This is a genomic window from Streptomyces sp. NPDC029526, assembly GCF_040637405.1.
Taxonomy (GTDB): Bacteria; Actinomycetota; Actinomycetes; order Streptomycetales; family Streptomycetaceae; genus Streptomyces.
The window spans coordinates 57,672-114,246 of record NZ_JBEZWE010000003.1; the positions used below are offsets into that span (position 1 = coordinate 57,672).

Genomic DNA, 56,575 nt, shown 5'->3' on the forward strand with positions numbered 1-56,575 from the left:
CCTGTTCGGCGCCGAGCTGGCGGTGGCGCCCCCTCCGGCCTCCCCGGCCGGTGCGACGGGGCACGGCGGCGTACGGGGGGACGAGGCGGTGCGCAGGGAACGGCGCCGCACGCCGGTGCGCGGGGGCGCCTTCGTCGACGACTCGGCGCCCCGGGTCACCTTCCTCGCCCGGGACGGCGCCCGGGGCTGGGCCGACCTGTGCCGCCTGGTCTCCGCCGCCCACGCCACCGGGCCCGCGGTCCCGTCCGGACAGGGCGGACCGCCCTCCGGCGGACTCCCGCTGCTGCCCTGGGAGGACAACCACGCCGACGGCCTGACCGTGCTGCTCGGCCCCGACTCCGACGTCGGCCGGGCCCTGGCCGCGGGCCGGCCCGACCGGGCCGCCCGGCTGCTCGCCCCCTGGCGGGAGGTCTACGGCGACGCCCTGCGCCTGGAGGCCGTGTGGCACGGCCGCGGCGGCACCGGCCCCGGCTCCCTGCGGCTGGCCGCCCGCACCCTCGGCTTCGCCGCCGACCAGCGCGTCCGCCCGGTGCTCAGCAACGCCGTCCGCTACGCCGACCCCGGCCTCGGGCCGGTCGCCGACGTCCTGGACGCCGCCCGCCGTCTCGTCCCGGTCGACCCGGCCAAAGGACTGGACTCCGGCGAGGCCTGGCTCAAGGACGCGGACGCCATGGAGCGGGCCGCCGAGCGGATGGTGGAGGCCGCGGGCTTCCGGCGCGCCGCCGCCCGCCGGCTCCTCGAGCAGACGCAGGCCACGGCCGCCGAGTGCCTGGTCGACCCCGACGACGACCTCGGCATGGGGAGCGTCCACTTCCCCGAACCGCACCTCGTCGGCGCCGGCCGCCGCACCGCCCAGCGGGCCCTGGCCTCCCGGGCGACGGCGGGCATGGTGCTGCGCGGCTACGCCGGACGCCGGGACTACTGGGAGCGGATACACCACGAGCTGGACATCATCGGCCACCACGGGTTCGCCTCCTACTTCCTGACCGTCGCCCAGGTCGTGGACGACGTGCGGGACCTCGGCATCCGGGTGGCCGCGCGCGGCTCCGGCGCCGGCTCCCTGGTCAACCACCTGCTCGGCATCGCGCACGCCGACCCGGTCGAGCACGGGCTGCTGATGGAGCGCTTCCTGTCCAGGGAGCGGGTCGTGCTGCCCGACATCGACATCGACGTGGAGTCCGCCCGCCGGCTGGAGGTCTACCGGGCGATCATCGGCCGGTTCGGCACCGAGCGGGTCGCCACCGTCGCGATGCCGGAGACCTACCGGGTGCGCCACGCCATCCGGGACGTCGGCGCGGCACTGTCCATGGACCCGGCCGAGATCGACCGGATCGCCAAGTCCTTCCCGCACATCCGCGCCCGCGACGCCCGCGCGGCCCTCGATGAACTGCCCGAACTGCGGGAGCTGGCGGGGGAGAAGGACCGGTACGGCAGGCTCTGGGAACTGGTCGAGGCCCTCGACGCGCTCCCGCGCGGCGTCGCCATGCACCCCTGCGGCGTGCTGCTGTCCGACGCCTCCCTGCTCACCCGCACCCCGGTGATGCCGACCAGCGGCGAGGGCTTCCCCATGGCGCAGTTCGACAAGGACGACGTCGAGGACCTCGGGCTGCTCAAGCTGGACGTGCTGGGGGTGCGGATGCAGTCGGCGATGGCGCACGCGGTCACCGAGGTGGAGCGGGCGACGGGGGAGCGGATCGACCTGGACGCGGTGCCGGAGGGCGACCCGGCGACCTACGGGCTCATCCGGTCCACCGAGACGCTCGGCTGCTTCCAGATCGAGTCGCCGGGCCAGCGGGACCTGGTCGGGCGGCTCCAGCCGGCCACCTTCCACGACCTCGTCGTCGACATCTCCCTCTTCCGTCCCGGCCCGGTCGCCGCCGACATGGTGCGGCCGTTCATCGAGGCCCGGCACGGGCGGGCGCCGGTGCGCTACCCGCACCCGGACCTGGAGGAACCGCTGAAGGGGACGTACGGGGTGGTGGTCTTCCACGAGCAGGTCATCGACATCGTCTCGATCATGACCGGCTGCGGGCGCGGGGAGGCGGACCGGGTGCGGCGCGGGCTGTCCGACCCGGAGTCGCAGGGGCGGATCGCGGTGTGGTTCGCGCAGCACGCGGCGGCCCGGGGCTACGACGCAGAAACGATTCAGCGCACCTGGGAGATCGTGGCCGCGTTCGGCTCCTACGGCTTCTGCAAGGCGCACGCGGTCGCCTTCGCGGTGCCCACCTACCAGTCGGCGTGGCTGAAGGCGCACCACCCGGCCGCCTTCTACGCGGGGCTGCTCACCCACGACCCCGGGATGTACCCGAAGCGGCTGCTGCTGGCGGACGCGCGGCGGCGCGGGGTGCCGATCCTGCCGCTGGACGTCAACGCCTCGGGTGTCACCCATCGGATCGAACTGGTGTCCGACTCGAAGGGGTTGAATGGGGCGAAAGGGCAACAGGTGCCGGAGAGTGGGGAGGTGTGGGGCCTGCGGCTGGCGCTCTGCGACGTGCACGGCATCAGCGAGGCCGAGGCCGCGCGGATCGCCGACGGGCAGCCCTACGCCTCCCTGCTCGACTTCTGGGAGCGGGCCCGGCCCAGCAGGCCCGTCGCCCAGCGGCTCGCCCAGGTCGGCGCGCTGGACGCGTTCGGCGCCAACCGGCGCGACCTGCAACTGCACCTCACGGAACTGCACCGGGGCGCCCGGGGCGGACGCGGCGACCAGCTCCCGCTGCCCGGCGGGCGCCGGACCGCCTCGGCCGGACTGCCCGACCTCACCGGACCGGAGCGGCTGAGCGCCGAACTGGGCGTGCTGTCCATGGACGCCTCGCGCAACCTGATGGACGACCACCGCACCTTCCTCGACGAGCTGGGCGTGGTCTCCGCGCGACGGCTGCGCGAGGCCCGGCACGGGGAGACGGTGCTGGTTGCGGGCGCCAAGGCGGCCACCCAGACCCCGCCCATCCGGTCCGGCAAGCGGGTCATCTTCTCCACCCTGGACGACGGCACGGGCCTGGTCGACCTCGCCTTCTTCGACGACTCCCACGACACCTGCGCCCACACCGTCTTCCACTCCTGGCTGCTGCTGGTCCGCGGAGTGGTGCAGCGCCGGGGGCCGCGCAGCCTCAGTATCGTCGGCTCCGCCGCCTGGAACCTCGCCGACCTGCTCGACGTGCGCCGGGAGGAGGGGCTTGAGGGCGTCGCGGCCCGGCTGGCCGGAACGGGCGGCACCGGAACCGGCGCGGCCGACGGCGACGGCCCGGCCCGCCGGCGGCTCGCCGGCTCGGACGGCCGCCCGGCGCCCGCGGGCTCCGCGGCCCGCGACCCGATGGAGGCAGGAGAAGGCCGGGAGGCCAAGGAGGCCAGGGAGGACCGGGAGCACCGGGAGGACCGGACGATCCGCATGCCCACGGGGTACGAGATGCACCCCTGGGCCGATCTGCGTCCCGCGGGCGAAGGGCCCGCGGTCGGAAGGAAGTTGTGGCACCAGAGTCCAGGGAGTGCGGGATGACCATCCTCTGCGTACGTTTCCAGGCGCCGTCGGCGGACGAGACCGCCCTGCCCCGGCTGCTCGCCCTGCTCGAGGAGTTCACACCCGTCGTGCAGGCCCTGCCGCCGGACGGGGCGCTGGCCGATCTGCGCGGCGCCGAACGGTACTTCGGGCGCACCGCCCTGGAACTGGCCTCGGTGATCCGGGTCCGCGCCCTCGCCCTGTACGGCGTCGACTGCGTGATCGGCGCCGGCCCGGGCCCGATGCTCGCCCGCATGGCCCTGCGGGACGCCCGGCCGGGACGGACCCGCGCGGTGGCCGGGGGCGAGGTCCGGGAGTTCCTCGCCGGGCAGCCCGTCGTCGCGCTGCCCGGAGTCGGCACGAAGACCGCCCGCACCCTGTGCGAGTACGGCCTCGACACCCTCGGCCGGGTCGCCGCCGCCCCCCTGTCCACGCTCCAACGGCTGGTGGGCGCCCGGGCCGGACGCGAGCTGCACGAGAGGGCGAACGGTGTCGACCGCGGCCGGGTCGTCCCGAACGCCGTCTCCCGGTCACTGGCCGCCGAACGCCCCTTCACCCGCGACGAACTGGACCCCGGCCGGCACCGCCGCGCCCTGCTGTCGGCCGCCGGGGAACTGGGCGCCCGGCTGCGCGCCCTGGACAAGGTCTGCCGCAGCCTCACCCTCACCGTCCGCTACGCGGACCGGTCGGCCACCACCCGCACCCGCGCCCTCCCCGAGCCGACCGGCCACTCGGCCGCGCTCACCGCGACGGCGTACGGCCTGTACGAGGCGCTCGGCCTGCAACGCGCCCGGGTGCGGGCGATCGCGCTCCGCGCGGAGGGGCTCGACCCCGCCGAGCAGGCGTCCCACCAGCTCACCTTCGACCCGGTGGACGAGAAGCTCCGCAGGATCGAGGAGGTCGCGGACCGCGCGCGGGCGAAGTTCGGACCCCGCGCGGTGATGCCGGGGACGCTGGCTGCCTGAGGGCGCGGTCCAGGCGGCCCGAGGTCCTGCGCGGTGCGGCGGGGACGCCGTGGTCCTGGGAGGCGTGCGCTTCAGTTGGCCCACGGTGGTGTGAGGCGGGTGCCGTCGGCCAGGGTCGCCCGCAGGCCGCGGGAGGTGGTGACCCAGGCGGCGGCGGGGTGGGCGGTGGGGTTCTCGACGGCGAGGGTCGTGCCCGGATTGACGATCACGGTGTCGCCGGCGGTGATGCGGTGGGTGGTGCCGTCGAGGGTGATCCGCAGGTCGCCGTCGAGCAGGTGGAAGATCTCCTCCCGGCTGACGGTGTGCGCGGGGGCCCGGGTGCCGGCGGGGATCTCGCTCCGCCAGGCGCACAGCTCCCTGCTCCCGGCCGCGGGGGTGGCGTGCGCGACGAAACGGACGCCGTGCACCTCGTGGACGACGGCTTCGGACGGGCGGACGACGGTCATGAGGGGCCTCCCGGCGGACGATGATGGTCAAGCTGCCTGACTATATACTCAAGTTGCTTGACCATATGGTCAAGGTGCTTGAATGCCCCCGTGCAGAATTCCGAAGCCATGGCCCTGTCCGCGGCCCTGCTCGCGGTCGCCGGTGACCTGACCCGGCGCATCGACGACGGTGTCGCCGCCCGCGGGTTCGACGGGCTGCGGCCGGCGCACGGTTTCGCCTTCACCCGGCTCGCCCCGGACGGTGCGACGGTCACCGATCTCGCCGTCCACCTCGGGGTCACCAAGCAGGCCGCGAGTCAGCTCGTCGGCGAGCTGGTGCGCAGCGGGTATGCGGAGCGTCGCCCGCACCCCGCGGACGCGCGGGCCCGGCTGGTCGTGCTGACGGACGCGGGGTGGGCCTGCGCCCGGGCGGCCGAGGAGGCGGCGGCGGAAGTGGTGCGGGCCTGGAGTGCGGAGCTGGGAGAGGCTGAAGTGCGGTCGCTCGGGCGGGCGTTGCTGCGCATCGCGCCCGAGGGCCCAATTCGCCCCGTTTGGTGACTCCATATCAGGTGCGGAGGGCTGGTCGGCGGCCGAAGTCGGAAGTTTTTGCCGACCCGTGACCTCCAGGATTTCCTACTCGCCCGTAACTTGATGAGTGAACAGCATCCTCGTGATCCGGATCACAAGGCGTACGCCGTCGCATCCTCCCCTTGAGCGCAAGGAGATCACCCGATGCTGCCCTGGAAGCGAGTGATCAGACCGCTGGCCGCGTTCCTGCTGGCCGCCGCAGCCGTCACCGTCCCCACCGCCACCAGCGCCCAGGCCGCCCCCGCCGCCCAAGCCGCCACCACCGCCGCCGCCCCCGACCGCGGCTGGAACGACTACTCCTGCAAGCCGTCCACCGCCCACCCCCGCCCGGTCGTCCTGGTCCACGGCACCCTGGGCAACTCCGTCGACAACTGGCTGGGCCTCGCGCCCTACCTGAAGCACCGCGGCTACTGCGTCTTCTCCCTGGACTACGGCCAGCTCCCCGGTGTCCCCTTCTTCCACGGGCTGGGCCCGGTCGAGAAGTCCGCGGAGCAGCTCGACGCCTACGTCGACCGGGTGCTCGCCGCCACCGGTGCCGACGAGGTCGACATCGTCGGCCATTCGCAGGGCGGCATGATGCCCCGCTACTACCTCAAGTTCCTCGGCGGGGCCGCCGAGGTGAACGCCCTCGTCGGGATCGCTCCCAACAACCACGGCACCACCCTCGGCGGGCTCGCCAAGCTCCTGCCGTACTTCCCGGGCGCGGCCGACCTGTTGAAGAAGACCACCCCCGCTCTCACCGACCAGGTCGTCGGATCCGACTTCCTCACCAAGCTCAACGCGGGCGGCGACACCGTGCCCGGGGTCCGCTACACCGTCATCGCCACCCGGTACGACCAGGTGCTCACCCCGTACCGCAACCAGTTCCTGAACGGCCCCGGAGTGCGCAACGTCCTGCTCCAGGACCTGTGCCCGCTCGACCTGTCCGACCACCTGGCGATCGCCCTGATCGACCGGATCGCCTTCCACGAGGTGGCCAACGCCCTCGACCCGGCGCGGGCCGAACGGACCACCTGCGCCTCGGTGTTCAGCTGACACGTGCCAGTGCGTGCAGCACGACGGGGCCTGTCCGGCCTGAGCCGCCGGACAGGCCCCGGTCGTCGGGTCAGCGACCGTGCCGCGCGCCCGCCGCACGCCGGCGGGTGGAGGCGAACAGCGCCGCCGAGCCGAGTGCCAGCGCCGCCGCACCGCCGACCATCAGGTACGGGGTCGTGCTGTCGCCGCCGGTCTCCGCCAGGTTCGCCGAGGCGCCCGCCGCCTTGGGCTGGTTGCCGGCGGAGCCGTCGTCGCCGTCGTCGCTCCTGGCCTCGGCCGGCGGCGTCGGGTCCGTCGTGGTGTGCGGGTCGTCGTCCCCGTGCCCGTGGTTCTCGATGGTCGACTTCTCGGCGCCGTCCTTGATCTGCTGCTCGGACGGGGCGGACGCGACCGGGGCCGGGGCGTCCGCCTGCTTCGGCGTGTCGGCGGACGTGTCCCCGCCGGTCTCGCCCGCCGCCTCGCCGCCGGCGTTGCCGCCACCGCTGCCGCCGCCGAAGGTGACGTCCGAGCACGAGTAGAACGCCTCCGGGCTGTCCGAGCGCTGCCACACCGCGTACAGCAGCTGCTTGCCGGAGCGCTCCGGGAGGGTGCCGGAGAAGGTGTAGAAGCCGCCGGAGGGCGCCGGGTCGGTGGACGTCGCGACCGGGTTCGCCAGGTCCAGGTCACCCCAGCCCAGCGGCTTCGACGGGTCGTAGCCGGGCTTGGTGATGTACACCTTGAAGGTGCCCTTGTGCGGGGCCGTCACCCGGTACTTGAACGTGTACGAGCCGCTGTTGACGCTCGTCGCGGGCCAGTCGGCGCGGGCCAGGTCGAGTCCCTTGAACGCCGGGTCGCCGGCGCTGCAGAGCTTGCCGTCAGGGATGAGCTCCTGGTGGCGGCCGTCCGCGTCGCCGATGCGGACGCCGTTCCAGTCGTAGAGGGCCTGGGTGCCGCCCGCAGCGACCGCGGCCTTGCAGGCGTCCGACGTCGGGCTCTCCGGGCCCTCGGCGTAGCACTGCGCGACCCGGCTCACCGGGTCGCCCATCGAGCCGTGCGCGGACGCGGGAGCGGCGGACAGCCCGGCCAGGGCGAGCGGGACGACACCGACGACGGCGACAGCGACCTTGCGGCGTGCGGGCATGGGGCAGCAACTCCTCGGAACGATCACAGGACTTGGGGAGGGGATCCCGTGGGGAATGGCTCAGAAGCTAGCCCCACGGAACCGGGAAAACGTCCGGTGAAAGCCGTCCGGGGTGATCCTTATGGCCCCGTTAAGGAAGTGCTCAGGCTGCGCTCAGGTACGCGGTCCGGGAACCCCTGTTCCGGTCAGTCCTCGGGCCACCAGGTCCGGGCGACGTCCTTGCGGATCTCCGGTCGCCCGGCGGGGCGCTCGTCGGTCTCCTCGCCGGTGCGGCGGGTGCCGGTCTTCCTCAGGGGCTTCTGCACGGTGGTGCGGCGCATGACTGCCTCCTCCGGTCCGCCGGGTTCCGCGGTCTCACGGGGGCAGACCTTTCGGGCGAGAGTTCCTCATCGGTCCCGGTCTGTCTGTGGCCTCGGTCACCCCGGCGGTGTCAGTGGCGGGTGTCACCCTGGGGCGCATAAGCCACGACAGTGACAGGACGAGCACACCGGGTACGACGAGCACACCGGGTACGACGGGAACGCCGGGTACGGAGGGTACGCCGGGTACGGAGGGCGCCGACTGGGACGCGCTCGCCGCCGTCTTCGACGACGAACCCGACCACGGGCTGCGCGATCCCGCCGTCCGGGCGGCCTGGGCCGCCCGGCTGCGCGCCTGGCTCCCCGGCCGGCCGGGCGACGTGCTGGACCTCGGCTGCGGCACCGGCAGCCTGGCGCTGCTCGCCGCCGAGCACGGGCACCGGGTGACCGGCGTGGACCGCTCCCCGGCCATGGTCGGCCTGGCCAGGGAGAAACTGGCCGGACGCGACGCGGTGTTCCTCCACGGCGACGCGGCGGCGCCGCCGGTCGGGGAGCGGCGCTTCGACGCGGTCCTGGTCCGCCATGTGCTGTGGACGCTGCCGGAACCCGCCAGGGCCCTGCGGCACTGGCGGGGACTGCTGCGCCCCGGCGGCCGACTGGTCCTCGTCGAGGGGGTGTGGGGCACCGTCGCCCCGGCCGGCATCCCGGCGGACCGGCTCACCGCGCTCCTCGCCCCGCTCACCCGCCGGGCCCGAGTGGAGCGGCTCTCGGACGATCCGGCCCTGTGGGGACGGGCGGTGGACGACGAGCGCTACGCGGTGATCGCGACGGTGGACTGACGACGACGGGCGCGGGGCCCGGCGGCGGGTGAGACCGACACCGGCGCCGGTCAGGCGAACAGGGGCGCGAAGCCGTCGGCGCCGCGGGCCAGGACGTCCAGCTCGTCGAGCGCCCGGACGGCGGCGGCCGCGGCGTCCGGGTCCGCCGTCGCCAGGCCGCTCGCGGCGAACTCGTCCTCGTCCAGCCGCAGCACCAGTCCGCCGTCCGCGGACCGCCACAGGTCCAGGTCGAGGTCCTCCACGACCAGTTCGCCGCCGGACCGCACGGCCGGACGGGTGACATCGCAGTAGTGCCCCTTCAGCACGCCCCGGGCGGTGCGCACCTCCTTCACGGCGTACCACCGGTCGCGCCAGAAGTGCTCGGTGAAGACGTCACCGGGTTCGAAGCGGACGAAGCCGAAGTCGCGCACGCCGTCGCCCGCCCAGGGCGCGCGCACGGTGATCCGGGTGCCGTCGTCCCGGAGCAGCTCCGCCGGGTAGCGGATCTTCGTGCGGCCCGCCTTGACGAGGACGACCTCCAGCCGGGCGGCCGGGGCCGGGGCCGGGTCAGCCGAGTTCGCGGGCATACCGCACCTCCGTCGCGCAGATGTCGTAGCCGAACCACTGGTTCACGGCGATCATCGGCTCGTTACCGGTGTCGTTGCCGGTGAACGCCTCCGTGCACCCGGCGGCCCGGGCCCGGTGCAGGGACGTGTTCTTGACCAGCTTGGCGAGGCCCCGCCCCCGGTGGCCCCGGGCGGTCCCGGTCATCGCGGTGCCGTACCGCCCCTCCCCGTCGGTGTGCGCGGCGGTGAAGGCCACGGGACGGCCGTCGACCACCGCGACCGTGGTCAGGCGCAGGTCGAGCAAGGGGTGCCGCCAGACGTCCTTCAGCCAGGCCGCGTAGTCGGACGGCTCAGAGGCCACGTCGCCCGGCTCGTCCGCGGTGACCTCGGCGTCCAGCTCGAACAGCGGGCGAGGGTCGTCCGCGAAGTCGGCCCCGGTACGCAGCTCGACGCCGGGCGGCGGGCCGGCGAGCGGGGGCAGGGTGCCGCCGTCCAGACCGAGGCGCAGGAAGTACGCGGACCGCCCGGCGCGGTAGCCGTGCCGTTCGGCGAAGGCGCGGTCGCCCGGTTCGTCCGGCACCCAGCTGAAGACCGTGCGGACGCCCAGGGAGGACAGCCGCTCCTCGGCGGTGCGCAGCAGCAGCGAACCGGCCCCCCGGCCGGTCCGCTCCGGGTGCACGTAGACGTTGGCGGAGCCCCGGCCCGGCTCGGGACTGTCGTGGGCCACGCTCAGCTGCGCCGTGCCGACGATCTCGCCGTCCACCTCGGCCACGAGCTGGCCGAAGTGGGCGTCGAGGTGGGAGTTGAGCAGGTGGTGCAGGACGGAGTCCGGGGTGGACAGCATGAAGGGGACCGCGAGGCGGCGGACGCGGGAGAACCCCTCCGCGTCGGCTCGCGCCTCCGGCCGCAGGTCGCGCACGATGACGGTCATGATGGCGCACGCTATGCCGGGCGGACCGCCGGCCGCCTCTCCTTTTCGACCGCGCGGACGCGGTGCGGGACAATCGGGACGTGAGCCTGACGATCCACATCGACGACAGTGCGCCACCGTACGAGCAGGTACGGGCGCAGATCTCCGAGCAGGCGCGGTCCGGGGCGCTGCCCGTGGGCTACCGCCTGCCGACCGTGCGGGGACTGGCGGAGACCCTGGGTCTCGCCGCGAACACGGTGGCCAAGGCGTACCGCGCCCTGGAGGCGGACGGGGTGATCGAGACCCGGGGCCGCAACGGCACCCTGGTCGCCGCCGCGGGATCGGCGGCCGAGCGGGAGGCGGCGACCGCCGCGCGGGCGTACGCCGAGCGGGCGCGCCGGCTCGGTCTCGACGAGGCGGCTGCCGTCGCCGCGGTCCGGGACGCGCTGCGGGCGGCCTACGGCACGTGAGCCGGTGGCGTGCCCCGCTGCCGCGCCGGGTCAGGTGGGTGCCGGGAGCCGAGGGGTGCGGGTGACGTCGAGTCCGGCCGCCCGCGCCGTGCGGGCGAAGAGGGCCGCGTCACCGACCGCCGCGGCGTTCGGGTCGTTGTTGAAGTAGGCGTACACGTCCTGGCCGCCGGGCCAGGTCTCCGCGACGCGTTCGGCCCAGGTCCGCAGCGACCGGCGCCCGTAGTGCGGCCAGGCCCGGGCCCGGCCCTGGTGGAAACGGACGTACCCCCAGTCGGCCGTGCGCCACAACGGGGTCGCCGGGCGGGCCAGGACGTCGGCCCAGCACAGGGCGGCGCCACGGGCCTCCAGGACGCCGCGCACCTCGGGTGTCCACCAGGACGCGTGACGTGGTTCGACGGCGATCCGTTGCCCGGCGGGGAAGCGGCGCAGGCAGGCGTCCAGGAGGGCCGGGTCGGCCCGCAGGCTGGGCGGCAACTGGAGGAGGACCGGACCGAGCCGGTCGCCGAGTCCCTCCGCGCGGCTCATCAGCCGTTCGACCGGCTCCTCCGGTTCCTTTAGCCGCTTGATGTGGGTGAGGTAGCGGCTGGCCTTCACCGCGACCACGAAGCCGGGCGGGGTGCGCTCCCGCCAGGACGCGAAGGTCTCCCTGGCCGGCAGCCGGTAGAAGGCGTTGTTGACCTCCACGGTGGCGAACCGGGCGGCGTACTCCTCCAGCCAGAGCCGCACCGGCAGCCCCGACGGGTACAGCACGCCACGCCAGTCCCGGTACTGCCAGCCCGAGGTCCCGACGAACACGGTCATGGGGCCATCAGACCACCGGGCGGCGACGCGGACCCCTCGGCCGCGCCTACAGGTACAGCCCGGCGTCCGCGTTCCCGCGCGGTTCGGGCAGGGCGGCGGGGGAGGTGCCGCGGCGCAGCGCGTACAGTTCGGCCAGGGTGGCGCCCTCGCGGCCGATGCCCTCCTCGCGGCCCAGCCACTCCACGGCCTCGGACCGGGTCAGCTGCCCCACCTCGATCCGGGCCAGGCAGCGTCCGGGGCGGACGACGGCCGGGTGGAGGCGCTCCAGGTCCTCGTTGGTGGTCACCGCGACCAGGACGTTGCGTCCCTGGCCGAGCAGGCCGTCGGTGAGGTTCAGCAGCCGGGACAGCGCCTGGCCGGCGGCCTGCTTGGCCTCGCCGCGGATCAGCTCGTCGCAGTCCTCCAGGAGCAGCAGCCGCCAGCGGTCGTTGCCGTCCTCGTCCTCCTCGCCGATGGCGATGTCCATGAGGTACCCGACGTCGGCGAAGAGCCGCTCCGGGTCCAGCACGCAGTCCACCTGGCACCAGTCCTGCCAGGACCGGGCCAGGGTGCGCAGGGCGGAGGTCTTGCCGGTGCCCGGCGGGCCGTGCAGCAGCAGGAGCCGGCCGGAGATGTCCCCGGGGGTGGTCTTCATCAGGCGGTCCATGGCGTCCGCCACCGGACGGGTGTAGTTGGGCCGGACCTCCTCCCAGCTGCCGGCCGTGATCTGCCGGGTGGTGCGGTGCGGGCCGCGGGTCGGGGAGGCGTACCAGAAGCCCATCGGGACGTTGTCCGGCCGGGGCTCCTGCTCGTCCGCCGCGCCGTCGGTCGCCTCGTTCAGGACCTTGGCGGCCAGTTCGTCGGTGGTCGCGGTCACGGTGACGTCGGCGCCGCGCTTCCACCGGGAGACGAGCAGGGTCCAGCCGTCGCCCTCGGCCAGGGTGGCGGCGCGGTTCTCCTCGCGGACGGCCCGCAGCAGGCGGGCGCCGGCCGGGAGCAGGGTCGCGGCGGAGCGCACGCGGTCGATGCTGACGCCGCGCGCATGGGGCTGCTCACCGGTGCTGAAACGGTCGAGGAACAGCGCGTTGACGACGTCGGTCGGGCAGTCGCTGTCGACGGAGAGCTGGATCGGCGGTGCGTCGTGCGGGTGCGCAGGCATGCCGACATGATCCGGCACGCAGCGCCGGGGGCGCATCCGATTTCCAGCCCCGCCTCGCCTGGTGCCGCCTTGTGCCGCCCCCCTCGTGCCGCCTCGCCTCGCCCGTCCGCCCGTCGTGCCGGCCGCCCTGCCTCAAGCCGCCTCGCCCCGCCTGAGCCGCGAGCCGCCGTCGCCGCTGTTCCCCGCGCCGCCTCGGCCGCTCGCCCCGCCGTCATGGCAGGCGCTGCCCTCGTCCCGTCCGTGTCCTGCTCGTGCCGGACACGGGTCGGGCCGGACGGCGAGACGGACGGCGGGGCGGGAAGCGAGGCCGCTCTCCGTCATCCGGTCCGTGCGCCACGCGACCCGCGCCTCTCCTCCGTGCGGCACGCGGACCGTGCCCTATCCGGGCCGCGCGTCACCCGTTCCGCGCGCCCCCCGGCCCGCGCCTCACCCGGCCCCCGCGCCCCGCACGCGCGCCTCACCCGGTCCGTACGCCACCCGGCCGGTTCGGTCACCGGCCCCGTGCGACTGCCGAGCAGGTCCGGCACGGGGTCTCTCCCGCGCGGGCCCGGGCCTCCGTCAGCAGGTGTCCGCAGCGGCGGGCGCGCCGGAACACGGCGTAGCCCTTGGTCAGGGCGCGGTCGCGGGCGAAGACGCGGGCCAGGGCCCGGCCGTCGAGCAGCCGTACGAACTCGGCCGCGTCCGTCGACCGGCGCACCGTGACGCGGCGCAGGGCGTACGGGCCCTGGGCGCGCCGGGCGAGGCCGTTGCCGACGGCGAGCGCCTGCGCGTACCCCGTCTCCCGCACGGCCTGCCGTACCCGGCGGCTGGAGTAGCCGTAGGGGTAGGCGAAGGAGACCGGGACCTGCCCGAGCCGGTCGGAGAGGATCTCCTTGCTGTGGATCAGCTCGGTGCGCAGCCGCCGGTCGTCGAGCTGGTCGAGCTGGGGATGGCTGTGGGTGTGTCCGCCGATCTCCACGCCCGCGTCGGCCAGTTCCCGCACCTGGTCCCAGTCCAGCATCCGGTCCGGTGCCTCCCCGGTCTCGTGCGGGCCGCGCAGCCAGCCGGTGGTGACGAACAGGGTGGCGGGGAAGCCGTGCCGCGCGAGCACCGGCAGGGCGTGCCGGTGCACCCCCTCGTAGCCGTCGTCGAAGGTGATCAGGACCGGCCGGCGGGGCAGCGGGCGCCCCGCACGCCAGTGCGCGGCCAGGTCGGCGGTGCCGACCGGGGTGAGACCCCGCTCGGCGATCAGCGCCATCTGCTCGGCGAACGCCTCCGGGGTGACGGACAGGGCCCGGGTGCCGGGGCTCGGGTCGGTGGCGACCGCGTGGTACATCAGGATCGGTACGCGCAGGTCGGTCACGGCTGCCCCCCTGGGTGTGCGGCCCCGTCCACCGGTGCCGTGCCGACCGGGACCACCGAGAAGGTGACCCCGTCGCGCCGGGCCCGCAGGCTGCCCACCAGGTAGCCGCCTGCCGCCGTGAGGACCCCCGTGACGATCGCGCCCGCGCGTCCGGCGCCGCCGGGGCGGGCCAGCAGGGCGTCCCGCAGGCCGCGCACGACGCCGGCCGGCAGCACCCGCGTGGTGTAACGGCGTTCCGACTCCAGCCCCTTGGCGGCGCCGACGCTGCGCGCCACCAGGGCCTTCGACAGTCCTTCGGCGTAGGTGCGGGTGCGGAAGTAGCGGAACGTCTCCCGGACCTCGGGCACCCGGTGGTGGATCACCGCCCGGTCGTCGATCAGCAGGACGGCGTCGGGGCGGGCCCGGCTCAGGCGGATGCACAGCTCCGTCTCCTCCCCGCCGAGGGGGAGCCGGTCGCCGTCCCGTCCGATGCCGGTGGCGAAGCCCCCCGCCGCGTCGAACGCGGTGCGCCGGAAGGAGGCGTTGCCGCCGAGGACGTTGCGCACCCGGACCCGCCCGGGCGGCAGGCCGCGGTACGTGCAGCCCACCACCCAGTCGAACTCCTCCGGGAACCAGGCCGGGCGACGCCCGGACGCCCACAGGGGTTCGGTGCGCCCGCCGACCGCCATCACGCGCGGGTCGGCGTACGCCTCGGCGAAGTGCCGGAGCCAGTCCCGTTCGGCGACGGCGTCGTCGTCGAGGAAGGCGACGACCTCGCCGCGCGCCGCCGCGATGCCGGTGTTGCGGCCGGCGGACAGGCCGCGGGGGCCCGCGTTGGCGAGCACCCGCACCTCCCCGGTCTCCTTGAACTCCTTCTCCAGACGGTCCAGGAGGACCTGGTTGTGGTCCACGACCAGCAGGGTCTCCCGGGCCGGCCGTGACTGCGCCCGCACCGAGGCGACGGCCGCGAGGACGTCCGTCCAGCGGTCCTCGGTGTAGGCGCAGATCACGACCGAGACGTCCGGGGTGCCGGGTCCGCTCAAGACACCTTCCTCCGCACCGCACCGGCCACCGGTGAGGGGTGGGCGCGGCGGCGCAGGGCGCGCCGGTTGGACCGCTCGCCGAGGATCACCCCGAGCACCCGGAACCCGTCCCGCACGGCTCTCAGGTTGCTGGTGCCGTGGATGCGGAGGTACTCGTGGCTGGGGATCTCCTGCACCTTCAGGCCCGCCTTGACGACCCGGATGTTCATCAGGGTCTCGACCTCGAACCCGGTGCAGTCGAGGTCGATCTGGTCCAGGCAGTGCCGCCAGAACGCGTTGTAGCCGTAGCAGAGGTCGGTGTACCGGGCGCCGAACTTGCGGTTGACGACGGCGCACAGCACACGGTTGCCCAGTTTGCGGACGAACGTCATGTCGTCGGTGCCGCCGCCGTTGGCGAAGCGCGACCCCTTGGCGAAGTCCGCGCCGGAGACGAGCGCGGACACGTAGGACACGATCTCGTTGCCGTCGGCCGAGCCGTCCGCGTCGACCATCACGATGATGTCGCCGGTGCACGCCTGGAACCCGGCGTTCAGCGCGTCGCCCTTGCCCTTGCCGCGCTGGGCCACGACCTTCACGCCGGGCCACAGCCCGCGCGCCACCTCGACGGTGTCGTCGGTGGAGTTGCCGTCGACCAGGACCACTTCGTGAATCCAGTCGGGAAGCGTCTTGAAGACGTACGGCAGGTTCTCCGCCTCGTTCATGGCCGGGATCACCACGCTCACCGGCGGTGCGATCGCCAGGTGCGAGGAGACGGGCCGGTACGTGCCGGCGGGCCGCGGATCCTGGTCCGCGGTCGTCGGCGGCAGAACGGAGCTCATGAGTCTGGTCCCTCTCGTCCGGTGGACCGCCCGCCCCTCGGGCGGCCCGGCTCTACTTCCGGTTCGAAAGGGGGGTTTTCACACACGGCACGACGGAACGGAGCTCCGTGCACGCCGGGTGAGCTGGTTGAACCGGCCGACTGCGGACATACCGCCGCCGACCGCGCGGCACGGCCCGGTCACGCTGGCGCTCCCGAGCACGGCACCCCCCTACCGCGCCCCGCGCCGGTGCGTCGCGGTCCTGAGCCCTCCCCTGAAGCCGCGTACTGACGGACCGGTGCGGGTGAGATGAGATGTATGACGGTATTGGCGATTGAAGCCGAATGGCAAGACCTGGACCACGGCCTCACCTTGGTACCGGTTTGGCCCGTGTGCACACATCCCGCCCTGATGCGGATGTCTGCATGACCGACTTTGCCCCCCTAGGTGTCGGATGCCGGGCTTCAATGTGGCGCACCCCGTTGGGAGCGTCAAGGGCCGTAAGTCCTTCGGGCCGAATTTCGTTCCGGATTGAACGGATGTGAGCGCGCGGCAGGTTGACCCCTCCCGGTTCGGCGCGCAGGGCGGGTCCGGCGCTCTTGGGGCTCGAACGCGACGTGAAGAAGTCCGGCAGATTCTGGAGATGCGGGAAAGAGCGTCCCAATCTTGACATGAACACTTCCGGTCAACACGCGTAGTTGGTACGAAGGTTGCGGCAGAGATCCTGCTAAAGGGAGGTTCCATGAGACGTTCCCGACTTGTGCTCATTCTGAGCGCGTTCCTCCTCGCCCTCGCCACCGCCCTCACCGGTGCGGCTGCGGCACAGGCGTCCCCCCAGGCCGCGAACGGGGGCTACGTGGCCCTCGGCGACTCCTACTCCTCCGGCGTCGGAGCCGGCAGCTACATCTCCGGCAGCGGCGACTGCAAGCGCAGCACGAAGGCCTACCCGTACCTCTGGCAGGCCGCCAACTCACCCTCGTCCTTCGACTTCGTGGCTTGCTCGGGCGCTCGAACGGGTGATGTTCTGTCCGGGCAGCTCGGCCCGCTCAGCGCCACCACCTCACTGGTCTCCATCAGCATCGGCGGCAACGACGCCGGCTTCGCCGACGTCATGACGACCTGTGTGCTCCAGTCCGACAGCTCCTGCCTCTCGCGGATCGCCACCGCGAAGGCGTACGTCGACTCGACGCTGCCCGGCAAGCTGGACAGCGTCTACACCGCCATCCGCACCCGGGCCCCCAACGCACACGTCGTGGTGCTCGGCTACCCCCGCTTCTACCAGCTCGGCACCACCTGCATCGGCCTCTCCGAGACCAAGCGGAAGGCGATCAACGGCGCCGCCGACCACCTCGCCACCGCGCTCGCCCAGCGCGCCGGCGCCCACGGGTTCACCTTCGGCGACGTGCGCACCACCTTCGCCGGCCACGAGATCTGCTCCGGCAACTCCTGGCTGCACAGCGTCGACTGGCTCAACATCGGCAACTCCTACCACCCGAAGGCGGCCGGACAGTCCGGCGGTTACCTGCCGGTCCTCAACAACGCGGTCTGACCCCGGCAGGCCCTCCGCGCCGTCCGCGCGCCAGGGAGCGGCCACCGAACCGGAAGGAGAAGGGGAGGCCCCGCCCGGCGGGGTCTCCGTCCCGCACGTCACCGAGAACGGCACCGAACGGGACGTCACGCGCACCGGTTCCCGCGCACCGGTTCCCCCGCACCGGTTCCCGCCCCTGCACCCCGACCGGGCTCGCGCACGTCCCCGCCTCCGCGTACGTCGTCGCGACCACCGTGTCCCGCTGCTCGGTACCGCCGCCCTCCGGGAACGACAGCGTCCGCCGGCCCGGTTCGGTCACCGAACCGTCCTCGGCCACCCACCGGCAGGACACCTCCGCCGGCAACCGCCCCACCTGAACGGCGCCGCGAACGCGGGCGCCCCCTCCCGGCGGCGGACACGAAAGCAGCTCAGCCGAGGGCGGATGCCGCCCCCCTGAACACCAATCCGGCTCCCACGACGACCACGACGAAGGCCGAGCCCAGCGGCGCGCTCCGGCGGACCAGGCCCACCACCGGCCCGGCCGTCCAGCGGGGCCGGCGGTCCAGCAGCCGGGCCATGCCGCTGCCCGCCCTGACCACGGCGTACCCGGCCGCGGTGAGCGTGAGCGCCAGCCCGACGCCGTAGGCGACGACCAGCAGCAGCCCGAACCACGCCTGGCCGAGCGCGGCGGCCCCGACCAGCACCACCACCGCGGACGGGCTGGGCACCAGCCCACCCGCGAAACCGAGCAGGATCGAGCCGCGGAGCGTCGGCGCCGTCGGGTGGGTGTGCGTCCGCCCGCCGTGGGTGTGCACCACGGCGTGCGGGTGCGAGGGTCCGGGGGCGCCGTGCGGGTCGGCCGGGTGGGCGGGAGCCTTGCCGTGATCGAGAGCGTGATCGTGTTCGTGGTCGTGGTGGTGGCCGTGGCCGTGGCCGTGGCTGTGGCTTCGGTGGTCGGGGTCGTGTGCGTGCGAGTGGGGGCCGTCGCCGGGGGAGTGCTCGTGGTCGTGGGGGTGCTCATGGAGGGGGTGGGCGTGGTGGTGCGTGTGCGGGGGCCGGCCGTCGCGGTGGCGCAGCGCGCGCCGCAGCAGGGTCGCGCCCGCCACGGTGACCAGGACACCGCTGGCCACGCCCAGCCAGGCGACCACCGAGGGCGCGGCGGCCGAGCCGCCCGCGACCAGCAGCCCCAGCACCACCACCCCCAGCGTGTGGGTGACCGTCACCGAGGCCGCCATCGGCAGTACGTCCCGCAGCCGGGCCCGGCCGCCGCGGGCCGCCGCCGTCGCCGCCATCAGCGTCTTGCCGTGGCCCGGCGCGAGTGCGTGCAGGGAGCCCAGGACGACGGCGATCAGCAGGGCCAGGGCGGCGAAACCGGCGGTGAGGTCGTTCCGGGCCACCAGGTCGTCCAGGGCCCGGGTCCACCGGTCGGCACCGCGCGGCAGGACCGAGCCGGCCGGGGCGTCCGCCTCCCGCTCGGCGAGCGCCGGACCGCCCGGGCGGATCCGCAGTTCGGCGGTGCGGGCGTCCGGCGGGGCCTCCAGCCGGTCCTCGGGGTAGCGGGTCAGCTCGCGTGAGGAGGAGGCGCGCGGCACGTCCGAGCCGTCCAGCGTCATACGGTCCCCGCGCGCGGTGATCTCCCGCCAGCCGGGCCCCGCGGAGCCGCCCGCCGCGCGGAAACCGACGCGCACGGCGCCCTCGTCGGGCAGCGGGGCGGTCAGCCGGCACTCCACGCGCAGGGTGTCCAGCCCCGCCTGCCCGGGCCGCACCCGGACGCGGCTGCCGTCCACGGTGAGCGGCACCGCGCGACCGTCGACCCGGACCTCGCTGTCCCGCGCGGCCTCCGCGCAGCGGTCCCGGGCCCAGGCGTTCGGCCCGCCCCGCCGCTCGATGTCGGGACCGGCCTGCGTGGCCGGGATCTCGGCGAGGTCCTCGACGTGACGCACCCGCAGTTCACCCGGCGCGGCGACCAGTCCGTCGTAGCGGTTGACGGTGAAGTTGCCCAGCGGGTGCGCGCTCGCCGCAGGGGCGGGGACGAGGACGAACGCGCCGACGGCGGTCAGGACGGCGACGCCCGCGGCGAGGGAACGGCCCGGGGTCATCGCGCCGCCTCCAGGTCCTTCAGCGCCGCCTTCGCTTCCCGCGCGCCGAGCGGGGAGAACCCGGGGTTCAGCCGCAGCGCGGCGGTGAGGGAGGCGCGGGCGGCCCGGTCCTCGCCGACGGCTCGCTCGATCATGCCGCGGTGGTACAGGAAAGCGGCGTTGCGGTAACCGGTGGCGGTGGCCCGGCGGGCGTGGGGCAGGGCCTCCTCGGCACGGCCCGCCCGGTACAGGGCCCAGGCCAGGGCGTCGGCGGTGTGCACGCTGTGCCGACGCGCCCACTCCGCGCGGGCCGACCGCAGCGCCTCACCGGCGTCGCCGTGGTCGGCGGCGGCCGGCGCGGGGTCCAGGCCGGCGTGGACGCCGCCCGCACGCGCGAGCGCGGTCCAGGCGTCCACCAGGGCGTACTGCTCCCGGGCCCGCGCCCGGTCGCCGTCGGCGCCGCGCACCTCGTACAGCTCGCCGAGGGCGACCAGCGGTCCGGGCAGCGGGGAGCGCGCGACGACCGCCTCCAGGATGCGGATGGCACCCGCGCGGTCACCGCTCGCCGCCAGTGCCCTGGCCCGGCCCTCCAGCGCGGGCAGGTGGGTGTCGTCGGCGGCCAGGGCGCGGGCGAAGTGACGCAGGGCCCGGTCGTACTCGCCCTGGTTCCAGGCCAGTTGGCCGAGCGCGGTCGCCACGTACGCCACGTCCGCCCGCGACGCCGCGCCGGCCAGGGCCCGCTCCAGCACCCTGCGGGCGGTGGCGGTGTCGCCGCGCAGCTCGTGGACGTACGCGTACCGGGTGAAGACCGGCACCCCCGGACGCCGGGCGTCCGCCGTGGTGGCGGCCTCGGCCGCCTCGTCGTACCGGCCGAGCTCGACCAGGGCGTCGACCCGGGAGCACAGGGCCCGCTCGCTGTACGGGTTCCGCTCCAGGGCCCGGTCCGCGTACCGCAGGGCGCCCGTGAAGTCGTGCCGGGCGGCGGCGAGCGCGGCGCGTCCGGCCAGAGCCGGTTCGTTGCCGGGGGCGAGGGCGAGCGAGCGGGTGAGGGCCCGTTCGGCCCGCGGGTAGTGCGAGGGGTCGCCCGTGGTCCGCGCCTGCTCGACCTGGGCGAGGCCGAGGGTGGCCCACGAGCGGTGGTCCCGCGGCTGGGCCCGCAGATGAGCCCGGAGCGAACGGATCCCCCCGTCGAGGTCGCCCCCGGTGAGCAGTCCGGGCGCGAGCGCCCCGGCCGCGGGAGCGGCGTCCGCCCCGGCCCGCGTCCCGTCCGGCCCGCCCCCGACGACCACGGCCCCGGCGGTCAGGGCGACCGCCAGCAGCACGGCACAGGACGCCACGCGCACCCCCCGCGCCCGCCGCCCGGGGGAGGCGAAGCGCCGCGGTGCCGCGATCCGGCGGGTGGCGGGGGCGGCGTCCCGGCCACGGTCCGCGCTGTCGGCACCGGGTACGCCGTCCGTCCCGGGCGCCGCATCCGCACCCGTGCCGGAGAGCGCCCCCCGGTCGCCGTCGGATCCACGGCCCGTACCCGTACCCGTACCCGTACCCGTGTCCGTGCCGTACCCGCCGTCCCTGTCGTGCTCGCCCTTCCCGCCGGGCCGGCCTGCGGCATCGTGCGGGGTGTTGTCGTTCGTTGCCGGAGGCATGCCTCTCCTCGGTCGTGCGTCACCCGCTCGGGTGCCGGAGTCGGCGGCGCGGCCCGTGCCGCAGGGGAAGGGAAAGGACGGGCCGCGCCTGTCGGTGGGGCGGGGGAGTGGTCCCGGCCGCCCGGGGCGGCTCAGTACGCCCGGCCGCGCATCCGGCGCCACCACATCAGGGCCACGCCGATCAGCAGGATGCCGCCGGCGCCCGCACCCGCGGAGGCGGCGATCAGGGTGGTGTCGTCGGAACCCGCGGCGCCCGCCGGGCGCAGGGCGTCACCGAGCTGGTTGCGGACGTCGTTGCCGCTGTCCACGCCCTTCGCCAGCGGGCCGCGCGAGCCCTCCGTCGGGTTCGCCAGGTAGGGGAAGGTGTCGCCGAACTCCTTGTCGTTGGCGTCGACCGCGTCCCCCAGGTCGTTCTTGGCGCCGACGAGTTCGCCCTCGACGACCTGGAGCGAGGCGTCGATGACGTCGTCCGTCAGCCGCAGCCCGTTGGGGAAGCCGGCGTTGTCGCCGTCCAGGACGCCCAGCCGCTTGGGCTTCGCGGCGGGTTCGATCGACGTGTTGAGGCGCAGCATCTCCGACGGGGTCACGTGCGGTGGCCGGTTCAGCCCCTCCACGCCCTTGAGGAACACGTCGACGAGGTCGTCACGCGGCTCGGCGGGGGCCTCGATCTTGTAGATCCCCTCGATCAGCTTGGGCAGTTCGGGTTCGGTGACGTTCTTCAGGAACTGCGCGTCGTCCCACGGTCCCGACGCGTTGAAGGTGTCCTTGTCCTTCAGGGGGTTGACCACCTCGTTGACCAGCGGGCTGCCCAGCCGGGACACCTGGACGAAGTCCCCGGCGGCGTTCCTGCGCTGGGTGGTCGACCAGACGCCGACGACGGGCTGGTCCGCCGACTCGGTGATCATGTGGGTAGGGACCTGGAGCGCCAGGGAGTTGACGTTGTAGCCCTTGAGGGTGTCGTTGCCGACCTCGGAGAGGTTCCCGCCGTACAGCAGGTCGAACACGCGCAGGTCGAGGAAGAACGGGTCGTCGGCCTGGCCGGCGAAGGTAGTCGCCCCGCCCGCCAGTTCGTGCACGGCCTCCTTGCGCAGGGCGTCGTAGTCCGGCATGGACGCCTTGCCGACGTTGGACGGCGCGACCGGCACGTCGTCGGCGATCTTCGTGCGGGACACGGCGTGCTGGTCCTTCAGCTTCAGCAACTCGATGTCGTAGGTCTGCGTGATGTTGAGATCCTGGTCGTCGAGGCTGGTGACCGGGCCGGTGTTGTAGAGGAACGTCTTGTCGTTCTTCGTGTGGGTGGTGAACGTGTAGCGGAACAGCAGTTCGCCCTGCGCGTCCCCGTTGTTGTCGATGTGGATGTCGTACTGGGCGTCCTCGGCGAACGTGAAGAAGTTCGGCCCGCCGGCCGGTTCCTCGAACGGGATCCAGTTGGCGATGATCGTGGTGGTGTCCGGCTTGTCGGGGCTGACGAAGGCGTACAGGTCCGTGTTGTCGTACTGCGGGGTGCCCGAGATCAGCGGGGCCTCGCGGTGACTGGAGGCGCCGGCCGGCCGCGGTTCCAGGGCGGTCGCTCCGGCGGCGGCGAGCCCGCCGGCGGCCAGTGCGCCACAGATCAGGGTCGCGAGGCCCCTGCGTCCCGCGGCGGTGCTCGAAATGGGTGTCATGCCGTCCGTCCTCCGTGCCGACTTGCCTCTGACGCAACGGAATTCGGAGCGGCGACCGGAGCGGATTGGTCGGGATTCCACGAGACCTGTCCGGGCCGCTGCCGCCGGGCCGGACCTGACCGGACCGGACCGGCCGTAGGATTTCCCGCCGCCCGACCCGCGTTTTCGGCCCGGTGATCCGTAGTCACTTCCGGAGGCGCGCTCGCTGCGCATGCCTCGTGCGGCGGGGTGGCCCGGCGGGGGCCCGGGAGAGGGGGGTGGCTGGTGGAGGCGGACGAGCTTCTGGTGCGCGTGGCGGGAGGCGACCAGAAGGCATTCGAGGACCTGTACGCGCTGGTGTCCGGGCCGGTGTTCGGACTGGTGCGGCGCGTGGTGCGCGACCCCGCCCAGTCCGAGGAGGTGGCCCAGGAGGTGCTGCTCGAACTGTGGCGGTCCGCCGCGCGGTTCGACCCCGCCCGGGGCAGCGCGCTGTCCTGGGTCCTCACCCTGGCCCACCGCCGCGCCGTCGACCGGGTGCGCAGCGCCCGCGCGGCGGGGGAACGCGAGGAGCGGGAGGCCCGGCGCGGCAACGGCCCCGCCTTCGACCAGGTCGCCGAGGAGGTGGAGGCCGGCCTCGAACGCGAGTGGGTGCGGCGCTGCCTGGACCGGCTCACCGCACTCCAGCGGCAGTCGGTCACCCTCGCCTACTACGACGGCTACACCTACCGTGAGGTGGCGGAGCGGCTCTCGCTGCCACTGGGCACGGTCAAGACCCGTATGCGCGACGGTCTGACCCGGCTGCGCGACTGCCTGGGAGGCGCCGTATGAGCCTGTTCGACCGGCTGGGGCGCCGCGGCGACGTGCACTCGCTGGCCGCTCCCTACGCGCTCGACGCCCTGGAGCCCGCGGAACGGGTCCGCTTCGAACGGCACCTGCGCACCTGCGGGCGCTGCCGGGCCGAGGTGCGCGACCTCGCCGAGGACGCCGTCCGCCTCGCCTGGTCCACCGCCGCCCCGCCGCCGGCCGCCCTGCGCGAGAGGGTGCTGGCCGCCGTACGGACCACGCCGCAGGACCTGCCGCCGCAGGAGGCGGCCCGCGCGCGTGCGCCGCGACTGCCGCCGCACGTGTGGGGCGCCGGACCCCCGCCGCGCGACCGCGGACGCCGCCTGGTGCCGCTGTTCGTGCCGTTCGCCACGGCGACCGCCGCGGCGGCACTGGTCGTCGCCTCGCTGTTCGCCGTCCAGGCGAACCGCACCCAGGACGAACTGGCCGCGGAACGCGACCGGTCACGTGAGATCGCCCACGTCCTGTCGGCTCCGGACGCCCGCGTGGGCAGCGGACGCGACGCGGACGGCCGCACGATCGGAGTGATCGCCTCCGCATCGACGGCGAGCGCGGTCGTCACCCTCGGCGGCTACGACGACCCGCCGAACGGACGTGTGCGTCAGCTCTGGCTCATGCGCCCCGGCGCACCACCGCGCTCGCTGGGCCTCTTCGAAGGCGACACGCCCCTGGTCGCCTCCGATCTGGAGACCTCCGCGACGTCACTCGCCGTAACCGTCGAACCGGACGGAGGCTCTCCGCAACCCACTGCGCAGCCCATCGTCCAACTCGCCCTGAAAACGGTCGGATTCGGAGAGTAATCGCCGAGTGTTCGTCAACCCCCTTGCGGGGAAGGTGAATCCCGTGGGCGCGATACACGTGTGCCGGTACGGGGCGATAGGGTTACCCTGCCCGGGCCGGGTGGACTCGTACGGGTGGGGAGTGACATGGAACAGATAACAGTGCGCAGCAGGGCCAGGGTCCCTGCGATCACCTGCGGGAGCAGCGCGACCAGTTCGCGCCTCGACCGCCATCTCGCGGTGCTGTCGGGACCGGCGGTCCCCCAGCGGGAGACGGCCGAGGCGACGTCACTGATGCGTGAGCTCACCGCGCGTGACCCCGCGCACGACCGCGGTGCCCGTGGTGTCCGGGCCCGCACCAGCCGCGTCTCGCTCTTCGCGCCGCTGCGCAGGCTGCGCCGCACGCTCTTCGGCGGCCGTTAGGCCCCGCGCGCCCGGGCGGTCCGCCGCCCCGGCGCGGCAGCGTCCCGGCAAGCCACCCCACGCGCGCGCGGCGCACCCGCCCGGTGCGCCACGCGCGGGCACGTCCCCTCCAGGAGCCCCCGACCCCACCCGGCAGCCGGCCGGGGGCCCGCCGACCGCCCCGCCAGGTCCCGCCCGGACTTCACCGCTCGCCGTGCCCGTACTGCCGCACGGCGAGCGGTACGAACACGGCGAGCAGCACCGCGCACCACAGCAGTGACCCGGCCACGGGGTGCGCCACCGGCCACGCGGCGTCCGCGGGCACAGGGGCGTTGCCGAACAGGTCCCGCAGCGCCGTCGCCACCGCGCTGACCGGATTCCACTCCGCCACCGTGCGCAGCCCGCCCGGCAGCCCCTCGGTGGGGATGTACGCGCTGGAGAGCAGCGGCAGCAGGAAGGTCGCGCCGCCGAGCTGACCGGCGGCCTCCTCGTTGCGGGTGAGCAGTCCGGGATACATGCCGACCGACACAGGAGAAGCGGAACAGCGGGGGCAGCGCGACGGATGCCGGGCCGGGGTGCTCGACGGCTCGACGGCTCGACGCTCGACCTGGGATCGCCGCGGGACCGTGACGTGGGGTCAGAGCAGCGCCAGCTGGCCCTCCGGGCCCTCCTCGTGGGTGTCCAGCACCGAGGCGGGCCGGCGGGCGGCGGACGGGACCGGCAGGACGCCCGCCGCGCGCAGTGCGGACCGGCCGACCGGAGCGGACAGGAGGGCGTCGTTCAACGCGGCCCGTGCGGGGCCGAGTTCGGCGAGCAGGGTCAGCACCGTGATCAGCTCCAGCAGCTCCGAGGTCCACCGCTGCGGCCAGGCCGTCGGGCGGACGGCCTCCAGGGTGCCGGGCTCACCGGCATCCGTGCGCGCGGCGAACCACTGCTCCAGCACCCGCTCCCCGCCCGTCTCGAAGTCCCACGCCTCGGGCGGCACCGGCGCGATCCGGCCCTCGCCGAGGAGCAGGGCCTCCTCGTCACGGTCGTACTCCAGGGTCACCGGCCGGGCCGGCAGCGGGGCCCGGACGTAGGGGCGGCGCCCGCCCGGCAGCTTGGGCCGCTCGCCGTCGCGCCGCATCAGCCACAGCATCCGGCGGCCCGTCGCCACCCCGGTCGCCCACGCGTCGGCGTCGGCGGTGAGCGGGACCACCGGCCCGTTCGGCCCCGGCCGCGCCACGGCGAGGATCCAGGCCAGCACGTCCACGGCGTCGACCGCCCCGCCGAGGCGGGCGGCGAGGTGTGCGGTCAGGCCGGGGGCCAGATTCGGTTCGGAGCCCCGGGGCCTGCGGTACAGCGGCCGGATCCGGCCGGGACGCAGCAGCGGGACGTGCGGGGTGGCGAGCAGCGGAAGGCCCGGCGCAGCGGTGGGGGCCGGCGTCTCCACGACGAACGTCTGCCGTTCGTCCGCCACCCGCCACAGCTCGGGCCGGGCCGCGTCGATCAGCCGGTGGTCCGGGATCAGCCACTGCTCGTCGAACGGGGCGGCCAGCACCCGCACCGGTTCCGGGCACGGTCCCGAGGCGCGGGCGAGCCGCTCGGTGCCGCCGCCGCCCCCCGGCAGCTGTGCGACCGGCGTGCGCGGCGTACGGGCGCGCGTCGGCCGGAACAGGGCCTCGCGCTCGGGCCCCTCCGTGGCCAGCAGGGCGTTCCAGCGGGCCTTCAGGGACCCCGCGTCGGGGCCCGCCGGCCAGCCCCGGCCGAGCCGCGGCGGTGCGACGGACCACGGCATGAGGTCCGCCAGCGGCGGAGCGTCGTCGTGCGTCACGCAGGGCATCGTACGGCCTGGGCGGGGGCCGGGATCAGTGGGCGTCGAGGGTCACGGTGAAGGAGAAACGGTCCCCCCGGTAGTGGATCACGGCCACGTCCAGGGGCCGCCCGTCGGCGCCGTGGGTGACGCCGGTGTAGTGCAGGATCGGGCTGAGCAGCGGGACCCGGAGCAGCCGGGCCGTCTCGGGGTCGGCGAGCCGCGCCTCCACGGTGTCGGTGATGCGGCTGATGCCGACGCCCACGACGTCCCGCAGGACCTTCGTCATCGGCCAGCGCACCAGGTCCTCCGGGTCGATGCGGGCGGCGAGTTCGGGACGGACCCAGTTGCGGGCGTGGTTGGTCGGTTCCCCGGTCTGCTCGTCGCTGCGCAGCCGGTGGTAGGCCGCGGCCTCGGTCAGGTCCGGGAAGTGCTCGGCGAGTTCGGCCGGCACCGGGGCGGGCCCGTGCTCCAGCAGTTCGGTGGTCATCCCGGACTGCTGGGCCACGATGGCGTCCACCGAGCCCAGCAGCCGCACCGGAGTGCCCCGGGTGGCGCCGGGCTCGATGAACGTGCCGCGCCGGCGGTGCCGGCTGATGAGCCCCTCGTCCTCCAGCTCCTTCAGCGCCTGGCGCATGGTCAGCACGCTCACGCCGTAGTGCCCGGCCAGTTGTTCCTCGGTGGGCAGGCGCAGCGGGTCCTGGGGCGAGCGGCCGAGGATCGAGGCGCGCAGCGACTGCGACACCTGGTACCAGAGCGGCAACTTGCGGTTCAGGACGATCGAATCCGGAGCGAAGGAAGTCACGGGGTCATCCGTATCGGTCGGGAACGCTCAGTGCAATCCGCGTACGGCGGAGCCGGGCATTCCGCCCCGCGCCCCGGTCGTGCGCGGGCCTTCCGACCTCGCCGGGCGCGGGCGATCCGGCTCGGCCGGGGCGTGGGCGATGCCTCTCCGCCGTACGCGGCTGCCCGGCTCACTGCACGCGGAAGTGCCGTTCGAAGGAGTGCCACACGTCGTCGTACCCCTCCTGGAGGTGTTCCGCGCGTGCCGCGTGCGGGGTGAGCGACAGCGGCCAGCGGGTCTCGAACATGAAGGCCAGACCGTCGTCGATCTTCTGCGGCCGCAGCTCCGCCGCGCTCGCCCGCTCGAACGTCTCGTGGTCCGGTCCGTGCGCCGACATCATGTTGTGCAGCGAACCGCCGCCCGGCACGAAGCCCTCCGCCTTCGCGTCGTAGGCGCCCTCGATCAGGCCCATGTACTCGCTCATCACGTTCCGGTGGAAGTACGGCGGCCGGAAGGTGTCCTCGCCCACCAGCCAGCGCGGCGCGAACACCACGAAGTCGACCCCGGCCAGCCCCGGGGTGTCGCTCGGCGAGGTCAGCACGGTGAAGATGGACGGGTCCGGGTGGTCGTAGGAGATGGTGCCCATCACATTGAAGCGCCGCAGGTCATAGGCGTACGGCACATGGTTGCCGTGCCAGGCGACGACGTCGAGCGGGGAGTGGCCGTAGGTCGCCGACCACAGGTTGCCGCAGAACTTGTTCACCACCTCCACCGGCCCCTCCACGTCCTCGTACGCGGCGACCGGCACCCGGAAGTCCCGAGGGTTGGCGAGGCCGTTGGCGCCGATCGGGCCCAGCTCGGGGAGCTCGAAGGGGGCACCGTAGTTCTCGCACACGTAGCCGCGGGCGGTGTCGTCCAGCAGCTCCACCCGGAACCGCACGCCCCGCGGGACGACCGCGATGTGACCCGGCTCCACGTGCAGCAGCCCGAACTCGGTGCGCAGCAGCAGCCCGCCGAGCTCCGGGACGACGAGCAGCTCGCCGTCGGCGTTGCTGAACACCCGCTCCATCGAGGCGGTGGCGTGGTAGAGGTGCACGGCCATCCCCGTGCGCTGCGTGGCGTCCCCGTTGCCGCCCAGCGTCCACAGGCCCGCCAGGAAGTCCGTGCCCTCGGCGGGCTCCGGGAGCGGGTCCCAGCGCAGCCGGTTGGGGTCCGGCACCGTCTGGTTGAAGGGCGCCGTGCGGAGCGTGCCGTTGCCCGTGCGGGTGAAGGCCGGGTGGGCCGCCGAAGGGCGGATCCGGTACAGCCAGGAGCGGCGGTTGACGGCCCGCGGCTCCGTGAAGGCGGACCCGCTCAACTGCTCCGCGTACAGCCCGAGCGGCGCGCGCTGCGGCGAGTTCCGGCCCTCGGGGAGGGCGCCCGGGACCGCCTCGGAGCTGTGCTGGTTGCCGAAGCCGGTCAGGTGTTCCAGTCCTTCCACGGCCTTGCGCGCGCCCCCGCGCAGGTCCGTGCCCACGCGGGCGGTGCCCCCATCGGTCATGTCCGGTGCTCCCTTGCGTCCGATTCCTATGCAACACCGTAGGATTGCGATTTCCGGTGCGCAAGGGGTCCGGGTGAATCCGGCGCGTGTCCCGCCTGCGTCCCCCGTCCGGCGCACCTCGAGGACGTCCGCCCCACGCCGTCCGCCAACGGCGCCCGTCAACGCCGCCCGTCCGCGCCGTCCGCCCCACGCCGTCCGTCCGCGCCGTCCGCCCCGGGTGTCACCCCGTCTGCCCGGGTGTCACCCCGTCCGCCCCGGGCGTCACCCCGTCCGGTGTCCTCCTCTTGGCGGAGGACGCCGGACGGACGCGGACCAGACTCCAGGGGGATCCCGGCGGTCGCACCCCTGTTCTAGGCTCCCCGGCATGTCGTCGACGCGGACCCCGATCACCGTGCTCGCCGTCGCGCTGGCCCTGACGGCCGGACTCGTCGGCTGCGGCTCCCCGGACGCGCGGGGGCAGGCCGGGGCGCCCCCCTCGGCCGGCCGGCTGCTGGACACGCGGGACCCCGAGGGGCGCCCCTACCGTGAGGTCGACGCGGAGTCGGCGCCGCGCGTGGGCGTCGAGGTGACCTCCGAGGCCGACGGCGGCTGGGCCGTCCGCCTGCGGGTGCGCGGCTTCCGTTTCTCCCCGCACGGCGCCACCGGACGCGCCGTCCCCGGGCGCGGGCTCGCCCACCTCTACGTCGACGACCGCCTCGTCGCCCGGCTGCGCACTCCCGGCCACCGGCTGTCCCCGGCCTCCGTCCCCCGCGGCACGCACCGGGTCACCGCCCGGCTGTACGCCGACGACGGCTCGGTGTGGGCCGTGGACGGCGAGCCGGTGGAGAGCACCGCCGATGTCACCGTGTCGGAACCGGAGGCGTCGGCCTCCGCGTCGGCGACCGCCCCCCGGACCGCCGCGCCGGTGGACGCAGGAGCCGGTGGGGGCGGGTGACGCGGCCGCGCCGCGCTCGGCCGGCGGCGGCAGTCGCAGAGGCGAGGAGCGACGGGCCGGGGGAGCGGCGGAGGGTGAGGTTCACCCGAACGTGCGGACGAGGCATCATGAGGGCGTGCCCCATCCGAGAACGCTCCGCCGCGCGCCGGTACAGCGGCGCAGTGCCGAACGGCTGACCCGCATACTCGACGCCTGCGCCGAAGTCCTCGACGAGGCCGGCTACGACGACCTGAGCACCCGGGCCGTCGCCGAGCGCGCCGGGGTGCCCATCGGCTCGGTGTACCGGTTCTTCGGCAACAAGCGCCAGATGGCCGACGCCCTGGCGCAGCGCAACCTCGAACGGTTCACGGACCGGATCGCCGACCGGCTGCGGGGGACCGGCGACCGGGGCTGGCGTTACGCCCTGGACGCGGTGATCGGCGAGTACCTGCACATGAAGCGGACCGCGCCCGGCTTCTCCCTCGTCGACTTCGGCAACCAGATCCCCGTCGGTGCTCCTCGCACCGGCCCCAACCTGCGGGTGGCCGACCGCCTCACCGATCTGCTCTCCGGCTACCTGGGCCGCACCCCCGACGAGGACCTGCGCCGTACCTTCCTGGTCGCCGTCGAGACCGCCGACACCGTGATCCACCTGGCCTTCCGGATGGCGCCCGACGGCGACGCGAAGGTCATCGAGGAACTGCGGGGCATGCTGCGGGCGTACCTGGCGGGTGTCCTGGACCCGCCCGCACCGGGGGCCGAGCAGCCGTAGGGCACGGGAGGCGTGAGTGTCCCGGTCCGGGCCGTCGTGGGTGCGCCGCTTCTCGTCGCCTACGCGTTCCGGTTCCTGCGCGGCTTGGGGCGCGGTGCCGTTCCGGTTCCTGCGCTGCCTGGAGCGCGGCTCGTTCTGGTCCCGGGGCGTCTGCGAGTCGCTGTGCGTTCCGGCTTCAGGCTGCCCGCCGGTCGCTGTGCGTTCCGGTTTCGGGCTGCCCGCCGGTCGCTGTGCTTCGTGGTTCCGGGTTGCCCCCGGGGTGCCGCGTGTTTCGGTTCTGGACGGCCCAGGGGGGCGCTTCCCGGTCGCTTCCGTCCACCCCCTCCCCGACATGCGTACCGGTCGGTATGCTCAATCCGTCCGAGCGTCACCGCCGCCGTACCCGGGAGGCCCCGTGCCCCGCACCGCCCTGCGCATCTGCCCCCTGTGCGAGGCCACCTGCGGCCTGACCCTCACCGTCGAAGACGGTCGCGTCACCCGCGCCCGCGGGGACCGGGACGACGTCTTCAGCAAGGGGTTCATCTGCCCCAAGGGCGCCGCCTTCCCGGCCCTCGACTCCGACCCCGACCGGCTGCGCGCCCCGCTCGTGCGGGTCGACGGCGTCCTGCGCGAGGCCACCTGGGACGAGGCGTTCGACGCCGTCGCCGCCGGCCTCCGGCCCGTCGTGGAGCGGCACGGCCCGCACGCCGTCGGGGTGGTCCTCGGCAACCCCAACGTGCACACCATGGCCGGCGCCCTGTACCCACCGCTGCTCCTCGCCGGGCTGGGCACCCGTAGCCTGTTCACCGCCTCCACCGTCGACCAGATGCCCAAGCATGTCTCCAGCGGCCTGCTCTTCGGGGACGCCCAGGCGATCCCGGTGCCCGACCTCGACCGCACCGACCACCTGCTGCTGATCGGCGCCAACCCGCTGGAGTCCAACGGGAGTCTGTGCACCGCCCCCGACTTCCCCGGCCGCCTCAAGGCGCTCCGGGCCCGCGGCGGGACGCTCACGGTCGTCGATCCGCGCCGCACCCGCACCGCCCGTCTCGCCGACCGGCACGTGGCCGTCCGGCCCGGGACGGACGCGATGCTGCTCGCCGCCATGGTGACCGTCCTGCTGGACGAGGGCCTGACCGACCTCGGCGGACTCGCCCCGCACGTCCAAGGGGCCGACGAACTCGCCGCGGCCCTCGCCGACTTCACGCCCGAGACGGTCGCCCCGGCCTGCGACGTCGACGCCGACACCGTCCGCGCCCTGGCCCGGGAGCTCGCCGCCGCCCCCACCGCCGCCGTCTACGCCCGCATCGGCAGCTGCACCGTCCCGCACGGCACCCTCGCCAGCTGGCTCGTCGACGTGCTCAACACCCTCACCGGCAACCTCGACCGGCCCGGCGGCGCCCTGTTCCCCCAGGCCGCCACCGACCGGACCCCTCGTCCCGCCGGCCCGGGCCGCGGCTTCGCCCTCGGCCGGTGGCACTCCCGGGTGAGCCGTCACCCCGAGGCCAAGGGCGAACTGCCCCTGGCCGCCCTCGCCGAGGAGATCGACACCCCGACGGACGAGGGCACGCCCGTCCGCGCCCTGATCGCCGTGGCCGCCAACCCCGTCCTGTCCGCGCCCGACGGCGACCGGCTCGACAAGGCGCTGGAATCCCTGGACTTCATGGTCAGTGTCGACCCGTACCTCAACGAGACCTCCCGCCACGCCCACGTCGTCCTGCCACCGCCGCCGCCCGCACAGAGCCCCCACCACGACTTCGCCTTCAACACCCTCGCCGTACGCCACCAGGTCCGCTACACCCGCCCCGCCGTCCCGCTCCAGCCAGGCCGCATGGCCGAGACCGAGATCATGGCCCGGCTGATCCTCGCGGCGACCGGGCAGCACGGTGCCGACCCGGCCGCCGTGGACGCCCTGGTCGTCGACCAGACTCTCGGCAAGGCGGTACGGGACCCGAACTCCCCGGTGCACGGCCGCGATCCGCAGGAGCTGGCCGCCCGGCTCACCGGCGACAACGGCCCCGAACGCCGCCTCGACATGATGCTGCGCCTCGGACCCTACGGCGAAGGCTTCGGCGCGCGGCCGGACGGCCTCACCCTGGAGCGGCTGCTGGCCCACCCCCACGGTATCGACCTGGGGCCGCTGCGCCCCCGGCTGCCGCAGCCCCTGAAGACCGTGAGCGGCAAGGTGGAACTGCTCCCGGGGCCGATCACCGACGACCTGCCCCGGCTCCGCGCCGCCCTCGCCGAACGCCCTGCCGGACTCGTCCTCGTCGGGCGTCGGCACCTGCGTTCCAACAACAGCTGGATGCACAACGTGCCCGCCCTCACCGGTGGCACCAACCGCTGCACCCTGCACATCCACCCGGAGGACGCCGGACGCCTCGGGGTCCGGGACGGCGAGCCGGTGCGTGTGAAGGGTGCCGGGGGAGAGGTGATCACGCCTGCCGAGGTCACCACCGAGGTGCGCCGGGGCGTGGTCAGCCTGCCGCACGGCTGGGGCCACGACCGCCCCGGCACCCGTCTGCGCCACGCCGCCACGGACCCCGGCGTCAACGTCAACCAGCTCCTGGACGGCAGTCTCCTCGACCCGTTGTCGGGCAACGCCGTCCTCAACGGTGTCCCGGTGGAGGTCTCCGCCCAGGCGCCCGGCCGGCCGGACGCCCCGCACAGCGCTGCGACGTGAGCCGGGAGCCGTGAACCGTGAGCCGTGAGCCGGGACAGGGCGCGCCCGTCGCCGCGAGTGCGGTCCGCGCCCGACACCGACCGGGGACCGGACCCGGCCGCCGGGCCGGCGAGGCCGTCACCTGAGCACGGCCTCGCCAGGAGCACGGCCGTGACCGCAATGCGGCCGTGACCGCAGTACGGCCGTGACCGCAGTACGGTCGTGACCGCAGTGCGGCCGTGACTGAACCGCACCGGTTCGAATGGAGCAGGGCTCTGGATAGGGCTTTGACCGGATTGCGGGTGGCTCTGACCTGAGCAAAGCCCTGACCTGGAGTTCTGCGCTTATTGCTCGCGCTCCGACGTCTTGTTCACGCTTTTTCGCACCGCCTAACGTCTCGTCGCACCGCCGGCCCTGGTGGGAGTTCAAGGGCGAACGTTAGGTGTTCCATTCATGCTGACCATTCTCGGCTTCACCATGATCGCGACCTTCCTGGTCCTGATCATGATGAAGAAGATGTCGCCGATCGCGGCGCTCGTGCTGATCCCCGCGCTGTTCTGCGTGTTCGTCGGCAAGGGCGCCCACCTGGGTGACTACGTCATCGACGGCGTCGTCGCGCTGGCGCCCACGGCGGCGATGCTCATGTTCGCGATCGTCTACTTCGGGGTGATGATCGACGTCGGTCTGTTCGACCCGGTCGTCCGCGGCATCCTCCGCTTCTGCCGGGCCGACCCGATGCGGATCGTCGTCGGCACCGCGCTGCTGGCCGCGATCGTCTCCCTCGACGGCGACGGGTCCACCACCTTCATGATCACTGTCTCGGCCATGTACCCGCTGTACAAGCGGCTGAAGATGAGCCTGGTCGTGATGACCGGGGTCGCCGCCATGGCCAACGGCGTGATGAACACGCTCCCCTGGGGCGGCCCGACGGCCCGCGCCGCCACCGCGCTGAAGCTGGACGCGAGCGACGTCTTCGTGCCGATGATCCCGGCGCTGCTGGTCGGCCTGCTGGGGGTCGTGGTGCTGGCCTACGTCCTCGGACTGCGCGAGCGCCGCCGACTGGGCCTGCTGACGCTCGACGAGACCGTCGCGGAGGAGAAGACGGTGGCTCAGGCGGGCGGGACGGTCCTGACCGGCGCCGGTGCCGCGACCGGCGCCACGACGGCAGGTGCGGCGACGGGTGCGACGCTGGCGGGGGCCACGGCGGCGGGCGTCACGGCGGCGGGTACGGCCTCCCGGCCGGGCGGGAGCGAGTTGCCCGCCGGCGGTTCCGGGGCCGGGGCGGACGCCGGGGAACTGCCCGGGGTGCGGCCGGGGCAAGGGCCCGGGACGGAGGACGAGGACGACGACTTCCCGGGACTCGACCCCGCACGCGCCACCCTGCGCCCCCGGCTGTACTGGTTCAACGCCCTGCTCACGGCAACCCTGTTGACCGCCATGATCATGGAGTGGCTGCCGATCCCGGTGCTGTTCCTCCTCGGCGCGGCGCTCGCGCTCTCCGTCAACTTCCCGCACCTGCCCGACCAGAAGGCGCGGATCGCCGCGCACGCCGACAACGTCCTCAACGTCTCCGGCATGGTGTTCGCCGCCGCCGTCTTCACCGGCGTGCTCCAGGGCACCGGCATGGTCGACAGCATGGCCGAGTGGCTGGTCGGCGTCGTCCCCGAGGCGATGGGTCCGCACATGGCCCTGGTCACCGGCGTGCTCAGCCTCCCGCTGACCTACTTCATGTCCAACGACGGCTTCTACTTCGGTGTGCTGCCCGTCCTCGCCGAGGCCGGCGCCGCACACGGCGTCACCCCGCTGGAAATGGCCCGCGCCTCCCTCGTCGGCCAACCGTTGCACATGTCCAGCCCGCTGGTGCCCGCCGTCTACGTGCTGGTCGGCATGGCGAAGGTCGAGTTCGGCGACCACACGCGGTTCGTGGTGAAGTGGGCGGTGCTGACGTCACTGCTGATCCTCGGCGCGGGGCTCCTCTTCGGCATCGTCTGACGAGCCCAGCCCTGTGGCCCGGGGCCGCCGCCCGACCCGTTCCGCCCGACTCGTTCCCATCGACACGTGCCGATCAACCCGTGCCGATAGGCCCGTTCCGGTCGATTCGTTCCGGTCGACTCGTTCCGCCCGATCCGTTCCAACCGATTCGATCCGTCCAGGAGGACCCGACCATGACGCCCGGCGGGAACCGCGGCTGGCTGCTGCGCCTCGTCATCGCCTTCAGCTTCGCGCAGGGGGCGGTGTCGATGGCCCGGCCCGCCGTCTCCTACCGGGCGCTCGCCCTCGGTGCCGACGAACGGGCGGTCGGCGTGATCGCCGGGGTCTACGCCCTGCTGCCGCTGTTCGCCGCCGTACCGCTCGGCCGGCGCACCGACCACGGCCGGTGCGCGCCGCTGCTGCCGGCCGGGGTGGTGCTCATCTCCGGAGGCTGCGCGCTGAGCGGCGTCGCGGGGTCCCTGGGGGCCATGGCCCTGTGGAGCGGGGTGATGGGACTCGGGCACCTCTGCTTCGTCATCGGCGCGCAGTCGCTGGTCGCCCGCCAGTCGGCGCCGCACGAACAGGACCGCAACTTCGGCCACTTCACCATCGGCGCCTCCCTCGGCCAGCTCGTCGGCCCGATCGCGGCCGGCGGATTGATCGGCGGCGCCGACATGGCCCGCACCAGCGCCCTCGCGCTGCTCGCCGCGGGTGCCGGGGCGGCGGTCGCGTTCACCTCGCTGTGGCGCATCGAGCGGCCCGGCACCGCGGCGGCAGCGCGCGCGGGGACGGACGAGCGCGTCCCCGTGGTGCGGATCCTGCGGGCCCGGGGCGTGCCCGCAGGCATCCTGATCAGCATGGCCGTGCTGTCCGCGACCGACATCCTGACCGCCTACCTGCCGGTCGTCGGCGAGCAGCGGGGGATCGCGCCCGCCGTCGTCGGCCTGCTGCTCAGTCTGCGGGCGGCGGCCACCATCGCCTGCCGGCTGGTCCTCACCCCGCTGCTGCGCCTGCTCGGCCGGACGGCGCTGCTGACCGTGACGTGCCTCGTCGCGGCCCTGCTGTGCGCGGGCATCGCGCTGCCCCTGCCGGTGTGGGCGCTCGCGGCGCTGCTCGCGGTGCTCGGCTTCAGCCTGGGCGTGGGCCAGCCCCTGTCCATGACGACGGTGGTTCAGGCCGCCCCGGACGGGGCCCGCTCCACCGCCCTGGCCCTGCGCCTGACCGGCAACCGCCTGGGCCAGGTCGCCGCCCCGGCCGCGGCGGGGCTGGTCGCCGGGGTCGCCGGTGTGGCGGCGCCCTTCGTGATGCTGGGGGCGCTGCTCCTGCTCTCCTCGGGCATCGCCCTGCGCGCCCCCGGCGCCCCCGTTCCGGCCTCCCCCGGCCCGTCCGGGAACCCCGGTGCCCGCGAGGTGCCCGGATCCGGGCACCGGTCGGATCGGGCGGACGGCTCCAGGTGCCGGGACGACGCCCACCCCGGGTGAACGGACCGGAATCCGGTCCTCCCCCTTCTCACGTACCGGGACTCCGGCAACGGAACGTGTCCGGTCCCTTCCCCCGGCCGTGCACGATCCGTTAGCTTCCGTGACTCATACGCCCCGTGCGGCTCGTACGGTTCGAGTGGCCCGGCCGGTCAGGTCGGATCAGGTCGGATCAGGCCGGTCAGGTCGGATCAGGTCGGCCGGATCGGTCAGGTCGGATCAGGCCGGTCAGGTCGGATCGCGTCGGTCAGGTCGGATCAGGTCGGCCGGATCGGTCAGGTCGGATCAGGTCGGTCAGACGGGCCCGGACGGTCCGGACGGTGCGTCGATCGCGGAGCACCCCGCTCCCTGCCGAACTCCGTGGGGGCACCCTCATGACACGCGCCATCAAGCTGCACGACGTGAGCAAGTCCTACGCCAGAGGTCCTCGCGTGGTGGACCGGCTGACGCTGGACATCGCACCCGGCGAGTTCCTCGTCCTGCTCGGACCGTCCGGCTGCGGCAAATCCACCGTGCTGCGGATGATCGCCGGCCTGGAGGAGATCGACGCGGGAAGCCTGTTCCTGGACGGCGAGTACGCCAACGACCTGCCGCCCGCCGAGCGGGACATCGCGATGGTGTTCCAGAACTTCGCCCTCTACCCGAGCATGACCAGCCGCGACAACATCGGCTTCCCGCTGCGCATCGAGGCACCCGGGGCGGACCCGTCCCCACGGGTCGACGCCACCGCCCGCATGCTGGGCATCGAGGACCTGCTCGACCGCTTCCCCGCGCAGCTCTCCGGGGGCGAACGGCAGCGCGTCGCCATGGGCCGGGCGATCGCCCGCCACCCCTCCGCCTTCCTGATGGACGAGCCGCTGTCCAACCTCGACGCCAAGCTCCGCAACCACCTGCGCGCCGAGATCTCCCGCCTCACCCGCGACCTCGGCGTCACCACGGTGTACGTCACCCACGACCAGGCGGAGGCGATGTCGCTGGGCGACCGGGTCGCCGTGCTGCGCGGCGGCGTCCTCCAGCAGGTCGGCAGTCCCCGCACGGTCTACGCGCTGCCCGCCAACGTCTTCGTCGCCGCGTTCATCGGGATCCCGCGCATCAACCTGCTGCGCGGACTGGTCCGGGCGCCGCTCGACGGGGCCATGACCATCAGCCTGGGCAAGCAGTTCCTGCGGCTGCCCGAACCCCTCTCGCTGGACCACCAGTTGCTGCGGGTGCAGCAGGGCAGGGAGGTGATCGTGGGGCTGCGGTCGGAGGCCGTCCGCATCGCCCGGGCCGACGCCGCCCGTCCCGGCGAGGTGGTGCTCACCGGGCTGGTCGAGCACGTGGAGTTCCAGGGGCACGAGGTGCTGGTCCACTTCGACACCGGCTCGCGCCCCGCCGTCCTCCCCGAACTGGAGGCGCCGCGCCCGCACCCCGGCCGCACCGACCGGCGGCGCCGTCGCGAGGGCACGGTCCTGGACCGCCTGCGGGAGCGGGCCGGGGCCCTGCGCCCCGGGGCGGTGGCCACGCTGGAACCCGACGGGCAGGCGCCGGAGCCCTCCCCGCCCGCGGGAGCCGATCCGCGGTCGCCCGGTGACCTCATCGTGCGGACCACCCCGGACGTGCGGCTCCGGCACGGCATGCAGGTGCCGCTGCTGGTCGACCTCGCGCACCTGTTCGTCTTCGACCAGCACGGTGAGCGCATCTGCCCGAACCCGGCGCGGCTGCCCGACCTGGAGGAGTGACGCCCCGAACGGCGTCCCGGGGGCGGCCGGACCGCGTCCGAGCGGCGTCCGGGCGGTTCCGAACTGCGCCCGAACGGCGTCCTGGGGGGCACCCGAACCGCGTCCGGGCGGCGTCCGGGCGGTGTCCGAACCGCTCCCGAACCGCGTCCGAGCGGCGCCGGAAGAGCGTCCCCTGGTGACGCCCAGGGTGACGCCTCGGGTGACGCCCTGAGTGACCCCCCGAGTGACGCCCCTCTCAGGCATCTCCGGCGGGTTCCCCTGGCGTCCCTAAATTACCACCGCTAGTTTATGTGGCGGCAGATCGACACCGACGACGCCCACCCTCCCGGAGGAAGCGCGATGAAGGCATACGACGGCATGTACATCGACGGCGCCTGGCGCCCGGCCGCCGGTCCGGAGGTGATCGAGGTCGTGAACCCGGCCGACGAGGAGGTGATCGCCACCGTCCCGGCGGGCACCGTCGAGGACGTCGACGCCGCCGTCCGGGCGGCCCGCGCCGCCCTCGCCGCGTGGGCCGCGACCCCGCCCGCCGAGCGCGCGGCCCGCCTCACCGCACTGCGGGACGCCCTCGACGCCCGACGGGAGGAGATCGCCGAGACGGTCACCGCCGAACTGGGCGCCCCCCTGAAGCTGTCGCAGACCGTCCACGCCGGGCTTCCCGTCGCCGTCGCCGGTTCCTACGCCGAACTGGCCGCGACGTACGCCTTCGAGGAGCGGATCGGCAACTCGACGGTGTACCACGAGCCGGTGGGCGTGGTCGGGGCCATCACCCCGTGGAACTACCCGCTGCACCAGATCGTCGCCAAGGTCGCGCCCGCCCTCGCCGCCGGCTGCACCGTCGTCGTGAAGCCCGCCGAGGACACCCCCCTGGTGGCCCGGCTGTTCGCCGAGGCCGTGCACGACGCGGGGGTACCGGCGGGCGTGTTCAACCTGGTCACCGGCCTCGGCCCGGTGGCCGGCCAGGCCCTCGCCGAGCACCCCGGCGTGGACCTGGTCTCCTTCACCGGCTCCACCGCCGTCGGCCGCCGCATCGGCGCCATCGCGGCGGGCGCCGTCAAGAGGGTCGCCCTGGAACTGGGCGGGAAGTCCGCCAACGTCATCCTGCCCGACGCCGACCTCGCCCGCGCGGTCAACGTCGGCGTCGCCAACGTGATGTCCAACTCCGGTCAGACGTGCAGCGCGTGGACCCGCATGCTGGTCCACCGGGACCAGTACGACGAGGCCGTCGCCCTGGCCGCGGACGCCGCCGCGAAGTACGGCGACCGCATCGGCCCGCTCGTGAACGCCCAGCAGCGCGACCGGGTGCGCGGCTACATCGAGAAGGGCGTCGCCGAGGGCGCCCGCCTGGTCGCCGGCGGGCCCGGCACCCCGCACGAGAAGGGCTACTTCGTCAGCCCCACGGTCCTCGCCGACGTCACCCACGAGATGACCGTCGCCCAGGAGGAGATCTTCGGCCCCGTCCTGTGCGTCCTGCGCTACGAGGACGAGGAGGACGCCCTGCGCATCGCCAACGGCACCGTCTACGGGCTGGCCGGTGCCGTCTGGGCCGGGGACGAGGAGCGGGCGGTCGCGTTCGCCCGCCGCCTGGAGACCGGACAGGTGGACATCAACGGGGGCCGCTTCAACCCGCTGGCGCCCTTCGGCGGTCACAAGCAGTCGGGCGTCGGCCGGGAACTCGGCGTGCACGGCCTGACCGAGTACCTCCAGACCAAGTCCCTCCAGTTCTAAGGGAGTCGTCACCGCCATGGCCGTACGTGCCGCTGTCCTGCCCGCCGTCTCCGCTCCCCTGGAGATCACCGGGATCGACCTGCCCGACCCCGGCCCCGGCCAGGTGCGGGTCCGCCTCGCCGCCGCCGGGGTCTGCCACTCCGACCTGTCCCTCACCAACGGCACCATGCGCCTGCCGGTGCCGGCCGTCCTCGGTCACGAGGGCGCCGGCACGGTCGTCGCCGTCGGCGAGGACGTCACCGCCGTCGCGCCGGGCGATGCCGTCGTCCTCAACTGGGCGCCCTCCTGCGGCGCCTGCGCCGCCTGCCGGCGCGGCGAGGTCTGGCTGTGCGGCAGCGCCCTCGACGGCGCCGCCCGGGTGCACGCCCACCGTGCCGACGACGGCACCGCCCTGCACCCCGGCCTGAACGTCGCCGCCTTCGCCGAGGAGACCGTGGTGCCGCAGTCCTGCGTGCTGCCCGCCCCGGACGGCGTTCCGCTCACCGACGCGGCCCTGCTCGGCTGCGCGGTCCTCACCGGCTACGGAGCCGTCCACCACTCCGCCCGGGTCGCCCCCGGGGAGAGCGTCGCCGTGTTCGGCGCCGGGGGAGTGGGCCTCGCCGCCCTGCAGTCCGCCCGCATCGCCGGCGCGTCGACGATCGTCGCGGTCGACGTCTCACCGGACAAGGAGGAGCTGGCCCGGTCGGCCGGGGCGACCGACTACCTCGTCGCCTCGGACACCACCGCCCGGGAGATCCGCGCCCTCACCGGGAAGCAGGGGGTGGACGTGGCCGTCGAGTGCGTCGGCCGGGGCACCACGATCCGCACCGCCTGGGAATCCACCCGGCGCGGCGGGCGCACCACGGTCGTCGGGATCGGCGGCAAGGACCAGCAGGTCACCTTCAACGCCCTGGAGATCTTCCACTGGGGCCGGACCCTCTCCGGCTGCGTCTACGGCAACTCCGACCCCGCCCGGGACCTGCCGGTGCTCGCCGAGCACATCCGGGCGGGGCGCCTGGACCTGGACGCCCTGGTGACCGAACGGATCCCCCTGGACGGCGTCCCCGCCGCCTTCGACACCATGATCGCGGGCAAGGGGGCCCGCACCCTGGTCGTCTTCTGACGCCGGGAGGGTCGGGAACCGCCGGACCGTGCGGATTCACGCGCGGTCCGGCAAGGGCCGGTCCTGCGCCTCGTCCCGCTGACCGGGCGCCCGGCCCCGCTTCCGGCCCTGCTTCCGGGCGGGCCTCCCCATCGCCGTCGCGCTCCGGGAGGCGCCGCCGGGGCCCGAACGGGACACCGCCACCCCCGCCAGGCAGAGGGCGCCGCCGGCCAGCGTGACGGGTCCGGGCACCTCGCCGAGGGCCAGCCACGACATCAGCACGACCAGGGCGGGCACCGCGTAGGTGGTCGCCCCCATCCGTCCGGCAGTCGTCCGCGCCAGCGCGTACGCCCAGGTGGTGAAGGCGAGCGCGGTCGGGAAGACGCCCAGGTAGACCATGTTGAGCGTGGCGGACAAGGGCGCCCGGGCCGCCTCGCTCACCAGCTGCCCGGCGAACGGCAGGCACGCCACCGCCCCCACCAGGCACCCGTACGTCGTCACCTGCAGCGGGCTCGCCACCCCCAGGGCGGGCTTCTGCGCGACGACTCCGCCCGCGTAGGCCACCGCGGCCAGCAGGCACAGCACCACGCCCAGCAGGGACGACCCGCCCTCCCCGGACATCGACAGACCCACGGTCACCGCGCCCGCGAACGACACGGCCATGCCCGCGAGCAGACGCGGCGGCATCGCGTCACCCAGCAGGCGCGCACCGAGCAGGGCGATCAGGATCGGCCCGACGTTCACCACCAGCGCCGCCGTGCCCGCGTCGACCTGCTGCTCACCCCAGTTGAGGGCCACCATGTAGAAGCCGAACCAGAGCAGCCCCGATATCGCGATCCCCCGCCACGCCGCCCGCGGGGGCGGGCCCTCGCGTCGCCAGAGGCAGATGACCCCCAGGGTCAGTGCTCCGGCCAGCAGCCGTCCCAGCGCGAGCGCGCCCGGCGAGTACGCGGTCCCGGCGCTGCGGATCGACACGAAGGCGGACGCCCAGAGCACGACGGTGACGGCCGCGGCACCCGCGGCGAGCAGTTCGCCGCGACGGGCGGGACGGGGGACGAGCCGGTTCATCATGCTCCCATGCTGGTCGGACGCGGCGCGGACGCGCTCGCGGAGGTCGGACGGGGGTCCGGGGCTGGACCTGGAGGAGTGGACGCGGACGGATCAGGCGCACCGGACCGGGCGGACCGGACCGGGACCGGGCGCACAGACCCGGGCCGACCGGGCAGAGCCCCGACCAACCGGGCGGGCGGACCTGTCGGGCGTGACCGGGCCGGTCGAACTGGGGCCGGCTACGACGGACGGAGGAGGGCGGAAGGCGGACCGGGGAGGGGCGGTGGGCAGACCGGGCGAGGGGCGGACAGCTGGGAGGGGCGGACGGCGATTCCAAGCAGACAGGGATTCGAAGGGGACGGGGACTCGAAGCGCAGGGATTCGAAGCGGACGGAGACTCGAAGCGCACGCAACCGGACGGCACGAGGACCGGACGGCGCTTCCGGCGGGCCCGCGGGCCCCGCGACGCAGGCCGGGGCGGGCGGTCCGGGACGGTGGGACGGGACGCCGACGGTCGAGGCGGGTCCCGGGCGACTCACCGGAGGCCGCCGGGGTCGATGCCCAGCAGGTCGGACAGGGCCCGTTCACCCGTCTCCGTCACCCGTACCGCCCGCCCCGATCCGATCCGCACGCACCATCCCGCCGCCAGGGCGTGCCCGCACAGTGCGGCGCCGGCAATCCCGGCGAGATGCGGGCGCCGCTCCGTACGGTCCAGGCAGGCTCGGGCCAATGGCCGTCTCCCGCCGCGGTCGAGGGCGATGCCGGCCCGGTCGAACCAGCGCAGGCCCGCGTCCGTGAGGGCGAACCCGGTGTCCTGCCGCAGCAGACCGCGCGCCGTCAGGGCATCGGTGACGGTGACGGCGAGTCGCCCGGCGAGGTGGTCGTAGCAGGTGCGGCCCCGGGCGGACGCCTCCCCGGCGCCGTGCTGCCGCAGGCTGCGCGGGCGGGCGACGGCATCGGGGGCGACCCGTGCGGCCAGGTCCTCCACCAGGTGGGCCACCCGCTCGTCGGCGAGCCGGACGTAACGGTGCCGGCCCTGCCGTTCCTCGCTCAGCAGACCGCCCGCGACCAGCTTGCCGAGGTGCTCGCTCAGGGTGGACGCGGCGACCCCGCAGGCGCGGGCCAGTTCGCCCGCGGTCCACGCCCGTCCGTCCAGCAGCGCCAGCAGACAGGCGGCCCGTGTCTCGTCCGCGATCAGCGCCGTGAGCCGGGCGAGCCCCGGTGCGGCAGGGTCCCTGTGGGTCATGTGCTCCAGGATGGGCCACGGACCGTTCGGTCCCCGCCGAAGTGTGGACCCCGACTGTCGGGGCCCCGCCGGGGGACTGCCGGGAGACGTCGGGGAACTGCCGGGAGGTGCCAGGGGTCGGTCGCCGGACAGGACCCTACTCAGGGGCTTCCCGCAGCTGCTCGTACTGCACGGCCAGTCCGTCGAGCAGCGCCCTCAGGCCGGTCTCGAAGGCGCGTTCGTCGATCTTCTCCTGCTTCTCGGCGAGCAGGTGGGCCTGGCCGAGGTGCGGGTAGTCGGCCGGGTCGTAGGCACTGGCGTCGTCGACGAAGCCGCCGGCGAAGGAGCCGAGGACGGAGCCCATGACGAAGTACCGCATCAGGGCGCCGATCGAGGTGGCCTGGGCCGGCGGCCAGCCGGCCGCGACCATCGCCCCGTAGACCGCGTCCGCGAGCCGCAGGGCCGCGGGGCGGCGGCCCGGGCCGTGGGCCAGCACCGGCACGATGTTGGGGTGGTCGCGCAGGGCGGAGCGGTAGGACACGGCCCAGTCGTGCAGCGCGGTGCGCCAGTCGCGGCCGTCCTCGAACATCGACAGGTCGACCTGCGCGCTCACCGAGTCGGCGACCGCTTCCAGGATGTCGTCCTTGGTGCGGAAGTGGTTGTAGAGCGACGGCCCGCTGACGCCGAGTTCCGCGGCGAGGCGGCGCGTGGAGACGGCCGGCAGGCCCTCCGCGTCCACCAGCGCGCGGGCGGTGGCGACGATCCGGTCGGTACTCAGCAGGGGCTTGCGCGGTCGGGCCATGGCGCACATAGTAGGGCTGCGACCTAAAACTAGCAGTGGTAATTAAATTCTGGTGGTGGTGACCCGCATGAACCTGGAGCTCAGCGAGGAGCAGAGCGCCGTCCGCCGGCTGGCCCGGGACTTCGTGGACCGTGAGGTCGTCCCGTACGCCGCCGCCTGGGACCGCGCCGAGGAGGTCGACCGCGGCATCGTCAAGAAGCTGGGCGACCTGGGGTTCCTCGGGCTGACCGTCGACGAGGAGTACGGCGGCTCCGGCGGCGACCACCTCGCGTACTGCCTCGTCACCGAGGAACTGGGCCGCGGTGACTCCTCGGTGCGCGGCATCGTCTCCGTTTCCCTGGGGCTGGTGGCCAAGACGATCGCTGCCTGGGGCGGCGAGGAGCAGAAGCGCGCCTGGCTGCCGGGGCTCACCTCCGGTGAGCTGGTCGGCTCCTTCGGGCTCACCGAGCCGGGCACCGGCTCCGACGCCGGCAGCCTCACCACCCGCGCGGTGCGCGAGGGCGACTCCTACGTGATCAACGGCAGCAAGACCTTCATCACCAACGGCACCTGGGCCGACGTCGTCCTGGTCTTCGCCCGCTCCACCGACGCACCCGGCCACCGGGGCGTGAGCGCCTTCCTGGTGCCGGCCGACACGCCCGGCCTCACCCGCCGCGCGATCCACGGCAAACTGGGCCTGCGCGGACAGGCCACGGCCGAGCTGGTGTTCCAGGACGTGCGCGTCCCGGCGTCGGCGATGCTGGGCCCGGAGGGCAAGGGCTTCTCCGTCGCCATGTCCGCCCTCGCCAAGGGGCGGATGTCGGTGGCCGCGGGCTGCGTCGGCATCGCCCGCGCCGCACTGGAGGCCGCCGTCTCCTACGCCGGGGAGCGGGAGCAGTTCGGCAAGACCATCGCCCACCACCAACTGGTCCAGGAGCTGATCAGCGACATCGCCGTCGACGTGGACGCGGCCCGGCTGCTGACCTGGCGGGTCGCCGATCTGATCGACCGGGGGCAGCCGTTCGCCGTGGAGTCGTCCAAGGCGAAGCTGTTCGCCTCCGAAGCGGCCGTGCGGGCCGCCAACAACGCCCTGCAGGTGTTCGGCGGGTACGGCTTCATCGACGAGTACCCGGCGGGCAAACTCCTGCGCGACGCGCGGGTGATGACGCTCTACGAGGGCACCAGTCAGATCCAGAAGCTGCTCATCGGCCGCGACCTGACCGGGGTGTCCGCCTTCTGAGCGCGCGGGGTGTCCGCCTTCTGAGTACGTGATCTGAGTACTCCGGCGGATGTGGGCCGTGCCACATCCGCCGATCCTGGCCGCATGAGCGACACACCGGTCAAGCAGCAGAGCACGGCCGCCTTCCACGCACAGGCCGTCGCCTCCTTCGCCATCGCCATGGTGGCCACCGCGTACGGCATCTTCCGCCTGGAGGCCGACGCCTGGGTGCGCGCCTTCCTCGGCATCGCCGTCCTGTACCTCGTCACCTCCGCCTTCACCCTCGCCAAGGTGATCCGCGACCGCCAGGAGGCCGGGCAGATCGTCTCCCGGGTGGACCAGGCGCGTTTGGAGAAGCTGCTCGCGGAGCACGACCCCTTCGAGAAGCTGTGACGCCGGCGCCCCGGGGCCGCCGTGCCTCCCGCTAAGCGCCCGCTCACCCGTGCCGGTATGGTGTTACCCCTGCCAGCGGAAGAGGTGAGCGATGAGTACGGCGGAGGAGACGGCCGGCGCCGACGCGCAGCCGTGGGGTGAGGTCACGCCCGACGCGGCGAGGCGACTGCTGCTCGCCGCGGTTGAGGCGTTCGCGGAGCGCGGCTACCACGCCACGACGACGCGGGACATCGCGGGCCGCGCCGGCATGAGCCCGGCCGCGCTCTACATCCACTACAAGACCAAGGAAGAGCTGCTGCACCGCATCAGCAGGATCGGCCACGAGAAGGTCCTGCAGGTGCTGAGGTCGGCGTCCCGCGCCGAGGGCAGCCCCACCGAGCGGCTCGCGGGCGCGGTCAGCTCCTTCGTCCGCTGGCACGCCGGCGGACGCACCACCGCCCGGGTCGTGCAGTACGAACTGGACTCGCTCGGCCCCGACGCCCGCGCCGAGATCCGCGAACTGCGCCGCCAGGTCGACGCCGAGGTGCGCACGATCATCGAGGAGGGGGCGCGCACCGGCGAGTTCGACGTCATCGACGTGCACGGCACGACCCTCGCGGTGCTCTCCCTCTGCGTCGACGTGGCCCGGTGGTTCAAGGTCGACGGACCCAGCACCCCGGAGGAGGTCGGCGCGCTCTACGCCGACCTCGTCCTGCGCATGGTGGGGGCCCGGGGTGCCGCGGAGACGCAGCGGCAATAGCAGGGCTCCGGGCGGGGCGGGGCTCAGAGGTAGTAGCGGGCCACCGACTCGGCCACGCACACCGGCTTGTCGCCGCCCTCGCGCTCCACGGTGAACGCCGTGGCCACCTGGACGCCGCCCGGCACCTCGTCGACGGCGGAGATCGTCGCCGTGGCACGCAGCCGCGAGCCGACCGGGACGGGGGCGGGGAAACGCACCTTGTTGGTGCCGTAGTTGACGCCCATCTTCACGCCTTCGACGGTGAGCAGCTGCGGGCCGAACAGCGGCAGCAGGGACAGTGTCAGGTAACCGTGCGCGATGGTGGTGCCGAACGGGCCCGCGGCGGCCTTCTCCGGGTCGACATGGATCCACTGGTGGTCGCCGGTGGCCTCGGCGAACAGGTCGATCCGCTTCTGGTCGACCTCCAGCCAGTCCGTGTAGCCCAGCTGCTCGCCCACCGCCGCCTTCAGTTCGTCGACGGACGTGAAGATCCTCGGCTCTGCCATGTCACGGCCTCTCGCGTCAGGAAAGTCGCCGCGCAGCTCGCTGCGCGACTCTAAGCGACTGCTTAGCATGGTCCGATCGGACGTTCCTGTCAACGGACCGGGCGGGCTCGCTCCCGGTCGGCGGTCCGGTCCTCGGAGGGAGCCCCCGGCCGCCCGGCGCTGGGTAGGGTTCGAGGGGTGCCACAGATTCCAGAGAAGATCCACGAGCTCTCGGTCGGCCAGCTCGCCGCCCGCAGTGGTGCGGCCGTCTCCGCCCTGCACTTCTACGAGTCCCGGGGCCTGATCAGCAGCCGCCGCACCCCGGGCAACCAGCGCCGGTTCAGCCGGGACACGCTGCGCCGGGTGGCGTTCATACGGGCCGCGCAGCGCGTCGGCATCCCGCTGGCGACGATCCGTGAGGCACTCGCCCGGCTTCCCGAGGAGCGCACGCCGACCCGGGACGACTGGGCCCGGCTCTCCGAGGCGTGGCGTGCGGAACTGGACGAGCGGATCAAGCAGCTCAACCGGCTGCGCGACCACCTCACCGACTGCATCGGCTGCGGCTGTCTGTCCCTGGACACCTGCGTCCTGTCCAACCCGGACGACGTCTTCGGCGACCGGCTCACCGGCTCCCGTCTGCTGGCCGAGAAGCCCCGCCCGGCCCGAGGATCCGCCCGTCCCCGGCGGTCGTGAACACCGGGTCGCCGCCCCGTACCGGCGGCCGACCGTCGACGTCGGTGACTTCGGCTCCGTCGGCACGGTGCGAGGGGCGGATCCGACGGGCCCCGGCCCGGCTTCACACGCGGTGACCGGCCTCCTGCGGGGGCGTGCTCGCCCGTGGGGCCCGGGACGGACGGCAGCCGTCGGTTCGGGGCGGTACGGGCAGGCCCCCTTCCCTCTGCTCCTTCAGGGAGCCTGCCCGCGGGGAAGGGTCTTCGCGCCGACCGTTGCGCCGACCATTGCGCCGGCCGGGCAGCGGCAGCAGGGGCGTGCGGCATCCCCGGCGCACGGCGCACGCCTGCTCCGTGTCGTGCTCCCACGGCCCGGCCGGCCCGGCCCGGCGTTTCGTCAACCGGCATCCTGCTCCGTCCCGCCCCCTGTTTCGTCCGCCCCCCTATTTCGTCCGGTGTCCCGGTTCCGGCGGGTCTGCTCCGCCGGGGTGCACGGTTGCCCGGTTGCCCAACCCGGTTGTCCGGCGTCCGGGCGTCCGGACGTGTCGATGGTTCGGGGCCGCCCCGCCGCCACCCGTCCGTCCCCGTCGACGGGGCTCGCTCCTGTCCTCGTCCGTCGCGTACGGCGCCGCCGCGCGCGGTGGGTGGTGTCGGTCAGGCCGACACCAGCAGCCTGGCCCGGCGGGCGTCCGCCAGGGCGCCCGGGGTGAGCACCGGGCGTGGCACCAGGATGCCGCAGTCCGTGCAGACCGGTCCGGCCGACGGCTCGTGATCCAGGTCGTAGCGCCAGGTCAGACGCTCGCCCCGGCAGACCGGGCAGGCCGTGCCCGGCTCCCGCTCCAGCGCGGCGATCAGCCGCCGCAGCACCTCCGCCAGCGGTTCCGTCGGATGCACCCGGGGGTCGTCGCACCAGGCCACGCCGAACCCGCCCCAGGTCATCCGGTGCCAGTCGTCCACACTGCCCGGCCTGCGCAACCCGTCCTGCTTCTCCTTCCTGCGCCGTGCGGCGAACTCGACCTCGTAGGCCAGCCAGACCGCCCGGGCCTCCTCCAGTTCCTCCAGTGCGGCCACGAGCCGCGCTGGGTCGACGGAGCGGTCCTCGGGGTCGAACCCGGCCCGTGAGCACAAGTGGTCCCACGTCGCCCTGTGCCCGTAGGGAGCGAACCGCTCCAGGCACTTCCGCAGCGAGTAGCGCCGCAGCGCCAGGTCGCACCGCCGATCACGCACCTGTCTCGCCAGACTTCGGAAACCGGCCATCCTCCTGCACCTCCGTCACACCTGCACCTGTAATCCGGTCACTTCGGCGTCGTCGAAAGGACGTCGCCGAGTAGACGTGTCGACACGCGATTCGGCTCCATCCTCTTTCCGGCTGCCGCCGGGCCGCCCGCCCCGGCGTCCCGGTCAACTCCCCCGATCCGTAGTTCAGTTGTGGTCGAACACGGGGTCCGCGCCGGGGTCCGCACATCCCGGGAGGCGGAACCCCGCCGACCTGAGAACTCCCCGCAGGAGCCACGGGTTCCTGAAGACCCCGCGGATATGCGTGCCGATCGGCGTCCGGGCGTCCCGGTGTCCGGGACGGACGGGGTCCGCCGGGCGGTGTCCGCGCTGGTGGCAGACGCAAAGGGGTGGTGTCCGGCACGGGGCCGGACACCACCCCTTTCGGCGTGAAACTGCTCGGCGAACCGAACCGCTCGGCGAGCCGTACCGCCCGGTCGGTGCTCGGCGGAGGGCAGCCCCCCGGCGGGCACGGACGGGTCGGCGGAACCGCTCGGCGGGAGGCCACTCGACGCACACGCAGCGGGGGTGCCGCCCGCTGCGGGGCGGGCCCGCTCGGCGGTGGAGCGTCACCGGTGGTGGGCAGGGGAGCCGGTGGGCCGGTGGCCCTCCGATCAGCGGTAGAGCAGGTACTCCCGCCGGGTCCGCCGGAACGCGGCGAGGTCCTGCTGCCAGCCGGCCACCACCTCGTCGGTGTCCGCACCGGCGTCGATCATGGTGCGCACCCGCGCGGAACCGGTGAGCTTGTCGATCCAGTGGTCGGGGCGCCAGGCGAAGCCGCTCCACACCTGCTTGGCGGTGATCAGCAGCCCGACGCCGGTGCGCACCGGGTCGAACGCCTCCCGGTCGTGGATGTGCAGCTGCACACCACCGACCGTCTTCCCCTGGAACTTGGAGAAGACCGGCGCGAAGTACGCCTCCCGGAACCGCACCCCCGGCAGGTCCAGTCCGTTGGCCGCCTCCGCCCAGCCGCCGTCGACGCCCTCGGCGCCCAGCAGCTCGAAGGGCCTGGTGGTGCCGCGGCCCTCGGAGAGGTTGGTGCCCTCGAACAGGCACGTCCCCGAGTAGACCAGGGCCGTCTCGGGGGTGGGCATGTTCGGGCTCGGCGGTACCCAGGGCAGCCCGGAGGCGTCGAAGAAGTCCGACCGCTTCCAGCCCGTCATGCGAACCGTCTCCAGCGGCACCGGCGAGGTCAGGAACTCGCCGTTGAACAGCAGCGCCAGCTCCGCCACCGTCATGCCGTGCGCCTGGGAGACCGGCTCCCGTCCCACGAACGTCGCGAACTCCTTGTGCAGGACGGGGCCCAGCGCCGCCCGGCCGGTGACCGGGTTCGGCCGGTCCAGCACCACGAACCGCTTGCCCGCGAGTCCGGCGGCCTCCATGCAGTCGTAGAGCGTCCAGATGTACGTGTAGAACCGCGCCCCGACGTCCTGGATGTCGAACACCACGGTGTCCACGCCGGAGGCGGTGAAGATGTCGGCCAGCGGCCGGCCGCTCTTGAGGTAGGTGTCGTACACCGGCAGGCCGGTCGCGGGGTCGTCGTACCGGCCTTCCGAACCGCCCGCCTGGGCCGTGCCCCGGAACCCGTGCTCGGGGCCGAAGACGGCGATCAGGTCCACCCGGTCGTCGGCGTGCATGACGTCGACGATGTGCCGCGCGTCGCGGGTGATGCCCGTGGGGTTGGTGACGACGCCCACCCGCTGCCCGTCGAGCAGGGCGTAGCCGTCCGCCGCGAGGCGTTCGAAGCCGGTGGCCGTGCGCCGACCGCGGCCCGCGGCGGTCGGCGGGGCGGCGGCGTGGGCCGGGGCGGCGGACACCGCCATCGCGGCCGTGGTGGTGGCGAGCAGGGTCCGTCTGGACAACCTCATGGGGCGGCCTCCGTGATCGCTGCGGATGTCATGCACACGCACGCTAGCTGGCGGCGGCCCGCCACGGAACGAACCGCACCGGACGGGGCTGTCACGACCCTTCCGTACGACATACCGACCGGTTAGTCTGACGCCCGTCGTGTCCCACCACGGCAGCGGTCGCGGCGGGACAGGATGGGCGTCAGCCCACCGGGGCGCCCGGTGGACCGGGGCGCCCGGTGGACCGGGTCGGGGCACCCGCGCCCGACCGGGGAGCACCCACCCGCCGGCACGCCCGCCCGACAGCACGCCGACCGGTCGACCCGTCGACCCGCTGACCCGCACCGCGTCGACACGGTGGCTCCGTCACCACGTCGACCCGACCGATCCGACCGATCCGACACCACGTCAAGGAGACCAGGAGCCCATGGTGGAAGCCGTACAAGGCGCGAAAGTGGTCGTCACGGGGGCCGCGGGCGGCATCGGGGCGGCCCTCGCCCGCCGCTTCGCCGCCCAGGGCGCCCAGGTCGCCGTCAACGACCTGGACGCCGACCGGGCGAAGGCCGTCGCCGACGAGATCGGCGGCATCGCCGTCCCGGGTGACGCCTCCGCGATCGTCGCCGAGGCGCGCGAAGCGCTCGGCGGCCGGGTCGACGTCTACTGCGCCAACGCCGGGGTCGGCCGCGACGGCGGGGAGCCCGGCGAGCCCCTGGACGAGCAGGGCTGGGCGCTGTCCTGGGACGTCAACGTGATGGCCCACGTCCGCGCCGCCCACGCCCTGCTCCCCGACTGGCTGGAACGGGGCGCCGGACGCTTCGTCTCCACCGTCTCCGCGGCCGGGCTGCTCACCATGCTCGGCACCGCCCCGTACAGCGTCACCAAGCACGGCGCGCACGCCTTCGCCGAGTGGCTGTCGCTCACCTACCGCCACCGCGGGGTGAAGGTCCACGCCATCTGCCCGCAGGGCGTGCGCACCGACATGCTGACCGCCAGCGGCAGCGCCGGCCGCCTGGTGCTGGAACCCACCGCGATCGAGCCGGACGACGTGGTCGACGCACTGTTCCGGGGGATCGAGGAGGACCGCTTCCTGATCCTGCCGCATCCGGAGGTCGCCGCCTACTACAAGGCCCGTGCCGACGACCCCGAGCGCTGGCTGAGCGGCATGAACCGTCTCCAGCAGCAGTGGGAGGCCACCCGCTGACCCGCCCGGGCCGCCCGGCGGCTACCGCCGAGAGGGTCACCGGCCCGGCCCCGGCTGTGCCCGCCGGGCGGCGCGGGGGCAGACTGTGCGCCTGTGCCCGCGCGCGGGCGGTGGCCCGTACCGCGTGTCCGGACGGGCGGTGGGAAGATCCTCCGTCGGGGACGGCGTCCCCGGCGCGCGACGCGCACTACGCACAACGCGCACAACGCGCACGACGCGCACGACGACAAGAGCGACACGGAAAGCAGGTGGCGGCAGTGCCCAGGACGACGGACGGTGACGGGACTCCCGTACCCCAACGGCTGCTGGCCGCCGCCACGCGCCTCTTCGCCGAGCAGGGCTACGACCGCACCTCGGTGCAGGAGATCGTCGAGGCGGCCGGCGTCACCAAGGGCGCGCTCTACCACTACTTCGGCTCCAAGGACGACCTGCTGCACGAGGTGTACGCCCGGGTGCTGAGGGTCCAGCAGGAACGCCTGGACGCCTTCGCGGACGCCGACGAGCCGATCGAGAAGCGGCTGCGCGGCGCGGCGGCCGACGTGGTCGTCACGACCATCGAGAACCTCGACGACGCGTCGATCTTCTTCCGCTCCATGCACCACCTGAGCCCCGAGAAGAACAAGCAGGTGCGCGCCGCGCGCCGCCGCTACCACGAACGCTTCCGCGCGCTGGTCGAAGAGGGCCAGGAGGCCGGCGTCTTCTCCCGGGCCACCCCGGCCGACCTGGTGGTCGACTACCACTTCGGCTCCGTGCACCACCTTTCGACCTGGTACCGCCCCGACGGCCCCCTCACCCCCCAGCAGGTCGCCGACCACCTTGCCGACCTGCTGCTGCGCGCCCTGCGTCCCTGAGATCCCTGCCCGGGGCCACGGCCGTCGCGGGGCGCTGTGCCGGGTGGCGGGCCGTCGCGGCCGCGGTGAACGCCGACCACACGCTCCGGCCGCCCCCGGCCGTCGGCTTCCTGCCCCGGCCGTCGGTGTCCTGCCCCGGCCGCCCGCGTCCGGCCTGGGGGCCCGCGTTCCGGCCGGGGGGCCGTGACCGATCCCGGCCGTCCGGGCCCGGCCCGGCCCGGGGGTCCGCAACGACCCGGGCCGTCCGCCGCCCCGCGCCCGGCCGAAACGGCGGTGACGCCCGTCCCCCGGCCGAAACGGCGGTGAAGCCCGCCGTCGGCGGCCGATCCGCTCGTCAGTAGGCCAGCCCGTCAGGCGACGGGTCGGCCCGTCGGACGACAGGCCGACCGGTGGAGCGGTGGCCGGCCCGTGGAGCGGTGGCCGGCCCGTGGAGCGGTGGCCGGCCCGTGGAGCGGTGGCCGGCCCGCCAGGCGGAACCGGCCACCGCCCCCTCGCCCCCTCCCGGGGTCCCGTCCACCGCCCTCAGCGGTACTGCTTCAGCTCGCGGCGGGCCAGCGACCGCTGGTGCACCTCGTCCGGGCCGTCGGCGATCATCAGGGTGCGCGCGGCGGCGTAGAGCTCGGCCAGGGGGAAGTCCTGGCTGACCCCGCCCGCGCCGTACAGCTGGATGGCGCGGTCCAGGATGCCGACGACCGTGCGCGGGGTGGCGATCTTGATGGCCTGGATCTCGGTGTGGGCGCCCCGGTTGCCGACCGTGTCCATCATCCAGGCCGTCTTCAGCACCAGCAGCCGCAGCTGCTCCACGGCGACCCGCGCGTCGGCGATCCAGTTCTGCACGACGCCCTGCTCGGCCAGCGGCTTGCCGAAGGCGTCGCGGGAGACGGCGCGGCGGCACATCAGCTCGATCGCCCGCTCGGCCATGCCGATCAGCCGCATGCAGTGGTGGATCCGGCCGGGACCGAGCCGGGCCTGGGCGATGGCGAAACCGCCGCCCTCCTCGCCGATCAGGTTGGTCACCGGTACGCGTGCCCCGTCGAAGAACACCTCGGCGTGGCCGCCGTGGTACTCGTCCTCGTAACCGAAGACCCGCATCGCGCGCTCCACCCGCACGCCCGGGGTGTCGCGCGGGACCAGCACCATGGACTGCTGGCGGCGGATGTCGGTGCCGTCCGGGTCGGTCTTGCCCATCACGATGAAGATCCGGCATTCCGGGTGCATGGCCCCGGAGATGTACCACTTGCGGCCGGTGACGACGTACTCGTCGCCCTCCCGCCGGATGTGCGTGGTGATGTTGGTGGCGTCCGACGAGGCCACCTCCGGCTCGGTCATCGCGAACGCCGAGCGGATCTCGCCCGCCAGCAGCGGTTCGAGCCACTGCTTCTTCTGCTGCTCGTCGCCGAACTGGGCCAGCACCTCCATGTTCCCGGTGTCGGGCGCGGCGCAGTTGGTGGCCGTGGGCGCCAGCTGCGGCGAGCGGCCCATGATCTCCGCGAGCGGGGCGTACTGCAGGTTGGTGAGCCCGGCCCCGTAGGGCGACTCGGGCAGGAACAGGTTCCACAGGCCCTGCCTGCGGGCCTCCGCCTTGAGTTCCTCCATGACGGGGACGGTGTCCCAGGGCGAGGCCGACGCGGCGCGCTGTTCGTCCGCCACCCGCTCGGCGGGGTAGACGTGCTCGTCCATGAAGGCGAGCAGCTTGCCGCGCAGTTCCTCGGTGCGCGCGTCGAACGCGAAGTCCATGACGATCAGCCCTCCTGAAGGCCCTGCAGAGTGGTGAGGCCGTGCTCGATGAAGACGGGGACCAGGCCGCCGATGAGGTCGAACCCGGGCCCGACCGTCCGGCCCAGCGTGTAGCGGTAGTGGATGCCCTCGAGGATCACGGCGAGCTTGAACCAGGCGAACGCCGTGTACCAGGAGACGGCCGCCACGTCGCGTCCCGAGCGGGCGGCGTAGCGCTCGATCAGTTCGGCGGGGGACGGGTGCCCCGGCGCCTCGGCGGTGGTGGAGACCGGCGAGTCCGGCAGCCCGAGCGGCGTGCTGTACATGACCAGCAGGCCGAGGTCGGTCAGCGGGTCGCCCAGCGTGGACATCTCCCAGTCGAGGATGGCCCGGATCGCGTCGTCCTCGCCGATCAGGACGTTGTCGAGCCGGTAGTCGCCGTGCACCACCGTCGGCGCGGGGGAGCGGGGCAGGTCCCGGCCGAGCGCGGCCTGCAGCTCGTCGATCCCGGCCAGCTCACGGTTGCGGGAGGCGTCCAGTTGCTTGCCCCAGCGCCGCAGTTGCCGGTCCAGGAACCCCTCGGGGCGGCCGAAGTCGGCCAGGCCCACCGCGGCCGGATCCACCGCGTGCAGCTCCACCAGCGTGTCGACGAGGTCCAGGACGGCACCCCGGGTGCGCTCCGGACCGAGCGGGGCGAGCTGGTCGGCGGTGCGGTACGGGGTGCCGTCGACGAACTCCATGACGTAGAACGGCGCGCCCAGCACGTCCTCGTCCTCGCACAGCAGCACGGTGCGGGGGACCGGGACCGAGGTCGGGTGCAGCGCCTCGATCACCCGGTGCTCGCGCTTCATGTCGTGTGCGGTCGCGAGGACGTGGCCGAGCGGAGGACGCCGCACGACCCAGCGGGAGGCGCCGTCGGAGACCCGGTAGGTCAGGTTCGACCGTCCGCCCTCGATCAGCCGGCCGGACAGCGGGCCGTTCACCAGGCCGGGCCGCTCGCGTTCGAGCAGGCCGCGCAGCCGGTCGAGATCGAGTCCGGGCGGGTGGTCGGGGCTCATCGTCGCTCCTGTGGGCAGGCGAACAGTACCCGCCCAATGATGCCGACCGGTCGGTATGCCGTCCAGAGGGCGAACCGGACGTGATCGGGTCCACGACCGGACCGGATCGGGGCGACGACCGGACGGGATCGGGTCCATGGCCGGACCGAATTGGCCGCGTCGGATCTGGTCCATGGCCGGACCGGAACGAATTCGGGTCGACGGCCCGGCGCCGAAGATCCGTCGCCCGCCCGCCCGCCCGCCCGCCCCGTCGTCCGCTCCCGCTCCGCCCCGTCCCGCCCTTGCACCCACCCCACCCCCGTACGCAGCGCCCCCTGATTCTGCCGTTCCGCTTGCGTCGCGCGCCGACGCCCCGGAGGGTCGAGGCATGAAGGCGATCAGTTACGCAGAGTACGGCGGCCCCGAGGTGCTGACCTTCGGCGAGGTCGACGAACCGAAGGTGGGACCCGACTCGGTGCTCGTGAGGGTACGGGCGGCGGCCGTCAACCCGGTCGACTGGAAGTGCCGGGAGGGGTACCTCGACCCGGTGCTCCAGCCGGTGTTCCCGGTGATCCCCGGCTGGGACGTGGCGGGTGAGGTCGTCCGGACCGGCGGGGCCGTGCCCGAGTTCGAGCCCGGTGACGAGGTCATCGGCTACGTCCGCGAGGACTTCCTCTCCCGGGGCACCTTCGCCGAGTACGTGGCGGCGCCCGTGCGCGCCCTCGCGCGCAAGCCGCGCAACCTCTCCTTCGAGGAGGCGGCCGGCATCCCGCTGGCCGGGCTCACCGCCTACCAGGTGCTGCACCGCTTCCTCGCCGTCGGCCGCGGGGACACCGTCCTGGTGCACGCCGCGGCCGGCGGGGTCGGCTCCCTCGCCGTCCAGATCGCCGCTCACCTCGGCGCCCGCGTCATCGGCACGGCGAGCGAGCGCAACCACGACTTCCTCCGCGAGCTCGGCGCCGAGCCGGTGAGCTACGGCG

The 56,575-nt window shown here is 74.1% G+C and carries 49 protein-coding genes and 1 pseudogene (2 of these 50 only partly in view); 25 read left to right on the forward strand and 25 right to left on the reverse strand.

Going from position 1 to position 56,575, the window contains the following annotated elements:
• A protein-coding gene (gene dnaE, locus AB0F01_RS11145; RefSeq protein WP_362092733.1) for a DNA polymerase III subunit alpha crosses the window boundary here: on the forward strand, positions 1–3,493 show its 3' portion. It extends 185 nt beyond the left edge of the window; 3,493 of the gene's 3,678 nt are visible here — the last part of the coding sequence; the start codon falls outside the window, past its left edge; its stop codon occupies positions 3,491–3,493.
• Entirely contained in the window at positions 3,490–4,458 is a 969-nt protein-coding gene (locus tag AB0F01_RS11150; RefSeq protein WP_362092736.1) for a hypothetical protein, read from the forward strand. The genes dnaE and AB0F01_RS11150 overlap by 4 nt, the downstream gene beginning before the upstream one ends.
• Positions 4,459–4,529: 71 nt before the next feature.
• On the opposite strand, the gene AB0F01_RS11155 is transcribed toward AB0F01_RS11150, so the two are convergent.
• Positions 4,530–4,904: a cupin domain-containing protein gene (locus AB0F01_RS11155; protein WP_362092739.1), complete on the reverse strand. Its 375-nt coding sequence runs from the start codon at positions 4,902–4,904 to the stop codon at positions 4,530–4,532.
• Between the two features lie 90 nt (positions 4,905–4,994).
• On the opposite strand from AB0F01_RS11155, the gene AB0F01_RS11160 reads away from it, so the two are divergent.
• Together AB0F01_RS11160 and AB0F01_RS11165 are read left to right on the forward strand one after the other, a co-directional pair.
• The gene (locus tag AB0F01_RS11160) at positions 4,995–5,441 is read left to right on the forward strand and encodes a MarR family winged helix-turn-helix transcriptional regulator (protein WP_362092742.1); all 447 of its coding nucleotides are present in this window, start codon (positions 4,995–4,997) and stop codon (positions 5,439–5,441) included.
• Between the two features lie 174 nt (positions 5,442–5,615).
• Positions 5,616–6,506 carry an alpha/beta fold hydrolase gene (locus AB0F01_RS11165; RefSeq protein ID WP_362092744.1) on the forward strand — a complete coding sequence of 297 codons (891 nt, stop codon included), beginning with the start codon at positions 5,616–5,618 and terminating at the stop codon, positions 6,504–6,506.
• A 70-nt stretch (positions 6,507–6,576) separates the two neighbouring features.
• Here AB0F01_RS11165 and AB0F01_RS11170 read toward each other — a convergent pair whose 3' ends face one another.
• Positions 6,577–7,626 carry a lytic polysaccharide monooxygenase gene (locus tag AB0F01_RS11170; RefSeq protein WP_362092747.1) on the reverse strand — a complete coding sequence of 350 codons (1,050 nt, stop codon included), beginning with the start codon at positions 7,624–7,626 and terminating at the stop codon, positions 6,577–6,579.
• 185 nt (positions 7,627–7,811) lie between these two features.
• Entirely contained in the window at positions 7,812–7,946 is a 135-nt protein-coding gene (locus AB0F01_RS11175) for a hypothetical protein (RefSeq protein ID WP_362092750.1), read from the reverse strand.
• Positions 7,947–8,059: 113 nt separating this feature from the next.
• Between AB0F01_RS11175 and AB0F01_RS11180 the strand changes: the two genes are divergently transcribed.
• Positions 8,060–8,764, forward strand: coding sequence for a class I SAM-dependent methyltransferase (locus AB0F01_RS11180; RefSeq protein WP_362092753.1), 705 nt, complete (start codon positions 8,060–8,062; stop codon positions 8,762–8,764).
• 50 nt (positions 8,765–8,814) lie between these two features.
• Here the strand turns inward: AB0F01_RS11180 and AB0F01_RS11185 are convergent, their stop codons facing one another.
• The gene (locus AB0F01_RS11185) at positions 8,815–9,330 is read right to left on the reverse strand and encodes a DUF402 domain-containing protein (RefSeq protein WP_362092756.1); all 516 of its coding nucleotides are present in this window, start codon (positions 9,328–9,330) and stop codon (positions 8,815–8,817) included.
• Positions 9,311–10,240 carry a GNAT family N-acetyltransferase gene (locus AB0F01_RS11190; protein ID WP_362092758.1) on the reverse strand — a complete coding sequence of 310 codons (930 nt, stop codon included), beginning with the start codon at positions 10,238–10,240 and terminating at the stop codon, positions 9,311–9,313. Before AB0F01_RS11190 ends, AB0F01_RS11185 begins: the two co-directional genes overlap by 20 nt.
• A gap of 80 nt (positions 10,241–10,320) precedes the next feature.
• Here AB0F01_RS11190 and AB0F01_RS11195 point away from each other — a divergent pair, with 80 nt between their 5' ends.
• Positions 10,321–10,689, forward strand: a complete 369-nt coding sequence (locus tag AB0F01_RS11195; RefSeq protein WP_362092761.1) for a GntR family transcriptional regulator — start codon at positions 10,321–10,323, stop codon at positions 10,687–10,689.
• A 30-nt stretch (positions 10,690–10,719) separates the two neighbouring features.
• Here the strand turns inward: AB0F01_RS11195 and AB0F01_RS11200 are convergent, their stop codons facing one another.
• From AB0F01_RS11200 to AB0F01_RS11220, 5 genes are all read right to left on the reverse strand, one after another.
• On the reverse strand, positions 10,720–11,490 hold the full coding sequence (locus tag AB0F01_RS11200; RefSeq protein ID WP_362092764.1) for a DUF72 domain-containing protein: 771 nt from the start codon (positions 11,488–11,490) through the stop codon (positions 10,720–10,722).
• A 46-nt stretch (positions 11,491–11,536) separates the two neighbouring features.
• Positions 11,537–12,628, reverse strand: coding sequence for a DUF5925 domain-containing protein (locus AB0F01_RS11205; protein WP_362092766.1), 1,092 nt, complete (start codon positions 12,626–12,628; stop codon positions 11,537–11,539).
• Between the two features lie 490 nt (positions 12,629–13,118).
• The gene (locus tag AB0F01_RS11210; RefSeq protein WP_362092769.1) at positions 13,119–13,970 is read right to left on the reverse strand and encodes a polysaccharide deacetylase family protein; all 852 of its coding nucleotides are present in this window, start codon (positions 13,968–13,970) and stop codon (positions 13,119–13,121) included.
• The gene (locus tag AB0F01_RS11215; protein ID WP_362092772.1) at positions 13,967–14,992 is read right to left on the reverse strand and encodes a glycosyltransferase family 2 protein; all 1,026 of its coding nucleotides are present in this window, start codon (positions 14,990–14,992) and stop codon (positions 13,967–13,969) included. The genes AB0F01_RS11210 and AB0F01_RS11215 overlap by 4 nt, the downstream gene beginning before the upstream one ends.
• Positions 14,989–15,810, reverse strand: a complete 822-nt coding sequence (locus tag AB0F01_RS11220) for a glycosyltransferase family 2 protein (protein ID WP_362092774.1) — start codon at positions 15,808–15,810, stop codon at positions 14,989–14,991. The genes AB0F01_RS11215 and AB0F01_RS11220 overlap by 4 nt, the downstream gene beginning before the upstream one ends.
• 721 nt (positions 15,811–16,531) lie before the next feature.
• Here AB0F01_RS11220 and AB0F01_RS11225 point away from each other — a divergent pair.
• Entirely contained in the window at positions 16,532–17,338 is an 807-nt protein-coding gene (locus AB0F01_RS11225; protein WP_362092777.1) for an SGNH/GDSL hydrolase family protein, read from the forward strand.
• 407 nt (positions 17,339–17,745) lie between these two features.
• Here the strand turns inward: AB0F01_RS11225 and AB0F01_RS11230 are convergent, their stop codons facing one another.
• From AB0F01_RS11230 to AB0F01_RS11240, 3 genes are all read right to left on the reverse strand, one after another.
• Complete coding sequence (locus AB0F01_RS11230) at positions 17,746–19,416, reverse strand: nickel transporter (RefSeq protein ID WP_362092779.1); 1,671 nt, start codon at positions 19,414–19,416, stop codon at positions 17,746–17,748.
• The gene (locus AB0F01_RS11235; protein ID WP_362092782.1) at positions 19,413–21,038 is read right to left on the reverse strand and encodes a tetratricopeptide repeat protein; all 1,626 of its coding nucleotides are present in this window, start codon (positions 21,036–21,038) and stop codon (positions 19,413–19,415) included. Before AB0F01_RS11235 ends, AB0F01_RS11230 begins: the two co-directional genes overlap by 4 nt.
• Before the next feature lie 131 nt (positions 21,039–21,169).
• Complete coding sequence (locus AB0F01_RS11240) at positions 21,170–22,702, reverse strand: DUF4331 domain-containing protein (RefSeq protein ID WP_362092784.1); 1,533 nt, start codon at positions 22,700–22,702, stop codon at positions 21,170–21,172.
• Positions 22,703–22,966: 264 nt separating this feature from the next.
• Here AB0F01_RS11240 and AB0F01_RS11245 point away from each other — a divergent pair, with 264 nt between their 5' ends.
• The 3 genes from AB0F01_RS11245 to AB0F01_RS11255 all read left to right on the forward strand — a co-directional run bounded on the left by AB0F01_RS11245 (position 22,967) and on the right by AB0F01_RS11255 (position 24,726).
• Positions 22,967–23,509, forward strand: a complete 543-nt coding sequence (locus tag AB0F01_RS11245) for a sigma-70 family RNA polymerase sigma factor (RefSeq protein WP_192234710.1) — start codon at positions 22,967–22,969, stop codon at positions 23,507–23,509.
• The gene (locus tag AB0F01_RS11250; protein ID WP_362092786.1) at positions 23,506–24,324 is read left to right on the forward strand and encodes an anti-sigma factor; all 819 of its coding nucleotides are present in this window, start codon (positions 23,506–23,508) and stop codon (positions 24,322–24,324) included. The genes AB0F01_RS11245 and AB0F01_RS11250 overlap by 4 nt, the downstream gene beginning before the upstream one ends.
• Before the next feature lie 126 nt (positions 24,325–24,450).
• The gene (locus AB0F01_RS11255) at positions 24,451–24,726 is read left to right on the forward strand and encodes a hypothetical protein (protein WP_164332602.1); all 276 of its coding nucleotides are present in this window, start codon (positions 24,451–24,453) and stop codon (positions 24,724–24,726) included.
• A gap of 181 nt (positions 24,727–24,907) precedes the next feature.
• On the opposite strand, the pseudogene AB0F01_RS11260 reads toward AB0F01_RS11255, so the two are convergent.
• From AB0F01_RS11260 to hmgA, 4 genes and pseudogenes are all read right to left on the reverse strand, one after another.
• A pseudogene (locus AB0F01_RS11260) lies at positions 24,908–25,250 on the reverse strand (ABC transporter permease); the annotation flags it as partial.
• Positions 25,251–25,342: 92 nt separating this feature from the next.
• On the reverse strand, positions 25,343–26,527 hold the full coding sequence (locus AB0F01_RS11265) for a type ISP restriction/modification enzyme (RefSeq protein ID WP_362092789.1): 1,185 nt from the start codon (positions 26,525–26,527) through the stop codon (positions 25,343–25,345).
• A gap of 25 nt (positions 26,528–26,552) precedes the next feature.
• Entirely contained in the window at positions 26,553–27,302 is a 750-nt protein-coding gene (locus AB0F01_RS11270; RefSeq protein ID WP_362092792.1) for a GntR family transcriptional regulator, read from the reverse strand.
• A gap of 169 nt (positions 27,303–27,471) precedes the next feature.
• A complete protein-coding gene (gene hmgA, locus AB0F01_RS11275) occupies positions 27,472–28,821 on the reverse strand; it encodes a homogentisate 1,2-dioxygenase (RefSeq protein WP_362092794.1) in 1,350 nt (449 codons plus the stop codon).
• A gap of 364 nt (positions 28,822–29,185) precedes the next feature.
• Between hmgA and AB0F01_RS11280 the strand changes: the two genes are divergently transcribed.
• From AB0F01_RS11280 to AB0F01_RS11315, 8 genes are all read left to right on the forward strand, one after another.
• The gene (locus AB0F01_RS11280; RefSeq protein WP_362092797.1) at positions 29,186–29,755 is read left to right on the forward strand and encodes a hypothetical protein; all 570 of its coding nucleotides are present in this window, start codon (positions 29,186–29,188) and stop codon (positions 29,753–29,755) included.
• Between the two features lie 115 nt (positions 29,756–29,870).
• Positions 29,871–30,506: a TetR/AcrR family transcriptional regulator gene (locus tag AB0F01_RS11285; RefSeq protein ID WP_362092800.1), complete on the forward strand. Its 636-nt coding sequence runs from the start codon at positions 29,871–29,873 to the stop codon at positions 30,504–30,506.
• 394 nt (positions 30,507–30,900) lie between these two features.
• Complete coding sequence (locus tag AB0F01_RS11290) at positions 30,901–33,168, forward strand: molybdopterin oxidoreductase family protein (RefSeq protein WP_362092802.1); 2,268 nt, start codon at positions 30,901–30,903, stop codon at positions 33,166–33,168.
• Between the two features lie 432 nt (positions 33,169–33,600).
• Positions 33,601–35,139, forward strand: a complete 1,539-nt coding sequence (locus AB0F01_RS11295) for a citrate:proton symporter (protein WP_362092805.1) — start codon at positions 33,601–33,603, stop codon at positions 35,137–35,139.
• A 173-nt stretch (positions 35,140–35,312) separates the two neighbouring features.
• The gene (locus AB0F01_RS11300) at positions 35,313–36,599 is read left to right on the forward strand and encodes an MFS transporter (RefSeq protein WP_362092808.1); all 1,287 of its coding nucleotides are present in this window, start codon (positions 35,313–35,315) and stop codon (positions 36,597–36,599) included.
• Positions 36,600–36,970: 371 nt separating this feature from the next.
• The gene (locus tag AB0F01_RS11305; RefSeq protein ID WP_362092811.1) at positions 36,971–38,317 is read left to right on the forward strand and encodes an ABC transporter ATP-binding protein; all 1,347 of its coding nucleotides are present in this window, start codon (positions 36,971–36,973) and stop codon (positions 38,315–38,317) included.
• Positions 38,318–38,656: 339 nt separating this feature from the next.
• Positions 38,657–40,045 carry an aldehyde dehydrogenase family protein gene (locus tag AB0F01_RS11310; RefSeq protein ID WP_362092814.1) on the forward strand — a complete coding sequence of 463 codons (1,389 nt, stop codon included), beginning with the start codon at positions 38,657–38,659 and terminating at the stop codon, positions 40,043–40,045.
• A 16-nt stretch (positions 40,046–40,061) separates the two neighbouring features.
• Positions 40,062–41,147, forward strand: a complete 1,086-nt coding sequence (locus AB0F01_RS11315; RefSeq protein WP_362092816.1) for a Zn-dependent alcohol dehydrogenase — start codon at positions 40,062–40,064, stop codon at positions 41,145–41,147.
• 36 nt (positions 41,148–41,183) lie between these two features.
• On the opposite strand, the gene AB0F01_RS11320 is transcribed toward AB0F01_RS11315, so the two are convergent.
• The 3 genes from AB0F01_RS11320 to AB0F01_RS11330 form a co-directional block, all read right to left on the reverse strand.
• Entirely contained in the window at positions 41,184–42,194 is a 1,011-nt protein-coding gene (locus tag AB0F01_RS11320; protein ID WP_362093548.1) for a DMT family transporter, read from the reverse strand.
• Positions 42,195–42,711: 517 nt separating this feature from the next.
• A complete protein-coding gene (locus tag AB0F01_RS11325; protein ID WP_362092819.1) occupies positions 42,712–43,422 on the reverse strand; it encodes a winged helix-turn-helix domain-containing protein in 711 nt (236 codons plus the stop codon).
• Between the two features lie 136 nt (positions 43,423–43,558).
• Positions 43,559–44,212 carry a TetR/AcrR family transcriptional regulator gene (locus tag AB0F01_RS11330; protein ID WP_362092822.1) on the reverse strand — a complete coding sequence of 218 codons (654 nt, stop codon included), beginning with the start codon at positions 44,210–44,212 and terminating at the stop codon, positions 43,559–43,561.
• 58 nt (positions 44,213–44,270) lie between these two features.
• Between AB0F01_RS11330 and AB0F01_RS11335 the strand changes: the two genes are divergently transcribed.
• From AB0F01_RS11335 to AB0F01_RS11345, 3 genes are all read left to right on the forward strand, one after another.
• Positions 44,271–45,422: an acyl-CoA dehydrogenase family protein gene (locus tag AB0F01_RS11335; RefSeq protein WP_362093551.1), complete on the forward strand. Its 1,152-nt coding sequence runs from the start codon at positions 44,271–44,273 to the stop codon at positions 45,420–45,422.
• 84 nt (positions 45,423–45,506) lie between these two features.
• Positions 45,507–45,794, forward strand: a complete 288-nt coding sequence (locus AB0F01_RS11340) for a YiaA/YiaB family inner membrane protein (protein WP_164336190.1) — start codon at positions 45,507–45,509, stop codon at positions 45,792–45,794.
• A gap of 91 nt (positions 45,795–45,885) precedes the next feature.
• Entirely contained in the window at positions 45,886–46,533 is a 648-nt protein-coding gene (locus tag AB0F01_RS11345) for a TetR/AcrR family transcriptional regulator (protein ID WP_362092826.1), read from the forward strand.
• Positions 46,534–46,556: 23 nt separating this feature from the next.
• On the opposite strand, the gene AB0F01_RS11350 is transcribed toward AB0F01_RS11345, so the two are convergent.
• On the reverse strand, positions 46,557–47,018 hold the full coding sequence (locus tag AB0F01_RS11350; RefSeq protein ID WP_362092828.1) for a MaoC family dehydratase: 462 nt from the start codon (positions 47,016–47,018) through the stop codon (positions 46,557–46,559).
• 177 nt (positions 47,019–47,195) lie between these two features.
• On the opposite strand from AB0F01_RS11350, the gene soxR reads away from it, so the two are divergent.
• Complete coding sequence (gene soxR / locus AB0F01_RS11355; RefSeq protein WP_362092831.1) at positions 47,196–47,690, forward strand: redox-sensitive transcriptional activator SoxR; 495 nt, start codon at positions 47,196–47,198, stop codon at positions 47,688–47,690.
• Positions 47,691–48,322: 632 nt separating this feature from the next.
• Here the strand turns inward: soxR and AB0F01_RS11360 are convergent.
• Both AB0F01_RS11360 and AB0F01_RS11365 read right to left on the reverse strand, forming a co-directional pair.
• Complete coding sequence (locus AB0F01_RS11360) at positions 48,323–48,925, reverse strand: hypothetical protein (protein ID WP_362092834.1); 603 nt, start codon at positions 48,923–48,925, stop codon at positions 48,323–48,325.
• A 632-nt stretch (positions 48,926–49,557) separates the two neighbouring features.
• A complete protein-coding gene (locus AB0F01_RS11365; protein WP_362092837.1) occupies positions 49,558–50,811 on the reverse strand; it encodes a DUF1343 domain-containing protein in 1,254 nt (417 codons plus the stop codon).
• A 406-nt stretch (positions 50,812–51,217) separates the two neighbouring features.
• On the opposite strand from AB0F01_RS11365, the gene AB0F01_RS11370 reads away from it, so the two are divergent.
• Positions 51,218–51,991, forward strand: coding sequence for an SDR family NAD(P)-dependent oxidoreductase (locus AB0F01_RS11370; protein WP_362092840.1), 774 nt, complete (start codon positions 51,218–51,220; stop codon positions 51,989–51,991).
• A 257-nt stretch (positions 51,992–52,248) separates the two neighbouring features.
• The gene (locus tag AB0F01_RS11375; RefSeq protein ID WP_362092842.1) at positions 52,249–52,842 is read left to right on the forward strand and encodes a TetR/AcrR family transcriptional regulator; all 594 of its coding nucleotides are present in this window, start codon (positions 52,249–52,251) and stop codon (positions 52,840–52,842) included.
• 522 nt (positions 52,843–53,364) lie between these two features.
• Here the strand turns inward: AB0F01_RS11375 and AB0F01_RS11380 are convergent.
• Both AB0F01_RS11380 and AB0F01_RS11385 read right to left on the reverse strand, forming a co-directional pair.
• Positions 53,365–54,579 carry an acyl-CoA dehydrogenase family protein gene (locus tag AB0F01_RS11380; protein ID WP_362092845.1) on the reverse strand — a complete coding sequence of 405 codons (1,215 nt, stop codon included), beginning with the start codon at positions 54,577–54,579 and terminating at the stop codon, positions 53,365–53,367.
• Positions 54,580–54,584: 5 nt separating this feature from the next.
• Complete coding sequence (locus tag AB0F01_RS11385; RefSeq protein ID WP_362092848.1) at positions 54,585–55,616, reverse strand: phosphotransferase family protein; 1,032 nt, start codon at positions 55,614–55,616, stop codon at positions 54,585–54,587.
• Between the two features lie 367 nt (positions 55,617–55,983).
• On the opposite strand from AB0F01_RS11385, the gene AB0F01_RS11390 reads away from it, so the two are divergent.
• A protein-coding gene (locus AB0F01_RS11390) for an NADP-dependent oxidoreductase (protein WP_362092851.1) crosses the window boundary here: on the forward strand, positions 55,984–56,575 show its 5' portion. The gene runs 356 nt beyond the window's last position; the window shows 592 of its 948 coding nt (coding positions 1–592); the start codon lies at positions 55,984–55,986; its stop codon lies beyond the right edge, outside the window.

Coding starts and splice junctions, on each gene's coding strand:
- AB0F01_RS11255 (WP_164332602.1), top strand. CDS start 24,451: ATGGAACAGATAACAGTGCGCAGCAGGGCCAGGGTCCCTGCGATCACC.
- AB0F01_RS11200 (WP_362092764.1), bottom strand. CDS start 11,490: ATGACCGTGTTCGTCGGGACCTCGGGCTGGCAGTACCGGGACTGGCGT.
- AB0F01_RS11380 (WP_362092845.1), bottom strand. CDS start 54,579: ATGGACTTCGCGTTCGACGCGCGCACCGAGGAACTGCGCGGCAAGCTG.
- AB0F01_RS11340 (WP_164336190.1), top strand. CDS start 45,507: ATGAGCGACACACCGGTCAAGCAGCAGAGCACGGCCGCCTTCCACGCA.
- AB0F01_RS11220 (WP_362092774.1), bottom strand. CDS start 15,810: ATGAGCTCCGTTCTGCCGCCGACGACCGCGGACCAGGATCCGCGGCCC.
- AB0F01_RS11305 (WP_362092811.1), top strand. CDS start 36,971: ATGACACGCGCCATCAAGCTGCACGACGTGAGCAAGTCCTACGCCAGA.
- AB0F01_RS11165 (WP_362092744.1), top strand. CDS start 5,616: ATGCTGCCCTGGAAGCGAGTGATCAGACCGCTGGCCGCGTTCCTGCTG.
- AB0F01_RS11150 (WP_362092736.1), top strand. CDS start 3,490: ATGACCATCCTCTGCGTACGTTTCCAGGCGCCGTCGGCGGACGAGACC.
- AB0F01_RS11320 (WP_362093548.1), bottom strand. CDS start 42,194: ATGAACCGGCTCGTCCCCCGTCCCGCCCGTCGCGGCGAACTGCTCGCC.
- AB0F01_RS11265 (WP_362092789.1), bottom strand. CDS start 26,527: ATGCCCTGCGTGACGCACGACGACGCTCCGCCGCTGGCGGACCTCATG.
- AB0F01_RS11155 (WP_362092739.1), bottom strand. CDS start 4,904: ATGACCGTCGTCCGCCCGTCCGAAGCCGTCGTCCACGAGGTGCACGGC.
- AB0F01_RS11330 (WP_362092822.1), bottom strand. CDS start 44,212: ATGTGCGCCATGGCCCGACCGCGCAAGCCCCTGCTGAGTACCGACCGG.
- AB0F01_RS11235 (WP_362092782.1), bottom strand. CDS start 21,038: ATGCCTCCGGCAACGAACGACAACACCCCGCACGATGCCGCAGGCCGG.
- AB0F01_RS11300 (WP_362092808.1), top strand. CDS start 35,313: ATGACGCCCGGCGGGAACCGCGGCTGGCTGCTGCGCCTCGTCATCGCC.
- AB0F01_RS11325 (WP_362092819.1), bottom strand. CDS start 43,422: ATGACCCACAGGGACCCTGCCGCACCGGGGCTCGCCCGGCTCACGGCG.
- AB0F01_RS11370 (WP_362092840.1), top strand. CDS start 51,218: ATGGTGGAAGCCGTACAAGGCGCGAAAGTGGTCGTCACGGGGGCCGCG.
- AB0F01_RS11365 (WP_362092837.1), bottom strand. CDS start 50,811: ATGAGGTTGTCCAGACGGACCCTGCTCGCCACCACCACGGCCGCGATG.
- AB0F01_RS11280 (WP_362092797.1), top strand. CDS start 29,186: ATGTCGTCGACGCGGACCCCGATCACCGTGCTCGCCGTCGCGCTGGCC.
- AB0F01_RS11250 (WP_362092786.1), top strand. CDS start 23,506: ATGAGCCTGTTCGACCGGCTGGGGCGCCGCGGCGACGTGCACTCGCTG.
- AB0F01_RS11185 (WP_362092756.1), bottom strand. CDS start 9,330: ATGCCCGCGAACTCGGCTGACCCGGCCCCGGCCCCGGCCGCCCGGCTG.
- AB0F01_RS11360 (WP_362092834.1), bottom strand. CDS start 48,925: ATGGCCGGTTTCCGAAGTCTGGCGAGACAGGTGCGTGATCGGCGGTGC.
- AB0F01_RS11230 (WP_362092779.1), bottom strand. CDS start 19,416: ATGACCCCGGGCCGTTCCCTCGCCGCGGGCGTCGCCGTCCTGACCGCC.
- AB0F01_RS11310 (WP_362092814.1), top strand. CDS start 38,657: ATGAAGGCATACGACGGCATGTACATCGACGGCGCCTGGCGCCCGGCC.
- AB0F01_RS11335 (WP_362093551.1), top strand. CDS start 44,271: ATGAACCTGGAGCTCAGCGAGGAGCAGAGCGCCGTCCGCCGGCTGGCC.
- AB0F01_RS11345 (WP_362092826.1), top strand. CDS start 45,886: ATGAGTACGGCGGAGGAGACGGCCGGCGCCGACGCGCAGCCGTGGGGT.
- AB0F01_RS11225 (WP_362092777.1), top strand. CDS start 16,532: ATGAGACGTTCCCGACTTGTGCTCATTCTGAGCGCGTTCCTCCTCGCC.
- AB0F01_RS11205 (WP_362092766.1), bottom strand. CDS start 12,628: ATGCCTGCGCACCCGCACGACGCACCGCCGATCCAGCTCTCCGTCGAC.
- AB0F01_RS11170 (WP_362092747.1), bottom strand. CDS start 7,626: ATGCCCGCACGCCGCAAGGTCGCTGTCGCCGTCGTCGGTGTCGTCCCG.
- AB0F01_RS11385 (WP_362092848.1), bottom strand. CDS start 55,616: ATGAGCCCCGACCACCCGCCCGGACTCGATCTCGACCGGCTGCGCGGC.
- AB0F01_RS11315 (WP_362092816.1), top strand. CDS start 40,062: ATGGCCGTACGTGCCGCTGTCCTGCCCGCCGTCTCCGCTCCCCTGGAG.
- AB0F01_RS11175 (WP_362092750.1), bottom strand. CDS start 7,946: ATGCGCCGCACCACCGTGCAGAAGCCCCTGAGGAAGACCGGCACCCGC.
- AB0F01_RS11240 (WP_362092784.1), bottom strand. CDS start 22,702: ATGACACCCATTTCGAGCACCGCCGCGGGACGCAGGGGCCTCGCGACC.
- hmgA (WP_362092794.1), bottom strand. CDS start 28,821: ATGACCGATGGGGGCACCGCCCGCGTGGGCACGGACCTGCGCGGGGGC.
- AB0F01_RS11295 (WP_362092805.1), top strand. CDS start 33,601: ATGCTGACCATTCTCGGCTTCACCATGATCGCGACCTTCCTGGTCCTG.
- AB0F01_RS11190 (WP_362092758.1), bottom strand. CDS start 10,240: ATGACCGTCATCGTGCGCGACCTGCGGCCGGAGGCGCGAGCCGACGCG.
- AB0F01_RS11350 (WP_362092828.1), bottom strand. CDS start 47,018: ATGGCAGAGCCGAGGATCTTCACGTCCGTCGACGAACTGAAGGCGGCG.